Annotated in this window: 48 protein-coding genes, 6 tRNA genes and 1 rRNA gene (1 of these 55 running past the window's edge); 18 read left to right on the top strand and 37 right to left on the bottom strand. The window is 49.1% G+C overall.

The features are described from left to right. Positions 1 to 86: the final stretch of a 5'-nucleotidase C-terminal domain-containing protein gene (locus J2Z65_RS32155; protein WP_167064522.1), read on the top strand. It extends 2,065 nt beyond the left edge of the window; only the last 86 of its 2,151 coding nucleotides appear in the window; its start codon lies beyond the left edge, outside the window; the stop codon is at positions 84 to 86. 79 nt (positions 87 to 165) lie between these two features. On the opposite strand, the gene J2Z65_RS32150 is transcribed toward J2Z65_RS32155, so the two are convergent. Continuing rightward, entirely contained in the window at positions 166 to 2,889 is a 2,724-nt protein-coding gene (locus J2Z65_RS32150; protein ID WP_167064519.1) for a response regulator, read from the bottom strand. 153 nt (positions 2,890 to 3,042) lie between these two features. Here J2Z65_RS32150 and hisC point away from each other — a divergent pair, with 153 nt between their 5' ends. Then, the gene (hisC, locus tag J2Z65_RS32145) at positions 3,043 to 4,191 is read left to right on the top strand and encodes a histidinol-phosphate transaminase (protein WP_167064516.1); all 1,149 of its coding nucleotides are present in this window, start codon (positions 3,043 to 3,045) and stop codon (positions 4,189 to 4,191) included. An 83-nt stretch (positions 4,192 to 4,274) separates the two neighbouring features. Next, positions 4,275 to 4,742: a large-conductance mechanosensitive channel protein MscL gene (mscL, locus tag J2Z65_RS32140; RefSeq protein ID WP_167064513.1), complete on the top strand. Its 468-nt coding sequence runs from the start codon at positions 4,275 to 4,277 to the stop codon at positions 4,740 to 4,742. 75 nt (positions 4,743 to 4,817) lie between these two features. Here the strand turns inward: mscL and J2Z65_RS32135 are convergent, their stop codons facing one another. The 5 genes from J2Z65_RS32135 to add all read right to left on the bottom strand — a co-directional run bounded on the left by J2Z65_RS32135 (position 4,818) and on the right by add (position 9,989). Then, complete coding sequence (locus J2Z65_RS32135; RefSeq protein WP_167064510.1) at positions 4,818 to 5,579, bottom strand: (S)-benzoin forming benzil reductase; 762 nt, start codon at positions 5,577 to 5,579, stop codon at positions 4,818 to 4,820. Positions 5,580 to 5,601: 22 nt separating this feature from the next. Then, positions 5,602 to 5,805, bottom strand: coding sequence for a copper ion binding protein (locus J2Z65_RS32130; RefSeq protein WP_167064507.1), 204 nt, complete (start codon positions 5,803 to 5,805; stop codon positions 5,602 to 5,604). Between the two features lie 26 nt (positions 5,806 to 5,831). Further along, a complete protein-coding gene (locus J2Z65_RS32125; RefSeq protein WP_167064504.1) occupies positions 5,832 to 6,161 on the bottom strand; it encodes a metal-sensitive transcriptional regulator in 330 nt (109 codons plus the stop codon). An 82-nt stretch (positions 6,162 to 6,243) separates the two neighbouring features. After that, positions 6,244 to 8,484 carry a heavy metal translocating P-type ATPase gene (locus J2Z65_RS32120; protein ID WP_167064501.1) on the bottom strand — a complete coding sequence of 747 codons (2,241 nt, stop codon included), beginning with the start codon at positions 8,482 to 8,484 and terminating at the stop codon, positions 6,244 to 6,246. Between the two features lie 437 nt (positions 8,485 to 8,921). Then, positions 8,922 to 9,989 carry an adenosine deaminase gene (add, locus tag J2Z65_RS32115; RefSeq protein ID WP_167064498.1) on the bottom strand — a complete coding sequence of 356 codons (1,068 nt, stop codon included), beginning with the start codon at positions 9,987 to 9,989 and terminating at the stop codon, positions 8,922 to 8,924. Between the two features lie 373 nt (positions 9,990 to 10,362). Here add and J2Z65_RS32110 point away from each other — a divergent pair, with 373 nt between their 5' ends. Then, positions 10,363 to 12,255, top strand: coding sequence for a rhamnogalacturonan lyase (locus tag J2Z65_RS32110; RefSeq protein WP_167064495.1), 1,893 nt, complete (start codon positions 10,363 to 10,365; stop codon positions 12,253 to 12,255). Between the two features lie 41 nt (positions 12,256 to 12,296). Here J2Z65_RS32110 and J2Z65_RS32105 read toward each other — a convergent pair whose 3' ends face one another. Then, positions 12,297 to 13,139, bottom strand: coding sequence for a helix-turn-helix domain-containing protein (locus J2Z65_RS32105; protein WP_167064492.1), 843 nt, complete (start codon positions 13,137 to 13,139; stop codon positions 12,297 to 12,299). 77 nt (positions 13,140 to 13,216) lie between these two features. After that, a complete protein-coding gene (locus tag J2Z65_RS32100) occupies positions 13,217 to 13,927 on the bottom strand; it encodes a DNA alkylation repair protein (protein ID WP_167064490.1) in 711 nt (236 codons plus the stop codon). Positions 13,928 to 14,048: 121 nt separating this feature from the next. Here J2Z65_RS32100 and J2Z65_RS32095 point away from each other — a divergent pair, with 121 nt between their 5' ends. The 4 genes from J2Z65_RS32095 (at position 14,049) to J2Z65_RS32080 (ending at position 17,937) form a co-directional block, all read left to right on the top strand. After that, positions 14,049 to 14,846 (top strand): Cof-type HAD-IIB family hydrolase, encoded by a 798-nt coding sequence (locus J2Z65_RS32095; RefSeq protein ID WP_167064486.1) that lies wholly within the window; start codon positions 14,049 to 14,051, stop codon positions 14,844 to 14,846. A 138-nt stretch (positions 14,847 to 14,984) separates the two neighbouring features. Beyond that, positions 14,985 to 16,601, top strand: coding sequence for a long-chain fatty acid--CoA ligase (locus J2Z65_RS32090; protein ID WP_167064483.1), 1,617 nt, complete (start codon positions 14,985 to 14,987; stop codon positions 16,599 to 16,601). Positions 16,602 to 16,608: 7 nt separating this feature from the next. Then, positions 16,609 to 17,058, top strand: a complete 450-nt coding sequence (locus tag J2Z65_RS32085) for an acyl-CoA thioesterase (protein ID WP_167064480.1) — start codon at positions 16,609 to 16,611, stop codon at positions 17,056 to 17,058. Between the two features lie 36 nt (positions 17,059 to 17,094). Beyond that, on the top strand, positions 17,095 to 17,937 hold the full coding sequence (locus J2Z65_RS32080) for an SDR family oxidoreductase (RefSeq protein WP_167064544.1): 843 nt from the start codon (positions 17,095 to 17,097) through the stop codon (positions 17,935 to 17,937). 747 nt (positions 17,938 to 18,684) lie between these two features. On the opposite strand, the gene J2Z65_RS32075 is transcribed toward J2Z65_RS32080, so the two are convergent. The 7 genes from J2Z65_RS32075 to J2Z65_RS32045 form a co-directional block, all read right to left on the bottom strand. Beyond that, positions 18,685 to 19,569 (bottom strand): sugar phosphate isomerase/epimerase family protein, encoded by an 885-nt coding sequence (locus J2Z65_RS32075; RefSeq protein ID WP_167064477.1) that lies wholly within the window; start codon positions 19,567 to 19,569, stop codon positions 18,685 to 18,687. A gap of 71 nt (positions 19,570 to 19,640) precedes the next feature. Next, positions 19,641 to 20,705 carry a Gfo/Idh/MocA family protein gene (locus J2Z65_RS32070; protein ID WP_167064474.1) on the bottom strand — a complete coding sequence of 355 codons (1,065 nt, stop codon included), beginning with the start codon at positions 20,703 to 20,705 and terminating at the stop codon, positions 19,641 to 19,643. Positions 20,706 to 20,731: 26 nt separating this feature from the next. Beyond that, entirely contained in the window at positions 20,732 to 21,604 is an 873-nt protein-coding gene (locus J2Z65_RS32065; RefSeq protein WP_167064471.1) for a carbohydrate ABC transporter permease, read from the bottom strand. Between the two features lie 36 nt (positions 21,605 to 21,640). Next, positions 21,641 to 22,516 (bottom strand): carbohydrate ABC transporter permease, encoded by an 876-nt coding sequence (locus J2Z65_RS32060; protein WP_167064468.1) that lies wholly within the window; start codon positions 22,514 to 22,516, stop codon positions 21,641 to 21,643. A 75-nt stretch (positions 22,517 to 22,591) separates the two neighbouring features. Next, positions 22,592 to 23,938, bottom strand: a complete 1,347-nt coding sequence (locus J2Z65_RS32055) for an extracellular solute-binding protein (RefSeq protein WP_167064465.1) — start codon at positions 23,936 to 23,938, stop codon at positions 22,592 to 22,594. 132 nt (positions 23,939 to 24,070) lie between these two features. Continuing rightward, positions 24,071 to 25,630, bottom strand: coding sequence for a response regulator (locus tag J2Z65_RS32050; protein ID WP_167064462.1), 1,560 nt, complete (start codon positions 25,628 to 25,630; stop codon positions 24,071 to 24,073). Next, positions 25,627 to 27,423: a cache domain-containing sensor histidine kinase gene (locus J2Z65_RS32045; protein WP_167064459.1), complete on the bottom strand. Its 1,797-nt coding sequence runs from the start codon at positions 27,421 to 27,423 to the stop codon at positions 25,627 to 25,629. Before J2Z65_RS32045 ends, J2Z65_RS32050 begins: the two co-directional genes overlap by 4 nt. Positions 27,424 to 27,575: 152 nt before the next feature. Between J2Z65_RS32045 and J2Z65_RS32040 the strand changes: the two genes are divergently transcribed. From J2Z65_RS32040 to J2Z65_RS32030, 3 genes are all read left to right on the top strand, one after another. Next, positions 27,576 to 28,232 (top strand): helix-turn-helix transcriptional regulator, encoded by a 657-nt coding sequence (locus tag J2Z65_RS32040; RefSeq protein ID WP_167064456.1) that lies wholly within the window; start codon positions 27,576 to 27,578, stop codon positions 28,230 to 28,232. Beyond that, a complete protein-coding gene (locus J2Z65_RS32035; RefSeq protein WP_338111768.1) occupies positions 28,232 to 29,350 on the top strand; it encodes an alanine racemase in 1,119 nt (372 codons plus the stop codon). The genes J2Z65_RS32040 and J2Z65_RS32035 overlap by 1 nt, the downstream gene beginning before the upstream one ends. Before the next feature lie 133 nt (positions 29,351 to 29,483). Further along, complete coding sequence (locus tag J2Z65_RS32030; RefSeq protein ID WP_127458208.1) at positions 29,484 to 29,948, top strand: RidA family protein; 465 nt, start codon at positions 29,484 to 29,486, stop codon at positions 29,946 to 29,948. Positions 29,949 to 30,068: 120 nt separating this feature from the next. On the opposite strand, the gene J2Z65_RS32025 is transcribed toward J2Z65_RS32030, so the two are convergent. From J2Z65_RS32025 to J2Z65_RS31995, 7 genes are all read right to left on the bottom strand, one after another. Then, a complete protein-coding gene (locus J2Z65_RS32025) occupies positions 30,069 to 31,799 on the bottom strand; it encodes a methyl-accepting chemotaxis protein (protein WP_167064453.1) in 1,731 nt (576 codons plus the stop codon). A gap of 90 nt (positions 31,800 to 31,889) precedes the next feature. Continuing rightward, positions 31,890 to 32,921: a galactose/methyl galactoside ABC transporter permease MglC gene (gene mglC, locus J2Z65_RS32020; RefSeq protein ID WP_167064450.1), complete on the bottom strand. Its 1,032-nt coding sequence runs from the start codon at positions 32,919 to 32,921 to the stop codon at positions 31,890 to 31,892. Between the two features lie 17 nt (positions 32,922 to 32,938). Continuing rightward, positions 32,939 to 34,456, bottom strand: coding sequence for a sugar ABC transporter ATP-binding protein (locus J2Z65_RS32015; protein WP_167064447.1), 1,518 nt, complete (start codon positions 34,454 to 34,456; stop codon positions 32,939 to 32,941). Positions 34,457 to 34,594: 138 nt separating this feature from the next. Further along, entirely contained in the window at positions 34,595 to 35,677 is a 1,083-nt protein-coding gene (locus J2Z65_RS32010) for a galactose ABC transporter substrate-binding protein (protein WP_167064444.1), read from the bottom strand. A gap of 108 nt (positions 35,678 to 35,785) precedes the next feature. Further along, positions 35,786 to 36,766, bottom strand: a complete 981-nt coding sequence (locus J2Z65_RS32005; RefSeq protein WP_167064441.1) for a substrate-binding domain-containing protein — start codon at positions 36,764 to 36,766, stop codon at positions 35,786 to 35,788. Between the two features lie 12 nt (positions 36,767 to 36,778). Beyond that, positions 36,779 to 38,506 (bottom strand): sensor histidine kinase, encoded by a 1,728-nt coding sequence (locus J2Z65_RS32000; RefSeq protein WP_167064535.1) that lies wholly within the window; start codon positions 38,504 to 38,506, stop codon positions 36,779 to 36,781. Between the two features lie 80 nt (positions 38,507 to 38,586). Continuing rightward, the gene (locus J2Z65_RS31995; RefSeq protein ID WP_167064438.1) at positions 38,587 to 40,245 is read right to left on the bottom strand and encodes a response regulator; all 1,659 of its coding nucleotides are present in this window, start codon (positions 40,243 to 40,245) and stop codon (positions 38,587 to 38,589) included. A 232-nt stretch (positions 40,246 to 40,477) separates the two neighbouring features. On the opposite strand from J2Z65_RS31995, the gene J2Z65_RS31990 reads away from it, so the two are divergent. The 4 genes from J2Z65_RS31990 (at position 40,478) to J2Z65_RS31975 (ending at position 44,256) form a co-directional block, all read left to right on the top strand. After that, positions 40,478 to 41,434 (top strand): AAA family ATPase, encoded by a 957-nt coding sequence (locus J2Z65_RS31990; RefSeq protein ID WP_167064435.1) that lies wholly within the window; start codon positions 40,478 to 40,480, stop codon positions 41,432 to 41,434. Between the two features lie 3 nt (positions 41,435 to 41,437). Next, complete coding sequence (locus J2Z65_RS31985; RefSeq protein WP_167064432.1) at positions 41,438 to 42,592, top strand: DUF58 domain-containing protein; 1,155 nt, start codon at positions 41,438 to 41,440, stop codon at positions 42,590 to 42,592. Then, the gene (locus J2Z65_RS31980; RefSeq protein WP_167064429.1) at positions 42,552 to 43,937 is read left to right on the top strand and encodes a DUF4129 domain-containing protein; all 1,386 of its coding nucleotides are present in this window, start codon (positions 42,552 to 42,554) and stop codon (positions 43,935 to 43,937) included. Before J2Z65_RS31985 ends, J2Z65_RS31980 begins: the two co-directional genes overlap by 41 nt. 148 nt (positions 43,938 to 44,085) lie before the next feature. Then, on the top strand, positions 44,086 to 44,256 hold the full coding sequence (locus tag J2Z65_RS31975) for a hypothetical protein (protein WP_167064426.1): 171 nt from the start codon (positions 44,086 to 44,088) through the stop codon (positions 44,254 to 44,256). 119 nt (positions 44,257 to 44,375) lie between these two features. On the opposite strand, the gene J2Z65_RS31970 is transcribed toward J2Z65_RS31975, so the two are convergent. Beyond that, complete coding sequence (locus J2Z65_RS31970; RefSeq protein ID WP_167064423.1) at positions 44,376 to 44,651, bottom strand: zinc ribbon domain-containing protein; 276 nt, start codon at positions 44,649 to 44,651, stop codon at positions 44,376 to 44,378. 190 nt (positions 44,652 to 44,841) lie between these two features. Between J2Z65_RS31970 and hprK the strand changes: the two genes are divergently transcribed. Continuing rightward, the gene (hprK, locus tag J2Z65_RS31965; protein WP_167064420.1) at positions 44,842 to 45,750 is read left to right on the top strand and encodes an HPr(Ser) kinase/phosphatase; all 909 of its coding nucleotides are present in this window, start codon (positions 44,842 to 44,844) and stop codon (positions 45,748 to 45,750) included. A gap of 48 nt (positions 45,751 to 45,798) precedes the next feature. On the opposite strand, the gene J2Z65_RS35820 is transcribed toward hprK, so the two are convergent. Beyond that, complete coding sequence (locus J2Z65_RS35820) at positions 45,799 to 45,927, bottom strand: hypothetical protein (RefSeq protein WP_275691068.1); 129 nt, start codon at positions 45,925 to 45,927, stop codon at positions 45,799 to 45,801. A gap of 151 nt (positions 45,928 to 46,078) precedes the next feature. Here J2Z65_RS35820 and J2Z65_RS31960 point away from each other — a divergent pair, with 151 nt between their 5' ends. Continuing rightward, positions 46,079 to 47,074, top strand: coding sequence for a hypothetical protein (locus J2Z65_RS31960; RefSeq protein WP_167064417.1), 996 nt, complete (start codon positions 46,079 to 46,081; stop codon positions 47,072 to 47,074). A 40-nt stretch (positions 47,075 to 47,114) separates the two neighbouring features. On the opposite strand, the gene J2Z65_RS31955 is transcribed toward J2Z65_RS31960, so the two are convergent. The 6 genes from J2Z65_RS31955 to J2Z65_RS31930 form a co-directional block, all read right to left on the bottom strand. Next, the gene (locus J2Z65_RS31955) at positions 47,115 to 49,109 is read right to left on the bottom strand and encodes a transglycosylase domain-containing protein (RefSeq protein ID WP_240159922.1); all 1,995 of its coding nucleotides are present in this window, start codon (positions 49,107 to 49,109) and stop codon (positions 47,115 to 47,117) included. Between the two features lie 395 nt (positions 49,110 to 49,504). Continuing rightward, positions 49,505 to 50,383: an aldo/keto reductase gene (locus tag J2Z65_RS31950; RefSeq protein WP_167064411.1), complete on the bottom strand. Its 879-nt coding sequence runs from the start codon at positions 50,381 to 50,383 to the stop codon at positions 49,505 to 49,507. Positions 50,384 to 50,533: 150 nt separating this feature from the next. Then, on the bottom strand, positions 50,534 to 52,195 hold the full coding sequence (locus tag J2Z65_RS31945; RefSeq protein WP_167064408.1) for a thiamine pyrophosphate-binding protein: 1,662 nt from the start codon (positions 52,193 to 52,195) through the stop codon (positions 50,534 to 50,536). 6 nt (positions 52,196 to 52,201) lie between these two features. Next, on the bottom strand, positions 52,202 to 53,995 hold the full coding sequence (locus J2Z65_RS31940) for a GAF domain-containing sensor histidine kinase (protein WP_167064405.1): 1,794 nt from the start codon (positions 53,993 to 53,995) through the stop codon (positions 52,202 to 52,204). 27 nt (positions 53,996 to 54,022) lie between these two features. Then, complete coding sequence (locus J2Z65_RS31935; protein ID WP_167064402.1) at positions 54,023 to 54,913, bottom strand: diguanylate cyclase; 891 nt, start codon at positions 54,911 to 54,913, stop codon at positions 54,023 to 54,025. Positions 54,914 to 54,951: 38 nt separating this feature from the next. Next, entirely contained in the window at positions 54,952 to 55,989 is a 1,038-nt protein-coding gene (locus tag J2Z65_RS31930) for an HD-GYP domain-containing protein (RefSeq protein ID WP_167064398.1), read from the bottom strand. Positions 55,990 to 56,343: 354 nt separating this feature from the next. Here J2Z65_RS31930 and J2Z65_RS31925 point away from each other — a divergent pair, with 354 nt between their 5' ends. Next, positions 56,344 to 56,916, top strand: coding sequence for a DUF1697 domain-containing protein (locus tag J2Z65_RS31925; RefSeq protein WP_167064395.1), 573 nt, complete (start codon positions 56,344 to 56,346; stop codon positions 56,914 to 56,916). Between the two features lie 67 nt (positions 56,917 to 56,983). Here J2Z65_RS31925 and J2Z65_RS31920 read toward each other — a convergent pair. The 7 genes from J2Z65_RS31920 to rrf form a co-directional block, all read right to left on the bottom strand. Further along, positions 56,984 to 57,057: transfer RNA gene (locus tag J2Z65_RS31920), tRNA-Pro, on the bottom strand. Between the two features lie 27 nt (positions 57,058 to 57,084). Further along, positions 57,085 to 57,161, bottom strand: a tRNA-Arg gene (locus tag J2Z65_RS31915). Between the two features lie 8 nt (positions 57,162 to 57,169). Continuing rightward, positions 57,170 to 57,244 (bottom strand) — tRNA-Gly (locus tag J2Z65_RS31910). A 43-nt stretch (positions 57,245 to 57,287) separates the two neighbouring features. Further along, positions 57,288 to 57,367 (bottom strand) — tRNA-Leu (locus J2Z65_RS31905). 19 nt (positions 57,368 to 57,386) lie between these two features. After that, positions 57,387 to 57,462: transfer RNA gene (locus J2Z65_RS31900), tRNA-Lys, on the bottom strand. A gap of 8 nt (positions 57,463 to 57,470) precedes the next feature. Then, positions 57,471 to 57,547: transfer RNA gene (locus tag J2Z65_RS31895), tRNA-Met, on the bottom strand. 45 nt (positions 57,548 to 57,592) lie between these two features. After that, positions 57,593 to 57,671, bottom strand: a 5S ribosomal RNA gene (gene rrf, locus J2Z65_RS36220); the annotation flags it as partial.

The raw sequence follows: 57,671 nt of genomic DNA, 5'->3' as shown, positions 1-57,671 counted from the left end.
ATTACGCAAATTCCTTGAAAGCGGCCGGTAAAGAGCTATCCGTTAAGGACGATGGACGCGATGTGCGTTTAGATCTAAAGAAATAAGCACTTATTCATTATTAATCCCATTAAATAAAAGGCCTTTGATCCTCCCCATTCAGGGGGAAATCAAAGGCCTTTCTATTTAAGCTAACCAAACCCGCATAATGGACATCAATTGGTTCAATTTCAGCGGTTTGCTAATATAGTCGGAAGCGCCAGCCTGCAAACAAATGTCGCGGTCTTGTTTCATAGCCTTGGCCGTAATTGCAATGATCGGCAAATGCTCATACCGGGCATTTTTTCTGATCATGCGCATGGCCTCATAGCCATCCATCACCGGCATCATCATGTCCATAAGGACGAGATCAATCTGGGGTTCCTTCTGCAGAATGTCCAGACATTCCTGTCCATCGTGCGCAACGCTGACGTTCATCCCTTCATTTTCAAAAGCGTTGCTTAGCACAAAAACATTTCGAACATCATCATCGACGACGAGCACATTCCTCCCTCGCAGAATGCTTGTCTCTGCCAGTAGGACGGAATGCTCATCCTGCATCCCTTGAGGGGCATCATACGCTACCGCAGCCTCATCCCATGCCGTTTGAAATTCACTTACCGAAGGCTCCATGGAGGGGATATAAACCGTAAAAGTGCTCCCCACCCCCTCTTCGCTGCTCATCCCAATGCTGCCGCCAAGTAGCCCCGCCAACTCGCGGGAGATGGACAGCCCTAAGCCTGTCCCCCCGTACTTACGATTCGTTGTGCCGTCAGCTTGACGGAAGGGCTCGAAAATAAACGCCTGTTTGTCAGGCGGAATGCCAATCCCCGTATCGCTAACCGAAATCGCGAGAACTTGATCGTACTTAGCCGAAGGCAGAAACCGGGCGATTTGATCATCATCACAAAGTCCAATCCTCACATGCACGCTGCCCTCGTGGGTAAACTTGAAGGCATTGGATAGCAGGTTTTTTAAAATTTGACTTAACCGCTGTTCATCCGTATAGAAATGCTCCGGCACCCTTAAATCCTGCTCAATGTGCAAAAACAGATTACGCTGCTCGGCAACCTTGGCAAATTGGCTTCTAATGAGACTTGGAAGCCCTTTCACGTTTAATTCTCCAATATGAATATCCAGCTTGCCGGCTTCGACTTTCGACAAATCGAGGATATCATCAATAAGCAGCAGCAGATCAGTTCCTGAGGAGTGGATTACCCGGGCATATTCCTGCTCATCCAGGCTTAAGTTCCCCAATTTATTTTCCTGCAGCATTTGGGATAAAATTAGCACGCTGTTAAGCGGTGTACGAAATTCATGGGACATATTCGCCAGGAATTCCGACTTATATCGAGAGCTCAGCTGCAGCTGAACGGCATGTTCTTCAAGGGCTACCTTGATGCGTTCAAGCTCTTTTGATCTCTCCTCTGCACATCGGTTATGCTCCTCTAACTGTTCATTCGTCATGTGCAGCTCTTCCTGCTGGCTTTGGAGCTCTTCCGTTTGAATTTGCAGTTCTTCGGTCATATGTTGGTATTCCCTTAGCAGTCGTTCCACTTCTACACGCGTTTGCACGCTATGAACAATCGTTCCAAGTACATTAAGAATATCTTCAAGCAGCTCCAGCTGCTGATGGGTAAACTTATTTAAACTGGCTAGCTCCATCACGGCGATGACTTCATTGTTATGCAGGATCGGTACGATGAGCACGCTTTGCGCTCTCACGGCGCCGAGCCCGGATGTTATTTTGACATAATGATCGGGCACATTGGTAAAATGGAACATTCGCTTCTCAAGCGCGCATTGGCCAACAAGCCCTTCTCCCAAATGAAATCGATGAATCCCAATGTCGTCCTCATGATCCATCATCATGGCATATGCGGCTATTCTCTCCAGCGCATCCTTCCCCTTATAAGAGGAACGCAAGTAAAAAAGTCCGAAAGAGGCGCCGAAAAGCTCGGCAGCTTTACTAATAAAGGTGGAACCTAACGTTTCCATATCCGATATGCCTTGAAGCACATGAACCACTTCCGCCAGCTTTCGCTGCTGCCACTCCATCTCCTCATGATTCTCTAACAGCATGTTAGTCGCGTCTGCGAGATCCTTCACCTCATCGTTCATGGTGACATGGATGCGCTGCGAATGATCTCTTTTGAAGGAGCTTAATTTTAAAATACTTTTGGTAACCTGCTTAATCGTCCCGACAATCGACTGCGATATCACTAATGCTGCCGCTAACGATATGATAAGTAGGGACGTCAGCATGACAAACATAGATCTAGTAAACATGCTATTCTGATCATCTAAAAGTTTGGCTCTATCCTTGGTAAGCCCGATTTCGATATTACGGAAGCGATCGAGCTGAGAGCGGATATCCTCGACATTTTGCTTGCCCGAATAAAAATCATAAGGATTTACGGAATCTGCGCCTGACCCGATTGGCCCGCCTGACCCCGCACTTTTTTTCATCTTCGGGTCCGTTGATCCGCTAAGCTGCATGACCCAGCGCTCTATCGACTTTTTAATTCCTTGTAAGCTTTGTTCCTGCACGGTGTTTTCTTTGGTGAGCTGACTCAGCTTCATGTAGGATTGCCGCCATTTGGACTCTCCATTAAGGTAGGGCTCAAGATAGGTGGGATCCCCGGTCAGCAGATAGCCTCGTTGTCCGCTTTCCATATCCATGACGAATTTCTCGATGTTGTTGATTTCTGTGTGAACGGCAAAATCATGTTCAATGATATAGTTTCTATCCTTCTGCATCGAGGTTACTTGATTGATCACTAAAGTAAATACAATACTTATACAGACAAAAATGAAAATGTAGCCAAGCATAATTTTGGATCGGATACCAAATCTCCTCTTTTTCCCCATCCGTGCAGAGTCCTCTCCTTATGTCGAATTACGCATCTCTATGTATTATACTACTCACCCAAAAGTTGGGATATGGGATTTTTCATACTTTACTACTTTACCAAGTTAATGTATTATTTAACTAAAGTATCTATTTATTCGAGGAGTGATATCATGAGCAATCGCACAACTGACAACATACGTCCGCGCGGCGTTCTGACTCGTATGAAACCTTACTCTCCAGGCAAGCCCATTTGGGAAGTGCAGCGGGAATTAGGCATCGACAAGGTCACCAAACTCGCTTCCAATGAAAATCCGATTGGCCCGTCTCCGCTAGCTGTCCAAGCGATTCAAAACTATCTGACAGATATTCATCGCTATCCTGACGCAGACACAATAGATCTCTGTGCCGCCATTGCCCGTAAGCTGGAAGTTACGCCGGATCAAGTCCTGGTCACGAACGGTGCCGACGAGCTCATTACACTCTTGTCCGAGACGTTCTTAGAGGAAGGCGATGAGGTCATTGTCCCGTCCCCAACCTTCAGCGAGTATGAATTTGGCGCAAATCTGATGGGGGCTCAAGTCGTACAAGTACCGCTCCGTGAAGATTACCGTTATGAAATCGCCGACCTATTGGCTGCGGTAACGGAAAAAACGAAGCTCCTGTATATCTGTTCACCCAATAATCCTACAGGCACCTATATGAAAAAGCAGGATTTACAAGCGCTAATGGATAAGCTCCCCCCGCATGTTCTGGTGATTTTTGACGGAGCTTACAGTCACTTTGTAACCGCAGACGATTACTGCGATGGGCTCCAATTCGTGCGTGAGGGTTATCCCCTAATCGTCACACAAACCTTCTCGAAGATTTACGGATTAGCAGGTATTCGTGTTGGTTATGGCATCGCTTCAGCGAACATTTTGCACAGTATCCGCCAGGTCAAAGAGCCATTCAACGTAAACGCATTAGCGCAAGTCGGCGCTGCTGCTGCCATTCAGGACGATGCTCATCTTGAAGCGACACGGGAAATCAATACTCTCGGCAGAGAGCAATTATATGAAAGTCTGCAGGAGATGGGATTTAAATTCACACGCAGTATGAGTAATTTCGTCCTTGTGGAACTTGGACCGGATGCGAAATCCATCTATGATCAAATGATGCGCAAAGGCGTTATCCTGCGGTATGCCGGCGCTTGGAACCTGCCCCATCACGTGCGAATTTCGATAGGGACGCCTGATGATCATCAAGCCCTAATCAACGCGCTCCGAGAGGTACTTCAGGAATCTAAGGAACAATTGACTCTATCAGCTCAAAAAGATTAAAAAACGAAGCGAGCATCCAGCATTGTTTGACAGCGACAAAATATGCTACAATGCTAAAAATTGCTGTTTCTTGGAGGTTCGCTATGCTGAAGGAATTTAAAGATTTTGCTTTTAAAGGGAACATGGTCGATCTAGCCGTGGGGGTTATTATCGGGGGCGCTTTCGGAAAAGTCATTACATCCATTGTCAATGATGTGATCATGCCGCCTATCGGGTTATTGCTGGGCAGAGTGAACTTTAATGAGCTTTTTATCTCTTTGAATGGTAAACACTACAACAACCTCGCTGAGGCTGCTACTGAAAAAGCACCTGTTCTGAAGTATGGGGCCTTTATTTCTACGTTTTTAGACTTTTTAATCGTTGCTCTTGTCATTTTTATCGTTGTTAAACAATTGTCCAAGTTCCGCAAAAAAGAAGAGCCAAAAGAAAAGGCACCTGCGACCAAAGCTTGCCCGCACTGTTTGTCTGATATTCCAGCGCAAGCAACCCGCTGCAAATACTGTACGTCGGAACTTGCGTCGGGGCCTTCGGTATCAGGGAGCATCCAGTAGACCTGCTACAATGAATGACACCCGCGAATATATTAAAAGGAGTTAAGCGCTTCTAGCCGCTTAACTCCTTTTTGTTTACTTCGGTGCCATATTCTTGGTGCGCAGATCAGCGATCTCGCCCTGGTCAAAGGCACCTCCCTGCAGCAGCTCCAGCAGCTGCGCCGCTGTAGCTTCGGGCGACTGCAGCTCGCCCTGCGTATGCAGCTCCACGAACCGGCTTTGCTGCGGGAAGTCCTCTTCCGATGCAGCGCGAATTTCCCGCTGCATCTCGGTATCCACCACCCCCGGTGCAACGGAGATAACCTCCACCGGGTAGGGCTGGTTCGCCTGCTCGACGCCAATGCAGCGCGTCAGCATATCGATCCCGGCTTTGGCGGTGCAGTACGCCCCCCAGCCGGGGTAGGGCTTCTTCCCCGCGCCTGAGGAAATTTGGACGACCCGCTTCACGACCGGCAGCGCCTGCGTCTGCCGGATGAAGCTGTTCGTCAGCAGCGCGGGCGCGATGAGATTGACCTGCAGGCTGCGCTGCAGGTCCTCCTGGTCAGCTCGGCCGATGAACGTCATCGGGGCGAGCTGGCCTGCATTATTGATCAGCGTGATCCTATCCGCGTGATCAATTTGGCTAAGGATTCGCTCCATCAGCGAATCCAGTCCGTCCGTTTGCGCCAAATCGAAAGCATGAAAGGTGTAAGCACCTTTCATGCGCAGCGCCTCTTGGCGGAGGCTTTCGCTTTCGCCGCGCGACACGCAGTGTACCGCGGCGCCCTGCTTCAGGAGCTGCCGCGCAAGCTCGGCTCCGAGGCCTTTGGAGCCCCCCGTGATGATATAGGCAGGCATGTTATCGGCTCCTTTTTTGTTCTTATTGCACTACGTCATATCCCTGTTCTTCGATTGCTGCTTTGATTGCTTCAACACTCAGCTTGCTTTCATCGTACTCCACTTCCACCATTTTGCCGGCTAAGTTGACTTTCCCCTCGGCACCAAGCTCTTTCATTGCTTTCTCGACAGTATTCACACAGTGATTACAGGACATTCCTTCTACTTTTAAAATAACGCTGGACATCGCATTCACTCCTTTAGTGGATTTAATTATTTCATTAATGTGTTCATCGTTTTGAGCAGTTCATCAACAACATCCATGTCGCCTTCCTGGATGCGTTCGACAACACAGCTTTTGAGATGGCCGGCGAGCAGCAATTTCCCAACGCCATTGAGCGCCGATTGAATCGCGGCAATCTGATGCAGAACGTCGTCACAATACGTATCTTTCTCGATCAAACCTTTGACCCCACGAACTTGACCTTCAATGCGGTTCAGCCGCTTGGTTAAATCCGCTTTGAGCTTATCGGAATGATGACTCTTCCGCTCCTGTCCATCCAAGCTGCAGTGGTTAACTTCCGTGTCCAATTCCTTGTTCATTGGGCTGTCTCCTTTGAGGGCTGTTTACTCTTTATCATACCCCCAACCCGTATATTGTCAATCGTTTTGGCATGCCTCTCTCTTAAAGTTTTACCTTCTGCAGCCTTAGTGCATTCAGGACAACAGAAACCGAGCTTAGCGCCATCGCGGCTCCCGCTACCCAAGGCTCAAGAAAGCCTAAAGCGGCAATCGGAATACCGATGGTGTTGTAACCGAGCGCCCAAAACAAATTTTGCTTTATATTCCGCATCGTCCGTCTGCTCATTTCAATGCTATCTGCGATGGAGGTCAAGTCGCCGCGCATCAGTGTCACATCCGCCGCTTCCATGGCTACGTCGCTTCCCGTACCCATTGCCATGCCGATATCGGCCATTGCTAAGGCAGGCGCATCATTGATGCCATCGCCGACCATTGCGACGCGGTATCCCTGCTCCTGAAGCTTCTTCACCTCGAACGCTTTCCCTTCCGGCAAAATCTCCGCCAGCACCTGTTTAATGCCAGCTTGCTGGGCAATTGCTTCTGCCGTACGCGCATTGTCTCCCGTAATCATTATCACTTGAATGTCCATCGCCTCCAAGCGGGATACCGCTGCCTGCGACGTTTCTTTGATCGTATCGGCCACCGCCACGAATCCAGCGTAAGCGCCGTCGATTGCAGCTAGCATGACTGTTTTGCCTTCGTGCTCCAAGCGTTCCATATCCGGCAGCATCTCGGCGATATCGATCCCATGCTCCGTCAGCAGTCTACGTGTCCCGATGACGACCCGGCTGCCTTCCACCTGGGCCTCCAGTCCAAAACCGGGAATCGCCTTAAAGCTGTCGGCATCCGGCAATGATGGAACAGATGGCAGAATACCTTGAACAATTGCCTCGGCAAGCGGATGTTCCGAGTTGTGTTCCGCTGCTCCCACAAAGCGGAGAAAAGTCATTTTATCCAAATGCGTTTGGATATCTGTCAGCTGTGGTTTCCCTTTCGTTACCGTCCCCGTCTTATCCAAGACCACAACATCGATATGATGCGCCGCTTCCAGGTGCTCTCCGCCTTTGAACAAAATGCCTAGTTCCGCAGCACGCCCGGATCCAGCCATAATAGAAGTCGGTGTTGCCAAACCGAGCGCGCAAGGGCAGGCGATAACGAGAATCGCAATCGTTTTCTGGAGTGCGCCAGAGAAGTTAGCAGGGTCCAGCCAAAAGTACCAAAGAACGAAGGCGATAAGAGCAATCCCTACAACAATGGGGACAAAAATCCCTGAAATCACGTCGGCCACGCGCTGAATCGGCGCCTTCGACCCCTGCGCTTCCTCAACCACTTTGATGATTTGGGACAGCACCGTTTCCCGGCCAACCTTCGTCGCCTGCATCCGGAGTACGCCGTTCTTGTTCAGCGTTGCTCCGATCACGTTGTCCCCTTCCCTTTTCTCAACCGGCAGACTTTCACCCGTCAGCATAGATTCGTCAACGGAGGAATGTCCCTGTAAAACAATACCGTCCACCGGAATCTTTTCACCCGGCTTCACAATCACGACATCCCCTGCAACGACTTCTTCGAGCGGGATACTAAGCTCTTGCTCCCCACGGATGACCCATGCTCTTTTGGCCTGCAGGCCCATCAAAGATTTAATGGCTTCCGAAGTGCGCCCTTTGGCGAGCGCTTCGAACCATTTTCCAAGAAGGACGAGTGTAATAAGGATCGCGCTAGTTTCAAAATACAGCTCAGGCATATGGTGATGCTCGCTTTGTCCCGCCCACTGTACCGTTAAATACAAGCTGTAAAAGTACGCCGCCGATGTTCCCAATGAGATAAGCACATCCATATTGGCGCTTTTATTGCTCAGCGCTTTATAAGCCCCGATGTAGAATTGCCTACCAATGATAAATTGGACCGGTGTCGCGAGCGCCAACTGCACCCACGGGTTCATAAAAAGCTCCGGAAGCCAAATCCATGAGGTAAAGGAAAAGTGGCTGACCATCGCCCATAATAATGGGAATGAAAGAATTGCTGAGATCCAAAGCTTATACTTTTGCTTCTGAATCTCCTTGGCGCGATGCCTACTAGTGGCGGACTGTTCTTGTTTGCGTGCTGCTTCGTATCCCAACTTGACTACTCGCGCTTGCATATCCTCTGGCGTTACTTCCGAAGGTTGATAGACAATGCGTGCCGTTTCCATGGCCAAATTGACCGACGCTTGCGAAACACCGGGCATTTTGCTCAACCCTTTTTCAATTCTCGTTGCGCACGCCGCGCAGGTCATACCCGTGATATCGAAATCAACTGTTGCGGTTGGTCCGATCGCTACCTGCTGTCCTGCAGATTCCGCACTCATATAATGTTCACCTCACCGTGTTGGTAGTTATTGCTGTTTATATTTATATAGTATACCCCCCTACCCTATATTGTCAAGTGGAATTGGATTGATCATGTGTGTATGGTGCTCAGCTTGTATGGCGTCAATGCAGGTTCGGGTTCGGGTTGGGTGCACCAGACGACAAAAAAACTTGCTGCCAAAGCAGCAAGTTCCCAGCCTTTTATCCAACTGTATCAGACTATTCTCTCGCACCAGCAAGTAAATCCCCTTGCGTTATATCCCCACAGCTAAGCTGGAAAAATACGAGATGATAATCCTACAATTTAAAGGGAGGAATTCATGTTAATTCAACCAATTCGGTGAAAAGCGGAAATTAACAGGAACTTTTACTTTTCCTGCTAAATCTCTCACCTCGTTTAGCGCCTTATCCTGGAATCCTAAAACGCATTGTTTCACTACATGGTGCTGTTTTCAGTCCACAGACTCATTCCTAAACTGTGTATCTCAGCTTCCATTTCCCGGCGCAGCAAAAGCTTATCGTTTTCTTCCATAAATGCTGCATCTACCCCATTCATTACAAGCTTGACAAGCTCATGTTCCGTAAAGCCGAATCGGTCGGACAGCACGCGATATTCCTTCGTAATGTTCGTTCCCGATACGCTCGGATTATCCGTGTTTATAGTGACAAGGAGCCCATGCTCCAAATATTCGCGGATCGGATAAGCTTCCCAGCCGGAGACGGCCTTCGTTTGGATGTTGCTGATCGGGCACATTTCTAGCGGAATACGGCGGTCTTTGACCATTTCCAAAATGTCGCTGTTCTCCTTCAATCGAACACCATGCCCGATGCGCACCGCGCCGAGATTCGTAACGGCTTCATACACATTCATCGCACCCGCGGCTTCTCCGGCATGGATGGTGACAGGGATGCCCAGCTTGCCTGACTCCGCAAAAACTTCCCGGAACCATTCCGGCGGGTAGGACGCCTCATCACCGGCTAGATCGACGGCGACAACTCCCTTACCAACATACTCTGCTGCTGCCCGTATCACTTCCAAGTTACTTTCACAGGAATGATTTCTCATGCAGATAGCGATGACACCGGCTTTTACACCAAAATCCCGCTGCCCGCGCCTCATCCCCGCCACCACATGAAGAATGGTTTCTTCTACGGTCAATCCGTTATTCCGATGCAGCTGCGGAGCAAAGCGAACCTCTACGTACTTGCAGTTATGCTCTGCCGATTGTTGAGCTACCTCGTAGGCAACCCGCTCCAACGCCTCACCCGATTGCAAAAAGCGAGTCGTAAAATCAAATTTGCTTAAGTATTCGATGAGACTGCCGCATTCCTCGCCTACACGCATATGTGGAATTAATCCTTCTTTATCGTAAACGGGAAGATCAATGCCTTGATCCAGGGCAAGCTCCAGAATCGTTTCCGGTTTCACGCTCCCGTCCAAGTGCAAGTGAAGATCAACTTTAGGCAGTCGCGTAAGCCAATCATGCGTCCGATTGTATGCCATCTTCCATCATTCCCTTCACTATTATTGGTTAAAACAGGCACCAAACGTCGTATGCCGCTATAAAGAATTTTACTAACTTTAAACCAATGTTAACTATATGTCAATATATATAACAAAATATTTTCACAATCAATATATGTGTTATATTTCATCACGTGATTGAGACTTGTATTTATTTTTCCAAAGAGCAGTATTGTGTAGAAAGTTAGCCATTGTCTGCATTAAACCCTTATCCTCCACAAGGTATAATAAGAGCCACGATGCAGATGTAAGCGCATCCAAAACAACTTAAGGAGGCTATCTTTCGGTGTATCCATGCACCCACGATCAAGGTATTTTTATTCACATTTGACGATCTAAGGAGGTTGTAGAAATGTTTAATAATGTGAAACGCTTCGTTCAAACAGCTTGCTACATCACGCTAGGCTCTCTCCTCATCTCTTCTTACGGCATCCAAACCCCTACAGCGCATGCCGCGGTTCCCAGACAAATGGAAAAGCTCGACCGGGGACTGGTGGCAGTTAAGGTTTCAACCGGCGTGCTTGTTAGTTGGAGACTTTTAGGCACTGAAGCATCCAGCACATCTTTCAACGTATACCGCAATGGCGTAAAACTTAACGCTTCTCCTATTACAACTAGCACTAACTATCAAGATAACTCAGGAACAACAAGCTCCAGTTATACGGTTCGTGCTGTCGTAGGCGGCGTCGAGCAAGCGGCATCCGCTGCTGCAACCCCGTGGGCCACTAATTATTTGGATGTCCCTCTTCAAAGACCGGCAGGCGGCACCACACCAGACGGCGTAAACTATACCTATAATGCCAATGACGCGAGTGTCGGTGATTTGGATGGCGATGGGCAGTATGAAATTATTTTGAAATGGGACCCTTCGAACTCCAAGGACAATTCGCAGGACGGCTATACCGGTGAAGTGTTTGTCGATGCTTATAAGCTTAACGGGACTCGGCTATGGCGAATCTCAATGGGGAAAAATATTCGCGCCGGCGCTCACTATACACAATTTATGGTCTATGATTTGGACGGCGACGGGAAAGCCGAAATTGCGATGAAAACCGCAGACGGCACGAAGGACGGCACAGGAACCGTCATCGGCAGCTCGACCGCCGATTATCGAAATTCGGTGGGCAGAGTTCTATCCGGTCCTGAGTTTCTGACGATCTTCGAAGGCCAGACAGGTAAAATATTGACCACAACGAGCTACGATCCGCCACGCGGCACTGTAGGAGATTGGGGCGATACGTACGGCAACCGCGTAGACCGCTTCCTGGCGACAATTGCTTATCTGGATGGGGAAAAGCCAAGTCTTGTGGTGGCGCGCGGTTATTACACGCGCACTGTATTGGTGGCGTACAATTGGCGGGGCGGCGCGCTCTCCAAGCTGTGGACGTTTGACAGCAACAGCTCAGGAAACTCGGCTTATGCAGGGCAAGGGAACCACAACCTGACCGCTGCCGATGTCGATGGAGACGGCAAAGATGAAATCGTGTACGGCGCCATGACGGTGGACGATAACGGGGCCAAGAAGTACAACACAGCCTTAGGCCACGGGGACGCTCTTCATGTAGGCGATCTAGATCCTAACAACGCGGGGCTCGAAGTATTCAAAGTCATGGAAAATACAAGTGCCACATACGGTGCAGCCGTTTGGAATGCAGGAACAGGCGCAATACGGTGGGGTGTAAATACCGGAGCTGACACCGGAAGAGGCATGTCGGCCGATATTGATCCGAGATATGCGGGTGAAGAGGTTTGGGCAAGCAATGGGGTCGGATTATACCAAATAAACGGTACCAAAATCAGCTCAACCGTTCCTTCCTCCATCAACTATGGCATCTGGTGGGACGGCGATGTATCCCGTGAGCTGCTTGATCATAACTGGGATGGAACCAATGGAGTAGGCAGAATCGATAAGTGGAATTATACCAGTCTCAATACGACGACTCTATTAACCGCAACGGGCACTCTTTCCAACAATGGGACGAAAGGGAATCCGAGTCTGCAAGCCGATATTCTAGGAGACTGGCGAGAAGAGGCGATTTGGCGGAAGTCGGATAACTCTGCGTTACGCATCTACACAACCCCTTACGAGACTAGCACGCGCCTTTGGACTTTGATGCATGATCCGCTTTACCGCCTGGATATTGCATGGCAAAATGTAGCCTACAATCAGCCGCCGCATACCAGCTACTTCCTCGGAACAGGCATGGCTGCGCCAACTCAGCCGAATATTTACGTAACTCCATAATAAAAAAGGGAACAGCCGAAATAAGCGGCTGTTCCCTTTTTTTATTTCAAAGCAAGAATCATATGTTTTCGAAAAACAGCCGGCGGCGTGCCATAGAAAGCAGCGAACTGACGGGAGAAGTAAAAAGGATGGTTAAACCCAACTTCCTCGGCGATCTCCGCAATGGTCAACGACGTCGTTTCCAGCAGCTTCCTGGACTGCCTAAGCCGAATTTTATTTAACATCTCCATAACCGATTCGCCAGTCTGTATTTTGAATAGGTGGGCGAACCTGGAGGCCGATAGATTAACCATAGCCGCCAACTCCGGCACGTTAAACGGTTCTTTAAAATGCTTCGATATCAGCTTCACCGTCTTTTCCACGCGAGGATCTAGGGGATACTGTGTTTCCCGGACGTTTTTGGATATCAAGAGCAGGATTTCCTCCAAAGCATTAACCGTCAATCTTTCCGAAAACAAATGGGATTCTTCGTTATAATGGATCAGGCTATTGAAAGCCCCAGCAAGATGGAGCCATTCTTTCTCGTTATCAAAACGGGCAAATCGGATTCCCTTAATCGCTTCCGGAAGCTTCAGCAAAGGCAGCCAATCTTCCTTGGGAACAAAATGGCACCAATAAAACTCCCATACGGTGTTTTCTGGCGTTCCATAATAATGAGGAGTACCCGGTGTAATTAACGAAATTTCACCTTCCGGACATTCACAAGTCTCATTGCCATTATGGAATAAGCCTTTACCGTGCAGCGTCATGGTGAGATAATAATCTTTCGTACCTTTGGACCGCTTGACCCGATAGCCATATGGCTGCCGATAACGGCCAGATACTAGTTTTCCAGGGATCGTCGTTCGGTTCTCTTGGGCAGAATAACACATAAATTCCGACATGAGTTGGATTCCTCCAATTCCTAGATATAGACTAGTATAGCGTACTTTCGGTAGAAAAGAATCGCAGCTTGCGTTGATCAGGCCTCTTGTTCTTCGCGCTCCTCGCGTCCTTCCTTCCGCTGAATAACCTTCAGCGCTTCCCGTACACTTAACGGCGAGAGCTCAGTTTCAGCGACAAACGCCTGCACCGCAGCAGCATCCGTTTTCGAATATTCACGCAGCGCCCAACCGATCGCCTTGCGGATGAAAAACTCCTTTGAGTCCGCCATGCGCCGAATGCAGCTAAACAGAAGCGGCACGTCTGTGCGCTGCTTATATTTGAGCTGGAACAGAATCGCCGTTCGCTGCAGCCACATATTGCCTGACGCGAGCCATCTCTCGACACAGGCCGGAATGAGCTCCGGATATTTCTGCAAGTGAAAACCGATCAAATGGTCGGCAATCGTATCCACCGAATCCCACCAGGAATTCGTCACGACCATGCGCTCCAGTACCTCAATGCGCTCCTTCTCCGCATCTTTACGAAGTTGAGTAAGCAGCAGCAGCCCCGTGTAATGAAACTCCCGCTCAGGCAAAGCCCACAGCTCCTCAGAAACTTTCACGCCCTCAGTCCCCTTCGGGTAGCCATGCTCCTTCCAAAATTGCTTCGTTAATGCTACGCGCTGCGGATTGCGAATGCCGAGGAAAGGAAATTGGTCCCGCATATAGGCCGCCATCGCTGCCGCATCAATCTCGCTGCTATGCGCTCTAAGCAAAGCCTCCAGCTTCTCCGTATAGGGTGATGCCATCGTTTACGCGCCTCCTTTTAATCTGAAAAGCTATTGCTTTATTCTAGCAATTCCGCTTTGATTCGGGTATGCTTATAGCAGAATTTTTATATAGACTACCTATCGGAACGGAGAGGAACACATGACTTACAAATTAGTAGCATCGGATTTAGACGATACGCTTCTGCGTGATGATCTGACCATTTCCCAGGAAACGATTGACGCGATGCATCAGGCGGTTGCCCGGGGCGTGACGGTAACGATTGCGACAGGGAGAAGCTTCCCTTCCGCAGCCAAAATCGCCAACCAAATCGGACTCAACGTGCCGATTATTACGTATCAAGGAGCTTCGATCAAAAACCTCCTCGACGAAGAAGTGCTTTATGAGCGCATGGTGCCGGTGGAAAGCGCCCGCTTCCTGCTCGACTTTTGCGAAAAGAGAAATCTCCATCTTCAGCTTTACCATGGCGACAAGCTTTATGCAGGCGAAGATAACGATAAAATTAAAAATTACGTGCGTCTTTCCAAAACGCCTTATATCATCGGTGACCTGCGCCAATGGATCGACATTCCGCAACCTAAAATGCTAATCGTAGATAAACCGGAAGTTTGCGACCAACTCCGCGAGGAGCTGCTTCCGCTGCTCGGCGAGCAAATGCATATTACGAAGTCCAAACCCCACTATTTGGAATTCATGCACAAAGAAGGAACAAAAGGCCATGCGATCGCTTTTCTGGCTGGTCACATCGGCTGCACGCTGGATGAGGTCATTGCCCTTGGCGATGCGTGGAACGACCGTGAAATGCTGGAAGTTGCGGGACTTGGTGTCGCAATGGATAATGCTTTGCCGGAGCTCAAAGAGCTGGCTAATTACGTGACCAAAAGCAATAATGAAGACGGCGTCAGACACGTCATTGAGAAGTTTATTTTAAACGTGTAAATAAGAGACCGATTCCCTGCATGATCAGCATGCGGCGGAGTCGGTTTTTAATTATGCGGGGTTACTTTTTGGACATATCTCGTCCCCCCTCCTTATATATTTACAATAGAAATAGACAATCTCCGGAGGTGTTTCCATTTGGACAATTACCCACTAACGCTGCGCTCTCTCTTCGAACGATCCCAAACTTTATTCCCCAAAAAAGAGGTTGTTTCACGGACAATTACCGGCATTCACCGGTATACGTACGCTGATTTCGGAAGACGCGCGAAGTTGTTGTCCAGCTCTCTGCAAGCACTCGGCGTAAAGCCAGGGGACCGGATTGCCACTTTTGCTTGGAACCATCACTGGCATTTGGAAGCATATTTTGCTATCCCCTGCATGGAAGCTGTCCTGCACACAGTCAATATCCGCCTCCCCGCCGACCATATCGCCTATATTCTCAACCATGCAGAAGACCGTTTCCTATTCGTGGACGAGACTTTGCTGCCTATTATCGAAAAGATTAAAGATCAACTGACGACCATCGAAGGCTATATCATCATGACGGATAAAAAGGCGCTGCCGCCTACTTCTTTACAGCCTGTCTACTTATATGAGAACATGATAGAGAGCGGAGATCCTCATTTTACATATCCAGAATATATAAATGAAAGCGCTCCCGCCGGTATGTGCTATACGTCCGCTACAACTGGAAATCCGAAGGGTGTCGTGTACTCCCATCGCGGAATTTATCTGCATTCGCTGTCCATCGGCTTGTCGGATACGCTAGGCCTTTCGGAACGTGATACCGTGCTTCCTATCGTCCCGATGTTCCATGTTAACGCCTGGGGGCTCCCTTTTGCCTCCGTCTGGTTCGGCAGCAAGCAAGTGCTTCCGGGACCGGCCCCAACGCCGGACATTCTGCTCCGACTGGTTGCGGACGAGAAAGTCACCATTGCGGCAGGCGTGCCGACCGTTTGGACGGCCGCCCTCAAAGCGCAAGAAGCGCTGCAGTTGGATCTCTCTTCTTTACGCGCCGTAGTCTGCGGCGGATCTGCCGCCCCTCGCAGTCTGATTGAAAGCTATGAGCAGCGGCTGAAAGTGCCGTTCTATCATGCTTATGGCATGACGGAAACATGTCCGCTCGTTACGGTAGCCCGGCTAAAAAGCTATCAAGAAAAGGCATCGCTGGATGAACAATACGATACGAGGGCGATGCAAGGGCTGCTGGTGCCCGGTCTTGATATGAAGATCGTCGGACCTCGAGGCGAGGTGGCTTGGGACGGTAAAGAAATGGGTGAAATTATGCTGCGAGGGCCCTGGGTAGCGACCGAATACTACAAAGATGTCCGAACTGCAGAAGCTTTCCAGGACGGCTGGTTCCATAGCGGGGATATCGCAGTGATTGATAGCGAAGGATTTGTGAAGCTGGTCGACAGAGCCAAGGATTTGGTCAAAAGCGGCGGGGAATGGATTTCATCCCTCGACTTGGAGAACGCGTTAATGGCGCATCCGAATGTTTTTGAGGCTTGCGTCATCGGCGTGCCGCATCCCAAATGGGAGGAGCGCCCTCTCGCCTGCGTCGTCCTGAAGGATGCTGCGCTGCAAGCGGGGGACAAAAAGGGGTTGCTTGCTTTTATAGAAGACAAGTTTGCCAAGTGGTGGATCCCAGATGATGTGGTGTTTCTTCACGAAATCCCTCGTACCTCGGTGGGCAAATTCATGAAACGCGAGCTGCGCGAGCAGTATCAAACCTATTTTACAGGAGACTAGAGACGTCATGAACTTTTCTGAATTGGAAGGCTTCCGATTTTATACAAGTGCAAAAGTCCGCTTCTGCGAAACCGATGCGAACGGACATATGAGCCACCTTACTTCCGTTATTTATATGGAGCAGGCGCGGTGTGAGTATATGAATGGGTTGGGGTTGTTTTTTGCAGGCCCTGGGGGCGCTCCGTTAGATAAGACGTTTTTCATTGTGAACCAGAGTGTTGAATATAAATCTCAGGGCCATTTTAACGACAACCTTGATATTTATATGAAAATAAATCGCATTGGCAAATCCTCCCTTGACCTGCATTATGCGATTGTTAAGCGGGACACGCAGCAAGTCGTGAGCTTGGGTACGAGCACCGGTGTCTATGTCGATGTTCATACGCAAAAAGGCACACCGCTGCCTGGGGATCTAGCGAGCCGGATCGAGCAGTTCGAAGCTGGGTTCCTCCAATAGGGAAATATGAATTTATTGATGAAGGGCAGGGTGGATATGTTCGATGCATCTTTGTTGAAGGATAAAGTCATTCTCGTTACGGGTGGCGGCACCGGTCTGGGCCGTGCTATGGGGGAACGCTTCCTCGAGCTGGGAGCGCGGCTCGCCATTACGAGCCGCCGTGAGGAAGTGTTGGCAAAAGCCGCTTCCGAAATGGGCGGTGAAGTGTTCTACAAAAGCTGTGATGTGCGGGATCCGCAGCAAATTGCGGAGATGGTGTCAGCCGTGGAGCAGCATTATGGCCGGATTGATGTTCTAATTAACAATGCGGCTGGCAATTTTGCCAGCCCTACGGAGAATTTGTCTCCGCGTGCGGTTGATGCGGTGCTGAATATTGTCCTTCACGGCACGTTTTATACCACGCTGGAAGTGGGCAAAAGATGGATCGAGCAAGGCGTCGGCGGAACGATGCTGAACATCGTCACCTCTTATGCCTCCACCGGCTCGGCCTTCGTAGTGCCGTCGGCGGCCGCCAAGGCCGGCGTGCTCGCCTTGACGCGCTCGCTTGCCGTTGAATGGGCGCGCCACGGCATCCGGCAAGTCGCCATCGCGCCGGGGCTGTTCCCGACCGACGGCGCGTGGAGCCGATTGGCTCCGACGCCTGAGCTGTCGGAGAAGCTGCTGAACCGCGTGCCGCTGCGGCGGGTCGGGGAAAAGGATGAGCTCGCGAACCTCGCGGCTTATCTGATTTCGGACTACGCCGGGTACGTCAACGGCGAAGTCGTCACGATCGACGGCGGCGAATGGCTGCAGGGCGCCGGGCAGTTCAACGATCTGCTCGAGGTGACCGAGGAGCAGTGGGTGTCGCTTGCGGAGCTGACGCGCAAGGGGAAGTCTTAGCGGCGCGGGCGTGACTGGCGCGGGACGGTGGGGACGAGCAACGGGGGGCGCGTGTTCGATGAGGTGTGTGAGTGCGGAGCAAAGTTGCATCATCACGGTGGACGTTCTTTTATACGTACTTCTAACGGACAGCATATAGCTCCTCCATCTATAGGAACTAGCGTATTCGTTGTCTGCTCAAAATAAGAAAACGAGTGTTTTCGCCGTTCGTATAAATTAAGGGAACGTCGGGCCGCTATTAAGGTGAAAGACGGAGAATCATGTGCTGGAGTGGAACTACAGGGCCTTATTCTCCATCTATAGGCTAATTTTGTCCCAAAATGGTGAAATAGCGTCCCCTAGTTCCCCTTTCCCCAGCTCAAAGGCTATTTCCGATAAAATAGCGTCCTGTAGTTCCCATACCTGTTCACGGTGCATCAACTTGAGGCAGAGGTGAAGGGAAGGTGAAAGTGATAGTGAACGTAAAAGTGAAGCTTATTCTGAAGCCTCTACCTCTACATCTTTCTTTCGTCTTTCATCATTCATCTTTCACCTTTCATCTTTCATCTTTCATCTTTCATCTTCATCTTCATCTTCATCTTTCATCGTTCACCTTTCATCTTTTTCCACCTCTCCCTCCTCATCCTCCCTTCCTCCCCCATTATCCACTCCCATCCCCCTACGCTTTCCCAGACCATCCCCTCACCCCAACCAAACATAAAAACGCCACCCCTCTGAGCCTCACGGCCCCGAAGAATGGCGATTCTTTTACCTCTTAAACTGCTCAATGTATTGCACGGCTTGCCGGATATCCGCTTCAGGATTTTCTCCGACCTCTCGCTCAATGGTCAAATAACCGGTGTACCCAATTTCCTTCAGCGCCCGGAAGTAAGCGCCAAAGGGCACTTCACCTTCGCCCAGCGGAACCTCCGCGAAAGCAGCCCCTGAGCCGCCCGATGCCATCTCGGCAATTTTGGCGTGATCCATTGCTTCGAGGCCAAGAGCTCCGTATACCAGAATCGGATCGATTTCACGATAACGGACGCCATCTTTGACATGTGTGTGTACAATGTAGTCTTTTAAACTCAGCACGCCTTGCACAGGATCGTCGCCGGTCACCATCACCATATTCGCTGGATCAAAATTGACAGAGACGCCTTTCGTGCTCATCGTGTCGAGAAAACGTTTGAGATGCTCCGCCCGCTCCGGCCCTGTTTCGATGGCGAAGAACGCGCCTTTGCTGTGCGCGTATTGGCCCAGTTCCTCGCAAGCCCGCTGCATGCTGAGATACACATCGCTTTGCGTATCCTCCGGGACGATGCCGATATGTGTCGTGACGATGTTCGTTCCAAGATCAAGCGCCAGATCAAGGATCTGCTTGGATTTTGCAATTTTGGCCGGGTTTGCCGTTTCGTCTTGAAAACCATGCCCAGCCAAATCCCCGCATAGGGCCGAAACCTCCAAACCTAACGAGGCGATATAAGCCCGAAGCTCCTGCCTGTCAGCGGCCGTTAGGCGATCAGGGTCCATTTCACCGCTAACCGCATAAATTTGAACGCCATCGGCGCCCGCTTCCTTCGCTTTCCGCAAACCTTCTCTAATTCCCACTCCAAAGCTATCTACGATGATCCCGATCGGATTATTGAGAGCCATCCGCTGTTACCTCCACATCCATGCTGTTAGTTCCGGAGTTCGTTGTATGTTTCTATGTCTTTTACTATCGTTTAGTCAAAATGAATCTCTATACCTTTTTCGCTCGACTCATAGATCGCGCACAAGATTTTGGTCAATTCCACGCCGTCTCGAACAGGAGAAATCAACGCCTGACGCCCTAAACAAACCTGCACAAAATGGTCGATTTCATTACGGAAGCCGTCCATGAATTCGAACGAAGGATGATCGATCTGCGGCGTCACATTAATGATCGTGTCGTGTTTCTCGCTCACGATGCAGAAATCCGGCTCGATCTCGGCGCCGCCCTTATCGCCAAATATCTTCACAGCGAATTCATTCTTCATCTTCGCATGCAAGGTGAAGGAAACGTCGACCATGAGCGACGCGCCGTTCTCAAACCGGATGAGGGCATTCGCCATGTCTTCCACGGTATTTTGGGAAGCATCGTAATCCGCTGCCTTATAGAAGCTCAAGTTCTTGATATGCGAACGGTTGCCCAGCTTCGTATACGTGTTCCCGCTGACCGACTTCACCTTCGGCCGGTCCATCAAGTACCAGCATAAGTCGATGACATGAATGCCGATGTCAAAAAGCGGACCGCCGCCGGCGCGCTCCTTGTCGGCGAACCAGCCGCCGGGATTGCCTAACCGGCGCAAGTACGAAGCCTTGGCGTAGTAAATCTCGCCAAGCTCGCCTGCATCAATGAAGCGGCGCAGCACCTGCGCGTTCGTGCCAAAGCGGCGGACGAAGCCGACCATCAGCAGCTTGCCGCTGCGGCGAACCGCCTCCTCGACGCGCAAGGCTTCTTCGACCGTCGTGCAAAGCGGCTTCTCGCACAGCACGTGCTTGCCTGCTTCCAGCACGGCAATACTCAAAGCGCCGTGCGTGTTGTTCCATGTGCAGATGCTCACCGCTTCCACCTGCGGATCAGCCAGCATCTCACGGTAGTCGGTAAAGGCAACCTTCGCTCCGTACTTCTCTACAGCCGCGCGCGCCCGTTCCTCGTTCATATCGACGATGCCGTACAGCTCAACTTCAGGATGTTCCATATATGAAGTCAAATGTGCATCGGAAATGGAGCCAGCTCCGATCACCGCAACTTTTAATTTCGTCATGATGTCCTCCCAAGGATGATAATTGATTAGCCTTTTACAGCACCCGCCGTCATGCCCTTCATAATCTGCTCCTGGAACAGCAGGAACACGACAATCGTCGGCAGTACAGCAATGGCAAGCGCGGCCATCGTCAACTCGTAATCGGTCATATAACCTGTAGCAAAAGCGGACAAGCTCAGCGGAACAGTCTTCAGCGCAGGCTTGCTAATAAACACCAGAGCAAACGCAAAATCATTCCAAAACCGCAAAAAACCTAAGATCGCAACCGTCGAAAGCGCCGGTAAGCTAAGCGGCAGCATCATCCGGAAGAAAATACCCCAGTAGCCTGTGCCGTCGATCAAAGCCGCTTCCTCAATCTCTTTAGGAATGGTGACCAAATAGGCGGCAACAACGAAGATCGCAAGCGGCAGCTCAAAAGCCGCATAAGGCAGGATAAGTGCACCGTACGTATTCAAAAGGCCTACTTTTTTCATAATAATAAAAAGAGGAACTAACGTACTGTGAATCGGAATGAGCATCCCGAGCAGGAATAATCCCATGAAGAAAGGCTTTAATTTGAACTCAAACCGTGATAATACAAAGGCTGCCAGAGCCCCCAACACTAATGTCAGCACGAGAGAAGCAATCGTAACGACCGTGGAATTCCAAAGCGAGAGCCCCATGCCGGATACTTTCCAGGCTCTGACGATATTGTCCCATTTCCAAGTTAGCGGCAGCAAAAAGGGCCGCGAATAAAACTCTTCATTGGACTTCAACGCACTCATAAACAACCATATGAGCGGGTACAACGTGACTAGCGCGTACAAGCTAAGCAAAATATTAACGACGCCTCGCGTCCAAACTTTCCGTTTCTTACCTCCAGCGGGAAAACCCGTCTGCATCGATACAACCTGCTCCATAGATGTCCCTCCTGAGAGAACTCTTTTCCTTAATTTTTAACGGTAATCGCGCTTCATAAGACGTTGGCTGCCTACAATCAAGATCAAGCTAAGAATAATAATGGCTGTGGAAATCGCACTTCCGAAGCCGAAACGATACACATTGAAGGTACTGTTATACATGTAAGAAGCAAGCAGTTCGGTAGAGTGCGCCGGACCTCCGCCCGTCATCACGTAGATGAGATCGAAAGCCTTCAAGCTTCCGGAGATACATAGCACGACAGCGACTTTGACGGTATCCCAGATCATTGGCAGCGTGACAGCAAACAATTTGCGGACAGGACCCACCCCGTCAAGCTGCGCGGCATCCTCGATCTCTGGTGAAATATTTTGTAGAGCGGCAATAAACATAATCATGTAAGGTCCAATATAATTCCAGATGATCGGCACCATGAGGGCGTACATCGATACTTTCGGATCGGAAAGCCAAGCTTTCTTCCAGCTGTCAAGACCGACGCCATCGAGCAAGAAGTTCAAAATACCGATTTGCGGGTGATAAATGTAACCCCAGATGATCCCGACAACAACAGAGGAAAGCACCATGGGCATAAAGACGGAAGCACGAATGACACGCTGGAAAAAGGTACTTTTCATAAGCAAAAGCGCTAAAATCAAGGCAATCGGTACTTGACCGAACACGGACGCTGCAACGATAAGCATATTGTTTTTGAACGACTTCCAGAAGATTGGATCTTTGAACACTTCCACATAGTTGTCTAATCCGATAAATTTGGCGGCTCCGATCCCTTTCCAGTCGAAAAAGCCGTAGTACGCTGACCAGAAAATCGGCACGATGACAAAAAACAGATAGAGCACTAAAGCTGGAAGAAGCCCAATAGTAATGAATCCTCTGATTCTTGCGGATACGGTCATGACTTAACTTCCCCCCTTGCTAACTTTTTGAAAAAAGGGCTCCAGCCGGGCTGGCTGGAGTCCTATGGCCATACATTATTTGCCGACAGCTTTCGCTTGCGCGTCTTGAATTTTTTTGGCGATATCCTCTGGCTTGCCGCCCATGAGGAGCTCTTGCAGACCATTGTTCACGACATCGGCGCTAGCGGAGCTAAGCTTGCCGTCGTAAACCGGGGTTTTCTTAACGGTGTTCATCATTTTGTATACTTCTGCAAACAAGGAGGATACTTTCGATGTATCCAAGTCTACTTTGTAGGAAACAAGCTGATTGCTTTCCAAAATGGCTTTCTGTGCTTCCGGACCAGACAGTGCGTAGATCAACTCATAAGCTGCCGCTTTCTGTGCGCCGGTTACTTTCTTGCTCATTCCAAGACCTGTACCTACTACGCCGGAAAGAGAGTTTGGATCGCCTTTGCCGTTAGGGACGGATGGCAGAACGGTTACAGCCATGTTAGCCAAAGCTTCTTTGGATGTATTCGCCGCCAGGTTCGGAAGCGCCCAACCGCCATCAATCATCATGGCAGCTTTGCCTTGCGCAAACATTTGTTCCATTTGGGTATTGTCGATGCTGTTGAAGCCTTCTTGGAACGCGCCTGCTTTACCAAGCTGTTGAAGGTAAGTTAGGGACTGGACGAATTCCGGATCCGTGAACTTCGCTCCATTTTGATCAACAGCCTTCAAGAACCAATCCGTACCTGTCACGCGGTCAGCCAGCGAGCTGAGGATACTGGATTGCGCAACCCATGCCGCTTTGTTGCCGAGCGCGATTGGCGTTACATTGTTCTTTTTGAATGTGTCTACCAGCTTCATGAGATCATCCCATGTTTTCGGTGGCTGCACGTTATATTTGTTAAAGATTTCTTTGTTGTAGTAAAGGATCGACGTTGGCGACAAGGCCATCGGAGCACTATACGTTTTGCCGCTGATTGTGAAATCATCGAATGACCCTGGCATGAAGCCGTTCTTCCACTCAGTTTTGCTGTCGAGCAGCTCATTGATCGGTTGAATCAAGTCGCCACCGACGAACTCCTTCGTCATAACGCCCGGCCACATCACGAACAGATCCGGCATTTCATTTGCTGCAGCAACCGTTTTAAGACGCGGACGGTAGCCATCGGGCGGGATCCCCTGAATATCCAGCTCCACATTCGGGTGGTCTTTCTTGAACTTCTCCATATATTCACGCATTAACTTAGCGCGAAGATCTTCACCTGTATAGTTGTGCCAGATAGATAGTTTAACTTTCTCAGCAGGCTTAGCTGCATCTGTTGATTTAGGCGCTGCGCTACCTTTAACTGTATCTGTTGTGCCACTAGCACCGCAACCGGCTAACAAAGCTAATGACAATGTGGCCGCCAGTGTAACGATAAATGACTTCTTCATTCGTTTGGACCCCCTAAAAGTTTTCGTAAAAAACTCAATCTGTTGCTCTCTTGTTACAACTTTAGTATAGGGGACATCTTTTGGAGGCGGTACGGGAGAGACTTCGGCGCAAGGGGGGACATTTTTCAGTCTTTAGATTTTGTCGCCACCTGTCGAACCCTGTCGATACTCCGTAGGTGTTTGACCGGTATACTTTTTGAACTGCTGTGTAAAGTATTTAATGTCTTCATACCCCACTCGTCTGGCAATATCGCTGACTTTGGTTTGTGTGCTTTGCAAGAGGTCCACAGCGCGCTTCATCCGCTCCTGCGTCACAAATTCGATATACGTGCAGCCGGTTTCCCGCTTGAATACTTCGCTAAAATGATTCGGATTAATATGTACAAAGCCCGCCACCTGCTGCAGCGAAATCGGCTGATGCAAATTATCGCGGATATATGCAATAGACTTGTACACATACGCGTACTTGTTCTGATCCAAGCCTTGGTGAAAATGGTTCATGATCGCCGTGAGGATCTTAAAGACCTCCTCCTCCGGGCGTCCCTCTCCTTCATAGGCAGGCAGCGTGCTGTGAGATCGCTCTGATGAATTGGCTCGTTCCAGCCAGCGGTGCCCTGCGATGATCATCGATTGCAGATAGCCCTGCACTGTCATTGGTGTCGCTAAAGCATCCTCCATCAGCGCGCGCACCTTCTGGTTCACCCAGTGCCGCAGATCCGTGGCATTGCCGCTCATCAAAATCGCCGTGAGCTCGGCCTCCTCCTTCTCGGTAAGCACCGTGCGGCCCCCGCTTCGCTCCCTTATATCCTCCAGTGTGTAAAGACCCTGCGGACCGAGGAGCCCTTGATAAGCAAAAACTTCTTTAGCCGCTGCGTAGGAATCCCTTAGGCTTTCGTAATCCTGCGCAATAGTTCCCAGCGCAGCAAAAGCCGTGCATTTCAGTGTTTCGGTTACCCTCTTAAGCGCCTTGATAAGCCCCGCTTGATCGGTTCTGTCTTCTTCATAGCGGACAACGAGCAGCAAATACTCCTTGTTCATGAGCGTTACGCACGGGAGCAGCTCGAAGAGAATATTTTCCGCCGCGCCTTGCAGCAGCTCCGTAATCCCCGCTTCCCACCCGGAAACGGAAACAAGCAGCACTTGCATGGGCGCAGCCGCACCGGATTCCGGTTGCACGTCTACACCATTTCTCTGGAACCAAACCCGCAGCTGCTCCCTTGCTTCCGCGTCATCGTGCAAGCCGCGATTTAAAGCCCGATCTAATAACTGGTTGCGCAGCGCAGCCTGTTGAAGATTTTCTTGCTTGATTGTTTCCCATTTATCCATGACGTTCTGCTTCGCTTTTAGCGCAGCTTTAATAATCTCTTCCGGACGGCTTGTCTTCAGCAAATAATCGGTTACCCCTTCACGAAGCGCCTGTTGGGCATAGGAGAAATCATCATACCCCGTCAGGATGACGATCTCCGTGTCCGGCAGCAGCGCTTTCACTTCACGGGCAAGCTCGATCCCGTCAATCCCCGGCATACGGATATCCGTCAGAACAATATGCGGTTTTTCCTCCGGTATTCTCTCTAAAGCCTCTTCCCCTGAAGAGGCTGCAGGCAGCAGTTCAAGCCCGAGCTCCTTCCAATCGATGACGGTACAAAGTCCTTTCCTAATAATCACTTCATCATCTACAATCAAAATTCTCATGTCGCCAGCTCCCCCGTCCCAAGCGGAATTGAAAATGTAATACGCGTCCCACTACCTGCCGTACTTTCAACAACAAGGCCCGATCCAAGGCCATAATGCAGCAGCAATCGTCTGTGCACATTAATAAGTCCATAGGAGGTGACCGGCAGCTTCGCTTCCTTCGCAACTTCGGTTAGCATCCCCAATTGATGGTTAGCCGTAGCCAGTTGTCCATGAATGTCTCGAAGCTTCGCTTCATCCATCCCGATTCCCGTGTCCTCCACAACGAATCTCATTTGGTTATCGCGCAATTCTCCATGTACGTAGACATTTCCCTTTGCTTTCTTCTTCTGAATACCGTGAATGAGGCTGTTCTCAATCAATGGTTGAAGCAGCAGCTTCAGCATCATCGTTTGCAGCATCTCGGGATCGATAAAAAATTCAATCTCGAACTGATCCGGAAAGCGGATCGCTTGAATATAGGCATAGTTCTGAGCATGCGAAATTTCCTGCTGAACCGCGCAGAATTCCTCGCCTTTATTCAGACTAAAACGCAAGAAATCGCTGAGCGCGCCTATCATTTCGGCAATTTGACGATCCTTGTTCATCAAGGCAATCCAATGGATAGAGGAGAGTGTATTGTACAAAAAATGCGGATTGATCTGCGCCTGAAGCGCCAAAATGTCCGCTTCTTTTTTCTTCGCTTCATTCTGCTGCACTTGATCCTTCAATCTGCCGATCCGTTCGCTCAGCTTATTGTAGCTATGGACGAGAAGCCCAACTTCGTCGGCGCTTTTCACCTCATAGGTCGGAATGGCTTCATCCGGGTTCAAATCTTTCAACGATTTGGTCAACTTCGTGAGCGGTTTCGTCACCCATTGCAGGAAGTAAAGCACCAAGCCCATCGCGAGCAGCAGCGCAACCGCAATTGTTACAGCGGTTACCGTAAGCACATAACCATTTTGCTTCTGATAGATCTGCGTAGGGATGAAGCCGACTAATTTCCAGCCTAATCGGGGCATCGAATTATATAAAACCGTATGCGGCAATTCCCCTCTAGGTACATTAAGCACGCCGCTCGTATCGCCCAGCTTGCCTAAATTCGGAAAAACGTCTCCGACCTGCCGTGCCAACCAGCCTGGTTCGCCCCCTGCAATAATCTGGTTATATTGGTCTGTGAGCATGACAAAACCGCTGCTTTCCCACCCGGCATCCGTCAAATAATGCTCAATCTCCGCTTGATCGAGTGAGAAAGTGAGCGTTCCGATCGTCTTGAACGTACTCACATCACGAATCGGTCTGACGAGTGTAATCACTTTCTTGGAACCGTCTGTTGTTTGATTCACATAAAGCGGCGACCACCATTTGACAGCCGATTTGTAAACGGATTCATACTGTTGTAAAAGCGGAGCTAATCCGGACTTCGTAATTGTCGTTGTAAAAAGGACCGGATTGCCGTTTTTCGGAGTGATCGTAATGTTAGATATGTATTTTTTGGAATAGGATAAGTTCCACAATGTACCGACAATTAGCGAGTAGCTGTTGACGTCCCCTTCTGTATTGCTTAAATAGGTTTGAATATCCTTTTGTCCGATAAGAAAAATCGACATATTCTCCACGTCTTGAATAACGAAGTCCAGCTTGTCCGTGATTTGTTTCAAGGTATTCATCCCGGCCTGCTTCGCCTTTTCTTCCGTCACCGATGTCGCAATGCGATAGGAAACGGTCCCCATGGAAAGCAGCGGCAGTACGACAGCGAGTAAAATAATGAAAGACAACTTACGTTTTAGGGATTTGGCAAACCAGCGTCTCATGGGTGATCCCCCTCCTTTTTATCTTTTACATAGTAGCATGTGCAACACACCAGCATCATACTTTTGTTTAGGCGACCAAACTTTTTGTTTGAAATCCCAACTATTTATGATACCATTTTGCTCAGATCAACCTTGAAGAGGGAGTTTAAGGCATGGAATCCATTCAGGATGAAATTGAGTTTTTGACCGATCTCGTAACGGGGCTTTCCGCACAATTCGGGGACAACTGCGAAGTCGTCCTGCATGACTTGACTGGCTCCTATGAAAGCACCATCGTTGCGATTGCCAACGGCCACATTACGGGTCGCAAAGTCGGAGACCCTGGCACGAATTTGGGGCTGGAGCTGCTGCGGGGCAATCATGTAAACGGCAACAAATACAACTATTTGACACAAACCAAAGACGGACGCGTTCTGCGCTCCAGCTCAACGTATATGAAAAATAAAGCTGGCCGTATCATCGGCTCGCTTTGTATCAACTATGACATTACAGAGCTGATGATCGCGGGCAAAACACTGCAAACCCTGATCAATCCGGGGGAGCAATCGGAAGTGAAGGAATCGTTCGTAACAAGTGTCAGCGAGCTGCTCGACGCCCTCATTCAAGAAGCGCAGGAGCACGTTGGCAAACCTGTTGCCGTTATGGCCAAGGATGACAAGATGCGCATGATCCAGCTTTTGGATGCCAAAGGTGCGTTTCTCATCAAAAAAGGCGGCGAGAAAATTTGCACCTATCTGAATATTTCAAAGTATACCCTCTACAGCTACTTAGAAGAAAGTAAAAGTGCCGTGAAAGAGAGTGATGCGTAGTGACAGAGCGATTAATGAATACATTAGAAACACCATGCCTCATTATTGATGCACAGCGGATGGATCGCAACATTCAGGTTATGGCTGACATGGCCCGCAACCATCAGGTGAACCTGCGCCCGCACGCGAAGACGCATAAGATCCCTGCAATCGCGCTTCAGCAGATCGAGGCCGGAGCAGTCGGCATTACGGTGGCAAAAATAGCTGAAGCAGAAGTCATGGCGGCGCATGGCATTCGCGATATTTTCATCGCGTACCCCCTAGTGACCGCCAGCAAAATCGAGCGAGCGATTCGTCTGAGCCAGCGAATCGAATTGATCGTCGGCGTCGATAGCTTAGCCGGCGCCCAGCTGCTGGAGCAGATCGCCGGCCGCCATGGGCATTCGCTGCAAGTCCGGCTCGAGATCGACACGGGCCTGCGCCGCACCGGTGTCCTTTACGATCAGGCCGCCGCTCTGGCGGCTGAAATCGCAGGCATGCCGCACTTGCGGCTGACCGGCATCTACACCTTCCGCGGCTCCCTGCTTGCCGGCAAGCCTACGCTTGACATCGCTGCAGCCGGCAAGGAAGAGGGCACGCTGATGGTACAGCTCGCCGAGCGCCTAAGAGCGCAGGGCATCGCGATCAGCGATGTCAGCGTGGGCTCCACGCCAACGGCTGCTTACGCCGCTGCGGTTGAAGGCGTGACCGAGGTGCGCCCGGGCACGTACGTGTTCCACGACCGCATGCAGGCACGGCTAGGCGCCTGCGATCTTGAGGACTGCGCAGGCAGCGTGCTCGTCACCGTCGTCAGCCGCCCGTCTGCTGAGCTCGCGATTGTCGACGGCGGCAGCAAAACCTTCGCCACCGACATTCAGCCGGGCACTGAGCCTTTGCAGCTGCGAGGCTTTGGACACATCCTGGAGTTAGAGGATGCGACGCTTGCCCGCTTAACTGAGGAACATGGCATGATTGAGCTTGGACCGCAGGCTCAAGCCGCCAATTTGCGAATTGGCGATAAACTGCGCATTATCCCTAATCATATATGCAGTACCGTCAATCTGCACAATCATGTGGTGATGCAGCGCGACCAAGCCTATAAGCGCTTGCCTGTGCTTGCACGAGGCATGCTGGAGTAAGCCTTTTTGCTGAAGTGAAAATGATTTTGAGCTTAAGCCGCCGAGCGCCATAATCCCTGAACTTCGAAGTAAGGTCGGCCAAGGGATGGGAAGGATGGTGGCTGCAGGCTACACATAGAAATGAGGTCAACATATGTCGAACATTGAACAACGCTTGCAAGAACTGGGCATAACGCTTCCTCCATCCCCGGAGCCGCGCTTCACGTATATCCCTTGCAATCAAACAGGGAATCTCATTTATTTGTCCGGTCAGGATTGCCGGATTAACGGAGAACTGATGTACGAGGGCAAGCTGGGCCGTGAAGTCACGATCGAGCAGGGACAAGCGGCTGCTCGCCAAACCATCATCAACTGCTTGGCTGTGATGAAAGGATATCTTGGCGATTTGGACCGCGTAGTCAAAATCGTGAAAATGCTCGCCTTCGTCAACAGTGCGCCAGGTTTTGGCGATCAACCTTATGTGATCAACGGGGCGTCCGATTTGTTAGTGGCTGTGTTTGGCGAAAAGGGCAAGCATGCCCGTTCGGCCATCGGTACAAGCGATCTACCTTTTCATACGCCGGTGGAGATCGAGCTCATCGTTGAAGTTCGCGATTAAACGCTAGAGGCGTGATCACTTTGCGACGACAACGCCATTCATTCAACCCAGCACAAAACAGGCCCGAGGATACATCTCCTCAGGCCTGTTTCCACATCACTGCCTCAGAACTTCCAGGCATCACACACGGAATCGTGCGATCAAACTTTGCAAGTCGCCTGCCATGCTGCTCAGCACCGAGGCCGAAGAGACAATCTCCTCCATGCTCGCAAACTGCCCCTCGATGTTGGAGGAGACATTGCGCGCTCCCGAAGCCGTCTGTCCCGCGACTTCATCGATACCGCGAATCACATCAACGGCTGCGCGCGTTTTTTCGGAGATGGCGGCCGAGCTGACCGCCACTTCCGCAATCTGGCGAGCAACGTCGTCCATCGCATCGCGAATGCGCAGGAATGTTGACTGTGCGACGCCGACAACCTCAAGGCCCGTCTCCACCTCCCGGCTCCCAGCCTCGGTGGAGCTCACGACCGTTCTTGTTTCCGCCTGAATGCTCGAAACAAGCTGCATAACTTCTTCAGCGGCTGCACCCGTCTGCAAAGCCAGCTTGCGGACTTCGTCCGCGACGACCGCAAAACCTTTGCCGGCCGCTCCTGCCCGTGCGGCTTCGATAGAGGCATTGAGCGCGAGCATATTCGTTTGCCTCGCAATACCTGCAATGATTGCATTCGCCTGAACGATTTGCTCAGAACGCTCACCTAAGCGCTGGACGGATTCTACCAGTTCCTTCATCTTCTGGTAGATCGCTTGCATTTGCGCTATCGCCGTCTCAACAGCCTTATTGCCTGCACCGGCTGCTTGCTGGGCGAGTAATGACTGCCGGTTGGCCGACTGCGTTACGCCCTCGATTTGAATAACCGCTTCTGACATTTCATCGATAATGGAAACGCCTTGATGCACACTTCGTACCTGCGCATTCGTTCCTATCGAAATTTCTTGAATGGTATAAGTAATACGTTCTGAAGATTCGCTAACCTGCTCGGCATTGCTGCTAAGCGCATCGGAGGCGGCTGCAACGTGCTGTGCACTCCTGCCCACCTGGCTGATTAAACTGTGCAGATTAGCTTTCATACCATTAAACGCCATGGCCAAATCCCTCAACTCGTCTCTATTGCTCACCGTAATGTTGCCGGTTGTTAAATCGCAGTCCGCAATTCGTTCAGCGGTCCTTACCATGGAACGAATTGGATTAACGATTGTCCGAGAGAGCAAGAGCCCAATAGCCAGCGCAAATACGAAAGCTGCCAAACTAACCCAAACTAACGATTGAACGGTTGTTTGTACAACGACATGATTGCGTGCCGTAGCTTCCTCTTGAGCCGTTCTTTCCAGCACTTCTATCTTAGCCGCAGACTGCGTCAACGTTTCGGTCGTTGGGATCGCCCACTGCATGGCTTCAGCTTTGGCTAGCGCCTCATTTCCCTTGTCTGCGTATTCCGTTACCTTTTTGACAAGACGCATAAATGTTTGGTTAGAGTCCGCCATGGACTGTATCGCACTCTGCTCGTCCTCATTCTTAGAAAGCTTACCCATTTGTGAAATGATAGAAGTAAGCTCCTCATTCTTTTCTGTCAAAAGCTTCTCTTTATCTTTCCCTGGATTAAGTACATAGCCTAGCAGCATGCTGTTCTGCATTTGCGTTTTCTCTTTTATCTCCGCAACCTGCCGAAGGATCGTAACATTATCCTCCAAAAGCTTTGAGTATGAGCTATCCACTTTCTTTAAGTAGGTATAAGACATGCCGCTAGTCAATGCAACGAGTAAAGAAACAATGACAAAAGTCCCTACAATTTTGCCCCGCAATGAAACCGCAAACTTTAACTTCTCCCAACCGGAAGACCTTTTCTCTTGCATAACTGCACCCCCTTTGAATCGTAACCGCTTTCAGGTAATTTCGTAAAATAACAGGCTGCCCTATTAAGCGACAGCCTGCTATATTTCACCTTATTTAGAGTTCATATATTTACGCATATCAAACGCTACTGCCGCAACGATAATGACACCTTTGATGATCAACTGCCAGTAAGGGCTGATACCGATAAACGTCAAGCCGTAGTTGATAACGCTAAAAATCAATACCCCTGCAAGAACACCCGGAACCGTTCCGATACCACCGGATGTAGACACGCCCCCGACCACGCAAGCCGCGATCGCATCAAGCTCGTACATGTTTCCGTAGTTATTCGTTGCACCGCCGGTTCTCGCTGCTTCCAGCACCCCAGCCAATCCGTACAAAGCACCAGCGATGGAGTAAATGTAAATCAGGTAACGGTTAACGTTAATACCTGAAACGACTGCAGCGTGAATATTGCCGCCGATTGCATACATGTACTTCCCAAGCTTCGTTTTATTGAAAACAATCCAGACGATAATGGCAACTACAATTGCAATAATAACGATATATGGGATGGAATACGTGGCATCGGAGCCAATTGACCCCGTTCCTAGTTTACTGAAGTCAGGTCTCAAACCACCGATAGGCTGGGATTGATTCGGCTTCATGTCGAAGTATAGAGAGTTAGCTCCGTATACAGCTACCATCGTTCCCAATGTTGCAATGAATGGCGGAACCTTCAATTTAGCAACGATAATCCCATTAATAAGTCCTACCAAAAGACCGGCTATAATCGCAATGATAATTGGAACAAGCAGCGGTAAATGCGGCAGATCCGGGAAAAATCTACGGCCGTATTCCTGCGTTTGCAGCATGGATGCCGAGATAACGGCTGTCAAACCGACGATCCGTCCTGTTGAAAGGTCGGTACCGCCTGTAATCAAGATAAACGCAGCACCCAAAGCAATAATGACACGCGTAGACGACTGCAGCAAAATATCACGAAGGATACTTACCGATAAAAAGCGCGGATCATAAATTGCAATCCCAATAACGAGCACGACCAATACGATGTAGATTGCGTATTTGGTCACGAACCCACTTATGTCTCTAGATTTTAATGTTTCTGTTTTTGTACTCATGGTTTCTTGGCCCCCCATTATGCCATATGCTGTGCAGCAAGGCGCATGATCTCTTCTTCTGTTGCTTTATTTCCTTCTACGATCCCTGTAAGGCGTCCTTCACACATGACCATGATTCGGTCTGACATCCCAAGAAGCTCGGGCATTTCAGAAGAGATCATGATAATACTTTTCCCCTGCTTCGCAAGGTCAGCAATGATGGAATAAATCTCAAACTTCGCCCCTACGTCAATCCCACGAGTAGGCTCATCCAGCAAGAGCACGTCCGGCTCTGTAAGCAGCCATCTGGCCAAGAGCACCTTCTGTTGGTTACCGCCCGAAAGGTTTTTGATCAAAGCGTGCATGTTCGGCGTCTTCACGCGAAGCATCTCAATGCTTTTCTCAACTTCGACTTTTCGCTTCGCCTCATTAATGAATCCAAGCGGGTTCATGTATCGTCCTAAGTTCGCGATGACCGTGTTTTCCAGCACCGATAGCACCGGGAAAATCCCTGTGACGCGGCGCTCTTCCGTGAGCAGCGCGATTTTATGCTTAATGGCATCAATTGGCGTTTTGAGCTTTACTTCTTTGCCATGTATCGAAATCTGGCCTGATGCAACACCACGCAGTCCGAACAAAGCTTCAATCAATTCCGTCCGCTGTGCTCCGACCAAACCGCCTACTCCTAGAATTTCTCCTTTACGAAGGTCGAAAGAGACGTTCTTAAAGGATCTTGGAATGACCGAGGTAAGTCCCTCAACACGCATTAATACACCATTCGGTACATTGCTTCGTTCAGGGAATCGCTCTTTGAGATCACGTCCAACCATCTTCGAGATGATCATATCAGTCGTCAGCTCCGAAGATGCCCATGTCCCAATTTTCGTTCCGTCGCGCATAATCGTTACTTCATCCGAGATTTCGAGAATCTCTTCCATTTTATGTGAAATATAGATGATCGAGACGCCACGACTCTTCAAGTCGCGAATAATGCGAAACAGCTGCTCAACTTCATTGCCTGTCAGCGACGAAGTCGGCTCATCCATAACAATGACTTTCGAATTGAAGGAAACGGCTTTGGCAATTTCAATGGATTGTACTTTGGAAACCGATAAAGTGCCTACAAGTGTATCCGGATTAATATCCATCTGCAGCTGTTCAAACAAACTCTCTGTATCTTTACGCATTTTCTTGTGATCCACTAGTTTCAAAGGTCCGATGCCTCTTTGCGGGAAGCGGCCCAACCAAATGTTCTCCATCACGTTACGGTGTGGAACCGGGTGCAGCTCCTGATGAATCATGGAAATGCCATTTGCCAATGCATCCTTGGAATTAAGAATGGACACGGTTTCGCCATTCAGCTTAATTTCTCCGCCATCGGGTTTATAAATGCCGAACAAGCATTTCATCAACGTCGATTTACCTGCCCCGTTTTCTCCCATCAACGCATGCACGCTTCCTGGGCGAACCTTCAGGGTAACGTTATCCAGCGCTTTAACGCCGGGGAACTCTTTGGAGATTTGATTCATTTCCAGTAAATACTCATGTAATGTCATGGTAACTCCCCCTACCAGCTCACGATAATCCCCATAAAGTGAAGCCATTTTTCTAAGCCTGTTTCTCTTTATCTTTGCACGGGTTTCCAAATAAGGAAGGCAAGAGCGGATTGCTGCTCTTGCCCGCTTCTATCGGGATTACTTCGCTTCGTTCATGTTAGCTTTTGTAATCTTTTTGTAGGAAATCCAAACATATTTGCCATCTGTCACATCATAGCCTGTCGTTTCTTTGCTTGGTACTAGACCGTTAGCAAGAGCAGTCGCTACGTTCGTTGTAGCAGCACCTTGGTTTTTCGCATCGTTCAGAACAGTTCCGAGCAATGTGCCATCGCTAAGTGCTTGAAGCGCAGGAGCCGTAGCATCAACGCCTACAACCGGCAAGAATTTATTGTCTTTGAAATAACCTTTTGCTTTCAAAGCTTCGATAGCTCCGAGAGCCATATCGTCGTTGTTCGCAAGAACAGCTTCGATTTTGCTTTCACTGGATGCAAGGAATGCAGCCATTTTTTCTTGACCTTTTACACGATCCCACATAGCCGTATCTTCAGCTACTTTTTCTACGCCAAGACCAGCATCCGTAATCGCTTGGATGGAGAACTTCGTACGAAGCTCAGCATCTTGGTGACCCGGCTCGCCTTTAAGCATAACGTATTGAATTTTACCGTCTTTGTTTTTATCCGCTTCTGGGTGAGCTTTGAAGTAGTCAACAAGCAATTGACCTTCCATTGTTCCGGATTGCTCAGCTTTTGCGCCTACGTAGTAAACTTTATCCCATTTCTTCATATCGTCAGCAAGCGGCTCACGGTTCAAGAAGACAACCGGTACGTTAGCTGTTTTCGCTTTATCGATGATAACGCCTGCCGCTGTACGGTCAACAGCGTTGATCGCTAGCGCGTTTACTTTTTTCGTGATGAAAAGGTCGACTTTATCATTTTGTGTTGGTTGTGAGTTTTGGCTGTCTACGATATCCACAGTTGCTTTGTCTTTAGCAGCGTCAGCAATCGCGGCGCGAACACCGGACATGAATGTATCGTCAAATTTATAAATAGCCACACCGATTGTAGGTTTTTTGCCGTCTGTTTTAGCTGGAGCTGGAGCTGTCGTTGCAGCTGCGCCAGTGCTTGCTGCCGGAGATGGTGAAGGTGTTGCTGCTTTATTGCCACAGCCTGCTACGGTTGCAACCAAAGCGCTCGCTACTGCAAGGGTAATCAATTTTTTCAAGGTAAGACCCTCCCTAAAAGGTTGTTTTGTTTATTTACATTTCTAAATATAAGGCATGCGACCAAGGAAACAAATGCAATATCCTCATATCTTCTATCGAAATTCTAATCACTTTATAAACGGAAACAATAGCTTTTGATTGTCCGACCAGAACATATTACCTAGATCAATCGCTTTAATCCCGGTATCCACGCGGTTCGGAACCTTCTTTCCGTACGAGGCCTCAACCGCATTCTTTACGCCTAAATAGCCGATACTGAAGGGATTTTGAATAATTGTCGCTTGGATGACGCCTTCCTGCAGCAGCTCCAATTCCTCTGAGGTACTGTCAAACGTTATTATTTTCACTTTATCCTGCAGATTCATTCTCTGAATCGCGTCCGCCACGCCAATCGAGGAAGTTTCATTTAGAGCCACAATCCCATCCAAATAGGGGTATTTCTCGATGATATTCTGAGTAAGCTGATCCGCAGTTCCCTGGTCCGTCAAGCTGTACACTTTGGCAATCACCTGAATGCTTGGAAATTTCAATATTTCATCCAAAAGCCCTTGCTCCCTCAGCTCCGTGTTGCGCTCCCCTTGCTTGAAGCTGACGATTGCGATATTTGCTTTTGTCCCCGCAAGCTTGATCAATTGCTGACCTGCCATTTGTCCCGCCTCGTAATTGTTGGCGCCTATGAAACTCTTCGCTTTGCGCGATTCCACTTCGGAGTCGATCGTGACGACCGGAATCCCTTGTTCCGCCGCACTATCGACAGCATTCGACAAGTCCCTATAATCATTAGCGGCTAGCACGATCGCGTCAGGCCCGCTTTGAATAGACTGTTCCAATAAGGCGATCTGCCCCTTTACGTCCGCCTCATCGTCAGGCGCTCGGAAATCTAACGTCACATCAAACTCCTTCGCGGCTACCTCAGCGCCCATTTTCACTGTTTTCCAATAGTCCCCGTTCTGGCTTCTAAGCACCACTTCCAAATGCTTTTTCTGCGCCGTAGGTGTTGTTTCCGATTCTCTCATACAAGAAGACATAGAGAAGACAGCTACCAAAATTGCAAGTGCGAGAGGGACTAGTTTCAATGTTTTTTCCATCTCTGCTCCTTTCTATTCCTCTTCCAATATGGCCGGAATCCAGATCTTCACCACAGTTCCTTCCTCAAGCTCGCTTTCAACCTTAACCCCGTACTCCGAACCGAAATACAGCTGAATCCGCTCATGTACATTACGAAGACCTACCCCTGAGCCCTTATCGCTGTTCACAGAGCCAATCATAATGTTCTTGAGCGTTTCTTCCGACATACCCACACCGTTATCGCGGACCTGGAGTAAAATTTTATCATTCATTTTCTCGGCTGAAATGTGAATATGGCCTTCATCCACCATATACTCGATGCCATGATAGAGCGAGTTTTCCACGAACGGCTGCAAGATTAACTTCAGCGTTTTATACGGCAGCACTTCTTCATCTACTTCAATCACGTAATCAAACTTGTCCTTATACCTCATCTTCTGGATGATCAAATAGTTCCGGATATGCTCGATCTCATCCGCGATCGTAATGATGTTCTTTCCTTTGCTGAGCGAAATCCGAAAAAACTTGGACAAAGAGGTAATCGTCGTGACGACCTCTTCGTTCTTCCCGTTTCCAACCATCCGAACAACCGAATTGAGCGTATTGTACAAAAAGTGAGGATTGATCTGTGACTGCAGCACCTCAAGCTCGTTCTTTCTTTTCGTCTCCTGCTCATGAATATTTTGATCCATCAGCTCGCGCACCCTGGAAACCATCAGGTTGAACCGGCGTGAAAGCTGCTCCACTTCATGTGCGCCGCGAACATGAATGTACGTATCAAAATGCCCCTTCTCTACCATTTCCATCGACTTTTTCAGCCGCTTGATCGGCTGGGAAATTCGGGCTGACATGAAGGAGGAGATAAGCAAAATAAAAATAAGGACAATGACAAGCAGCCAAATCATAAATGTACTGATTTCCTTGCGGGTCGTTATCATCTCATCCAGATAAGAGACCCCGATGATTTTCCACCCGATATTATTAACGGTCCTGACCACATTGAGCCTGGATTCGCCTTCACTGACATCCATATACTTGCCGTAGGAGAATTTAAGGGCCTGCTCGACATTTTCATATTTCAAACCAATATAGATAAGCTGCTGCTGAGGATGATACACAATGTTGCCGGCAGAGTCGTCAATAATATAGACGTAGCCCTTTTTGCCTAATGAAACCGTACGAAACACGTCATCCAGTGTCTTAAAATTGACGTCCACAAGAAGTACGGCGTCCTCCCACTGCCCATTTCGTTCAATGGAAACCCCTTTGCTCATCGACACCACCCAGCGATACGGATCTTTAAAAAGATTTTGAATATGAGGCAAGGAGAAAGAAAGATGATTCGGGTTATCCAGTGCGGACTTGAACCAGGATTGCTCGATAATCCGTGTATTTTTGCGCATTCCAGCGTTAGGAAGCCCGGTAATCAGCCCTCCGTCTGCAGCAAATAAATTAATAGACACGATATCCTCACGAGTGCTTGCAATCGTCTCCATTTGCTCGGACAGCTTGTCGGAAGGCACGCCGCGGCTTTTGGCGATTTTGGCATCGACCACCTCGAAGGTGTCCGACATGCCTTTAATGTAATTTTCCAAGTTAAACTGTACCTGCTCGATCACCTGCTGTGTATTCAAAAAAGCGTTTTCCTCCGCAGTCCTGGAAAATTTATTATAAAGAACCAACGAAATGATCAGCATCACGGTTACCGTTATGAAAATAAAGGATATCGTAATTGCAAATTGAATGCTCTTTACTCTCATCGTGTCCAGCAGCACATTATACAAAGATTTAAACAGCTCTCTCACTTTTCGTATCAAAACTAACCCCCCGCTCCTTGACCCTACTGCCCTTTCACACTGTTATTGCGATATTCTTTCGGGGAAACACCGACATTTTTGCGGAATGAAAAGCTGAAATAATTGGCATCGGCATAGCCCACTTTTTCAGCAATCTCCAGTGCCTTCATATCTGTGGTGCGCAGCAGCTCCTTCGCCGCTTCCATGCGGATATGGTTTAAGTAGTTCACGAAGGTCATTTTCGTCTCTTTTTTGAAAATACTGCTGAAATATCCCGCGCTAATATGCAAATGACTGCATACTTTATTAATTGTGATATCGCCTTCGTGATAATGGTTCTTCGTATAGTCTTTGGCCATCTCGACCAAGTTCTTATAGGTATATTGGCGATCCGTAGCGATATGGTTCATCATCGAGGCGCACAGTTCAGCAAGCCAGTGCTTCGCTTCTTCTAAGGACGTGAACTTATTGATCTCTGTAAAAGGAACGAAATTATCGCCGAATACCTCGTCCACATTCAAATTCGAGTCCTTAGCCGCCTTCAAAATACAAGTTAATATCTCAAGCAAATAAATCTGGTAATCCTTGACGGAAACAGCCCCTTCAATCCCCTGAAACAGCTCGTCCATCGTCTCCCGGATCTCCTGATTCGTCCCGACCTTAATGCAGCGCGTCAAGGCGTGCTCTTTCACGTCATCAAAACGGACTTTCTCTACGCTGCGCGTCTCCACATCATCGATGGAAATGATCCGGTTATTGCCAAGGATAAGTCTGTAATCCAGCGCCAGCACAGCGTCTTCATACGAATAGCTGATTTTGGTCACATCCTTCATGACCGTTCCAATGCCAACCGTTAAAGTAAATTTCAAATATTTTTCCACATTCTGCCGCACTTCTTCGAGCACCTTCATGGTCTCTTGCAGTGCGGTTTCCCTGTCTTCGCTCTCCCTTGCAGCCAAGACGACCACTTGATCGTGATGCATGAAAACAAGGCCAAGACGGCGTTTATCCACGATTTCTTCGGTAATATTTAAGAGGGCAAAATATTTCAGCGCCTGATCTGCCGAATATTTCAGCGAAACGGACTTGGACAGCTCCTCCCGATTCTCCAGTTCCTCTTCAGGGATTAGCGCCCCGTCTATGCTCATTACAGCAGCGACGAAGCTTCGGCCATTTAGTTCAATTCCATAGTTTGCCGCCTTCTGGTACACTTCTTCGCGCGGGAGCTTGCGGTTCATGAGCGTCGCCAAAAAATTCTCCTTGAGCACAGGCATGCTCTTGCGGTAATGCTCCATTAGCAGTTGAACATTTTCCCGGTGCGCCACTTCCTCCTGAATCTGCCCCTTCACCTTCAGCAAAGCATTAATGAGCTCCTGCGCGGAGAAAGGCTTAAGCACATACTCATCAATGTGCAGCTTTATCGCCCTCTGGGCATACTCAAACTCATCATGTCCCGTGAGAATGATGAGCTTAATCGTTGGAAAGCGCTCTCGAATCGCTTCAGCCAACTGAAGCCCATTCATGAACGGCATCTGAATGTCCGTTACGACGACGTCCGGCTGTAATCTCTCAACCATTTCCAGCGCTTCCCTGCCGTTCTCTGCTTTCTCAATGACCTCGAACCCGATGGCGTCCCAATTTACTTCGCGGACAACCCCTTCTCGCACGTCTTCTTCATCATCGACTAAAATTAACTTGTACATCTTCGCCCCCCTAAACATTTACATATAAAGCGATTAATTGTCAGTAATTAGTAATTGAGCTTTTTATCCATATTGTACTAACTGCCTATGGAATACACAACAGGCTTAGTAAACGCAGAGGAAGTAATAGGAGGAAGTCATAGTAAAATTCACCTGCCCTCTGTTAAAATGGTTAGGACAGCACTTATGTACCCATTTACATATCATTTTATGATTTGAGGAGGAACAGCCGTTGGATTTCGCACAAATAGGACGAATTGCTACGCTCATCAAAGAAAATGTAGGTAAAGTCATTGTAGGAAAAGACGATACGGTCGAGTTGATGGTTATCGCCCTCATTGCTTCCGGGCATGTGCTGCTCGAGGATGTGCCGGGCACAGGAAAAACACAGCTGGCTAAAGCGCTGGCCCGCTCCCTTGACGGTACGATGAAGCGCATCCAGTTCACGCCCGACCTGCTGCCTTCAGATGTTAGCGGCATTAACTTTTACAATCAGAAGCTAGGCGAATTCGAATTCCGCCCAGGACCGCTATTTGCTCACATCGTGCTCGCCGATGAAATAAACCGCGCCACGCCGCGCACACAATCCGCATTGCTGGAAAGTATGGAGGAGCGCCAAGTTAGTATCGACGGAGAAACGCGCACTCTCGAAGCGCCGTTCCTCGTCATCGCCACACAGAACCCGGTCGAGAATCAGGGGACGTTCCCGCTGCCGGAAGCCCAGCTCGACCGCTTCCTGATGAAGCTCTCGCTCGGCTACCCGTCTGCGGCGGAGCAGGTCCAGATCTTAAAGCGCTACCAGCAGCAGGATCCGCTTGATCAGCTGCTGCCGGTTGTTGGGCGCGCTGAGCTGCTCGAAGCGCAGCGCTTGTTCACACAGGTGCGCATCGGGGACGAGCTGCTGCAGTATCTCGTGCAGCTCGCGGAAGCTACGCGCGCGCATGCGGATGCCGCACTCGGCGTCTCGCCGCGCGGCGTGCGCGCCTTGATGAAGGCGGCGCAGGTGTACGCGGCGCTGCGCGGCCGCGACTATGTGCTGCCGGACGACATCAAGGCGCTGGCAGGGCCCGTCTGGGCGCACCGCATCCTGCTGCGCACGCGGTCTCGCCAGCAGGACCAGCAGGTGCAGTCGCTGCTGGCGGGCATCCTTGCGGCAACCCCCGTGCCGACGGAAGTGAAGCTGAGGTAGCGGATGGGTATCTCTTGGATTCTGCTCATCGCCGCCCTTCTGTTCCTTCTTCAACATGTCGTTTTCAACCGTTGGGGGTTTCGCGGCCTCACGATTAAACGTACGTTCAATCAGGCGTACTGTCATGCCGGAGATCGCATCGAAATGATCGAAACCATTCAGAACCGCAAGCTGACTCCCATTCCATGGCTTCGCCTGGAGTCCACAATCCATGCCGGACTTCGTTTCGCGAAGATGAGCAATCTCGCGGTGAGCAGCGGAGCGATTTTCCAAAATCATCGCAGTTTGTTCAGTCTGATGCCGTATACCCGAATCGTTCGGCGTCATCAGGTAATCTGCGCGAAACGAGGCTGGTATAAGCTTGAAACCGTATCCGCTTCCATCGGGGATCTGGTCGGGACGCAGGCCGCTACGAGGAGTCAGCGATTAGACGTAGAGCTCCTCGTGTATCCTCGCTTGGTGAGCCGGGATGACATCCCGCTTCTCTCCAGCCGGTGGCAAGGGGACATTACGGTGAAGCGATGGATCATGCCCGACCCGTTTCTCGTTTCCGGCGTTCGGGAGTATCGCTATGGCGATACGATGAACAGCATTCACTGGAAGGCAACGGCCCGCAGCCAGAGACTCCAGGTCTATAATCGGGAGTTCACAGCAGACCCGAGACTTTTCATCATCGTCAATACCCAAATAACCGCCACGATGTGGGATGCCGTGAGTGACCCCGAGCTCGTTGAGATCGGGTTGTCCTACGCTGCCACACTGGCCGAATATGCCATTAGCCAAGGGGTTCCTGTCGGCTTCGGCTATAACGGCTCTCTTACTGGCCAACCCGGTACTCCTGTCCATATCTCTCCCGCAGGCGGTCACCCGCATTTGGCCTATCTGTTCGAAACGATGGCAAAGCTAGCCATCTCCTACACCCGTTCCTGCAGCGACTTTCTGGATGAGTGCATCCTGCAGGAAGGGAGCGCCTTGGACATCATTTTGCTGACCGCCTTCGTTTCTGATGCGGTTGAAGAAAGCATTCAACAGCTTGAAGCATCGGGGCATACCGTCTTTATCGTTCCCTTGCAGCACGGACTTCTAAACCTGCATGAAAAGGAGGAGAGTCCATTCGATGTCAACGCCGCCGCTTCAGGTGCAAGATCTGCAAACTAACAAAGAGAAGGATGCTTATCTTAGAGTCTTTAGGTACTCTCTCCTGTTCGGTGCTGCCGAACTCATCCTATTCTCGCCTCTTGTCGTAACTGTGCATATCTATTTGTCAGGAATACAGCTTTGGCAGTTGATTCTGCAGTTCTTCCTCGTTTTTGTAGCAGGCAGCTTCTTGGGGTACATGAAGTGGCTATCTCGCACGCTTTACGAGCTTATGGGCTGCGCATTGGCTGGTTGTATAGCAGCCTATCTTTTTCAAGGGAACAATTGGCACAGTTGGGTCTGTGCAGGTATCGGCATGCTGCTTGCTTATCGCGGCATTCGCGGCACGAAAGCCGGCTGGGCCTCCATCTTCCCCGGAGCTTCATTTGCTGTTGCAGGCTCGGTGTATTTCATCGGTGTACCTATCATGGGACATCAAGCTGCCTTTCAGCCTTACATGGGCTGGATGAATGGACTCGGATTCGTTTCGCTCATCATCTTTTTCTTTGCTTTGCATCGTACCCGGCTGCTGATGGCAACATTGGCCGTTGATGAGCGGGCGGCATCTTCCTCCTTATCGGAGACCGTGAAGCGCTCCAGCCGCATTTGGTTAATCGCATTAATTATTCTCATATTCGCCGTTGCCTATTTCCAACAGTTAAAGCAGGGGATCGTTGCCGGTTTACGCGCTGCGATCATTTGGCTGCTGCATCTTATGCAGTCCGATCCGCCGGCGGAAGCTCCACCGGAGCCCAGCCCTTCCGCTGCACCGCCGCTCCTGCCACCCGCCGCTGCCGCTGAACCGAGCTGGTGGGACAACCTATTACACGCGGTTCAGATCGTCTTCGGATATCTGATCGTTATTGCCTTAATCGTCCTCGCCATTTATGTGATTGTATCCAAACTCGTGCCTGCTGTGACTGCTCTCCTGAGACGATTATTAAATCGTTCTCTCAGCAGTAAGCAAGACATCGAATCAGAGGGTTTCATTGATGAAAAAGAAGCGCTTGTGGATTGGAAAGGACTGCCGCGCCTGTGGTGGCAGCAAGTGCGAAAAGGAAGGAACAAGGAGCGGAGCTACGCGAAGAAATGGTCGCTTTTGCCGAATAATCGGGAACGCATTCGCTTTCTTTACCGGCTCTTGATCGAGCGTGCCGCGCAAGGCGGGTATACATTTAAAGAAGCCTTAACCCCGAACGAAACGGAACAAGATCTTAGCCAAGGAAAGCAGCTGACTTCTGAGACCGTTCATGCCATTACAACGGCTTACAACCAAGTGAGGTACGGAGAAACGGAAGTCTCCGATGCCCAGCTGGATCAGGTGCTGCAAGCGGTCGAGCCTAGTCTTCGCAATCACTTGAAATAGCCAAATTCACCTAATTCGTAAACCAAAAAAAGGCTGTGCAGCATCGAACTGCATGGCCTCCTTTCCTTTTTTATGAAAAATCGTCACATTCCTTCTCTCAGCCGCATATGCATAATTGTTTGAATACAATTGATGAGGTGGTTTTGAGATGTTAGCATTAAAAACTAGCTGTGAAAGAGAAGAAGTCGTTCAAACTTTATGTGAGATGGGCTTGGATCAAATCGCAAGATGGATCATGGTTTTGCCTGAAGACCGGTGGGAAAGCATGTTTCTCTCGACATGGCCAACACTTGCGAAAAAATGCGGCTACAACAGGTAAGCTGCTTTTACATAATCATACGAAACGACCAACATGTCTTACGCACTGTGCGCTTCTTGCATGGGGCGTTTTTTTTTTGAGCTTTTACTTGAGTTTTTGTTGCGTATAGTTGTTTCCCGTTATTTGTTCGCTTTCGCTAACCATCTTTGCAGCTTATGAATATTTCGTGTAAAAAGCCCTGTCAGGAAACGGGGAAAGCCGAATTCCACAAGCTTTTGCTTCACGAGCTCCTTCATTTGCTGAGCGGTCATATCAGGCTGTGTGAATTCGCCGTTTTGATAACAATGACTGCAATAAACCTTACTCTTCGCTCCTGACTTCTCCGTTCCTCCACCTTGTTCATCACGAGCTAACGGCATCCCGCAGCTTTGGCAGTTTTTATAGGCAGCATCCATGTTGTCGTACCTCCTCATTGGTTTCTTGTTACTATCATACCAAGGCTGTTTTCAAAAGCAATGCATATTTTGACAGGATCTGCCGCCAACTGACAGATAGACATGTATTCAAGCGCTTTCACAGGAGGATTCTGGCTGGTAGCAGGCGAATGATATACAATGTCATATTTAAATAAAGGAGGGACAGGTTGTGAAGCCCGTCACAGTCAAAGATTTGGTCGAGCGCTTCTCGCTCGAAGTACTTGCCGGACACTCGGAACTGCACCGTCCGATTACCAAAACAAAGGCGCATCGCCCCGGACTTGAGTTTGTCGGCTATTTCGAATATTTCCCGCAAGCGCACGTTCAGCTATTAGGCCGCAAAGAGATTACTTATTTGCACAAGCTCAGCGAACATGAAAGAAATCTTCACATCGGTAATATTGTCAAATATCACCCGCCTTGTTTCGTCGTCACGAGAAACCAAGAAGGCTTAAAATATTTAACGAAATATTGCGAGGAAGAGCGCATCCCGCTTCTCCGAACGGCCGCCGCTACAAGTAAGTTTCAGGATCTTGTAGATTTATTTCTCAGTAAAACCTTAGCGGAAGAGATTGCGGTTCACGGTGTTTGCGTCAACGTATCGGGGATTGGCATTTTGCTGCGCGGCAAGTCCGGGGTAGGCAAAAGCGAAACCGCCCACACGTTGATCCGCCGGGGACACCGTCTTGTTGCCGATGATATTGTTGTGCTGAAGAAGATCAGCCAAGAGACGCTGCTGGGCACGCACAACGGGAAGACCAAGGAATTCCTGGCGCTTCGCAGCATAGGCCTTATTAACGTTTCGCGACTCTACGGACGCAAAGCGTTTCAAGATGAGACGCGGATCGTGCTCGATATTGAGCTGACCAAGTGGCAGGAGCATGCGCTCAACAACGATTTGGAGCTTGAGCCTGCTTTCACGGATTATATGGATATCAAAATTCCGCATATCGAAATCCAGCTTCAGCCGGGACGGGACGTTGCCGGACTTGTTGAGGCCGCGGCTAACAGCTGGTATTTGCGCCAGCAAGGATACAGTGCCGCTGAAGAGTTCATGCAGCGACTGCAAAGCGACTAAAAAAGAGCTGTCCGAAAGGTCTTATTAGATCTTCCGGGCAGCTCTTTTTTATTTCACTTTCTCCCTTTTCGTTAGCCAGGTTGGTGTACCAATCCTGATCGTAAGCTCCTTGTGTTCGTGCTTCTCCCACTTTCTCCAGCCCCATTCTTGCCACAGCTGGTACGGATTACTTAGCATGTGGACAACCTCCCCACTTTGGATAACGCTACCTTACCTTCTTCTTATCCAGAATATGGGTGGATTCAACTCCAGCCCATATTAGTTACACACATTCGCACCGTCCCAAAACAACCTTCTACACCGAAAGCTGTTAGTGGAGGTGTATTACATGTTTATACGCAAAAAATTACCATTCATCATCGTTTCCATTACGCTGGTAGCTTTAGCCCTTTGCGGGTGGACTGCTTATGCGGCAACTGCGCCCAACAACTCAGCTATTTCCACGTCGGTAAACGGTACATTCAAATCGGTTAGTACGGATGCTGTCACCATTACCACGAATACCGGAGATCAAACGGTGCCTCTGGCTAAATCAGTTTGGGTTTATCGGAATGACCAGAAGGCCCAGTTAACAGACTTAAAAACAGGAGATCAGATTGAATTAATCCTAAATAGCAAGCAGCAGGCCGCTTATGTCAAAGCGTCTACCACTGTGGTACAGGAGGCGGTACCATCACCATCGCCAACGGCATCGGCATCGGCAGCACCTGTGACTGCGACCCCGGAGCCAACGCAGACCCCTGCACCAGTGGCGCAAGTGACTGCATCCGCCCCGCCGGCACCGGCTTCACAGCAGGATAAAGCGATTATCCCTGGATTGGAAGACATCGATTTGAACGTCGACGGGAAGCATTTCAAACTGCATATTAATCAGTCCAAGGGTGCTGCGGGAACAACGTATGACCTCAACATTAAGCCCGACGGTGCTGGTATGATTCATCTCAAGGGCGAAGAAGCCGCTGAGTGGATTCAGAAGCTGCTGGCTTCCGTTGATCTCAAATCGGGAGACGCTGAACAGAAAATCGCGGGGCTGCTTGCCACCCACTACAACTTGGATGCGAGCAAGTTGAATGTTCATATGAAAACGAAATGGGCACAGCAGCAAGTTCAGATGCAACAGCAAGTTCAGAAGCAGCAGAAAGAAGATAATGATGGCGATGACGACCATCAAGCCGATCAAAATGAGCGTAAAGACGTGAATAAAAACGACAATAAAGATGCTCATAAAGATGATCACAAAGACGATAACCAAAATAAACAGCGCGGTAAAGAAGATCATAAATCGAATCAGAAAGCGCGCAGCAACGGTCAACACGATGATTAAGAAAAAGCCGTCCGGATCCCTAAGGAGCCGGCGGCTTTTTTTACTTGTCTTTTTCTTTCTTCCCCTTGCCGTGACCGTGTTCGGGAGGTTTCTTATTTTCCTTCTCGGGTTTCCCTGAGGGCTGATTGGAGATAGAAGAGGCTGCTTCCTGGCCCACGATCGGCATATCGAACGGTACGATCGGAACTTGCGCTAACGCTTTGTTCATGATCTCCCGAAATAAGACAGCAGGCACTGCACCGCCGGAAGTCGTCAAATAATGATCCTTGTCGGTGCGGTCATAGCCGACCCACACCGCCGCCGTCAGCTCCGGCGTATACCCAACGAACCAGGCATCTTTGGCGCTGCCACTGCTGATGCCTTCAAACTCCTTTGTCTCCGGCAGCTGCGTCGTTCCCGATTTACCCGCCACCGGGCGGTTCATGGCGGCATTCTTTCCTGTTCCCTGCTGAACCGCGACTTGAAGCATCGAAGTCATAGCATAGGCCGTTTCGGGCTTCATGACCGGCACGCTCTTCTGTGCAGCCTGTACAAGCAGGTGGCCGTCACTCGTCTCTATTTTCACAATCGTATGGGCTTCATGGAGATTGCCCTTGGCGGCAAATGCGCTGAACGCCTGAGCCATTTGAAGCGGCGACACGCCCTCGGACAGGCCGCCTAGAGCAATACCGAGCTGCCGGTCTTGAGCGGGCAACGTGATGCCCAAGGATTTGGCAAATTGGAGTCCTTTATCAATGCCGATCTCATGAAGGAGCCAAACCGCCGGCACGTTCCATGAGGACACGACTGCCTCTTGCATCGTCACCTGCCCTCGTGTTTGATGATCCCAATCTTGAGGCTGGTACCCATCGATATTCAGCGGGCCGTCATATAAGCTTGTGAATGGCTGATACCCTTGTTCAAGCGCAGGACCGTAGACGACAATGGGCTTAAAGGATGAGCCCGGCTGGCGCTTCAACTGAGTCGCATGACTGAACCCCCGGAATACGCTGTCCCCTCTGCCGCCGGCCAGAGCCCGGATCCCGCCGGTCCGCTGATCGATGGCTGCGGCGCCGCTCTGAATAAGCTGGTCAGGCTTGCTAGCAGGAAAAAGGCTGTCATCTTTGTAGACCTCCGCTACCGCGTTCTGGATGGTAGGATCGAGCTCTGTTGTGATGCGCAAGCCACCCGTAAGCAGCTGCTCTTCCGTGAAGCCGTATACGCGAACAGCCTCACTAATGACCGCGTCCACGTAGGCGGGGTATCTGCCTTTCAGATCGTTGCCCTTCTCGGATTTCACCACACCGAGAGGTGCAGCCTTTGCGCTTTCGAACGCCTGCGGTGTAATTTTCCCTTCGTCCCGCATCAGCGCGAGCACCGTATTCCTGCGCTCCAGTGCCTGCACTTCGTCCTGAAACGGCGAGTACCGGCTAGGCGCCTTGGGCAGTGCGGCAAGCACTGCTGCTTCGGGCAAGGTAAGGTCCTGTACATTTTTATTAAAATACGTCTTCGCCGCCCCCTGCACCCCCCAGCTGCCTTCTCCGAAGTAGATGCTGTTTAGATACATCTCCAGTATTTCATCCTTGCTGTACGACGTATCGATTTTGATCGCGTACGCCGCTTCACGCAATTTACGGCCCAGCGTTTTGTCCGCATTGAGAAAAAGGTTCCGCGCCAGCTGTTGAGTAATCGTACTCGCGCCCTCCGAGTAGCTGCCCCGAAGCACATCGCGTCCCACTGCACGCATAATCGATTTCATATCGATGCCCGTATGGGAATAAAATCTCCGATCCTCTACAGACACTATGGCATCCGTCAGTACCTTCGGCATTTGGGATACCGGGACTGGATCTATTTTCGACGACGAGAGCTGCGCAGCAGCTTTGCCGTTTTTGTCCAACACCAGCGTCGCTTCCGGAAGAGGCTGGTTTAATTTCGACACATCGAGCCCGCTAATGTAGGAATAACCCGCCACACATATGGCAATTCCCCCCACAATTACCATGCCGCAGCTGATAAGCCAAAACCTTTTGCTTCTCCATAATCGTTTAACCATCTTAACTTCCCCCTTATATTCACCCATAGGTATTCGTTCCCTGTCTTATGTAAGCGACGCAGGAGGGGGACCAATTCGTGTCAATTTTGTGGTGTTGAGGGGGTGTGGCCCTTTAGATTTAAGCTTGTTTTATATATCGCTAACTCAGTCAGGTTGCAGGGTTTGCGAAAGTTAACGATGTAAATCATCATTTCAGCATAAATTCTAGGCAGCCGTAGCACCTTAGACGGCCTTTTCGGACGTCTCAAATCCCCACCGGCCATCTCATCCGACACAGCCTTTCACTACCTCTCCCGACCTCTTTCTCGCCCATCACTCCCCCTAATCCTCAATCACCAACCCCCAAAAAACAAAAAAAGCACCTTCCCCATTCAGGAAAAGGTGCCTAACCTAACTCATGCAATCGAAGTCGGTGCTCCGAACACGGACGTATAACCGCTGATCCCGCTTAAGATACGCTCGGCTTCTTCATTCTTCATAGACCCGTATCGCTCGACGGCATCAACAATTTTAGGGAACAAATGAATATCCCCTGCACTTGCAAAACCGCATATCCCAGGGAACGACAGGACAAAATGCACACAAGCATCAATAACCTGCTGCTGGTCAAACGGCTCATACCACGTCGCATAAGGACGCTCCTGTCCTTCAGCCCATGGTGCTTTCGCGATGGCTTTAATGACTCGAACAGCCACTTGCTGCTTGCCCGCCTCTGCCATCAAAGCATCAAAAGCCTCGCGGTACTCCGGCAAGTTGTACATATAGTAGTTCAGAGGCAGCAGCACCGTCGCAAAGGGAAATCTATGTAACGCTTCCAAATGAACAATTGGCGCTTCATGCCCGTGTCCGGTAATGCCTATTTCCTTTACGATGCCTTCCGCTTTCGCTTCCAAAGCAGCCTCCAGCGCGCCGCCCTTCTCCGTGCAGCGATCCAGCTCTTCCATCGTGCCCACGGCATGCAGTTGAAGTAAGTCAACCGAATCTACCTTCATACGCTCCAAAGAGCGATAAATCTCTTCCTTCGCTTCCTTCTTCGATCTTTGTCCTGTTTTCGTGGCCAGAAAAATCTCTCCGCGCACCTGGCTAATCGTAGGTCCCATGCGCAACTCAGCATCGCCATAGCTGGCAGCTGTATCAAAATGGTTCACCCCATGCTGCAGGGCATAAGCAATCGATGCGTCCGCTTCCTCCTGCTTCACATTACCAAGACTTGCGGCACCAAACATAACGACTGAGCTTTCGTAATTCAAACGACCTATTGTTCGTTTCAACATGGATGAAGCGCCCCTTCCTTATTGTTCTTACTCCCTCTAACCATATCATTTCTAGAACCAAGAATACAATCGCCGCCCATTTTACACGACAAAAAACTCTCGGAAACTAGCTGAACGCCAGCATCCAAGAGCTTAAACGAGCAACTCTAATTAATACGTTGCCCCTTGCAAAAACTTCACTCTTTCCCCCATAGGAGGAATTTCGTTCCCATCCACAATCACTTCTACAACAACTGGACCACCGGAAGATAACCACTCTTTCACCTGTTCACTCTGCAATTGATCAAGCGATGTAATCTCAGCATGACGTAATCCAAGGGACCGGGCAATTCCAGCAATACTTACCCGCTCTTGCGAGAAATCATCGAGGCAGCGTTTGTATTGCAGCATATGACCATGATAGACCATCCCCAAGCGGGCATTATTGATGACGACAAAAAGGATCGGGAGCTGATACTCTTTCGCAGTCAGCACCTCTAAACCATGCATGAAGAAGCAGCCATCGCCTGTGATACAAATCGTTGGCCTGCTCGGCTCGGCTAGTTGAGCGCCGATAACTCCGCCTAGTCCGGAGCCCATACCTCCGAAATTGATGTCGATGTCAAACGCCTGGCCGCTTTCGATCAACAAATTTTGAATCGAGTAGGTCATGAATTCACCAATATCCAGGAAAAATCGGGTATCCTTCGGAGCAGCAGCACTAAGACTGCGGATGGCAGACCGTGTATTCCATTTCTCCTCACCCTGTTCGGATCCGGCAGCAGCCTCTGCCAAACCTGTGAGAATATCGCTGACAGCCGATTCATCCTCTTGTCCATCTTCAGACAGCTGATCAAGCAGCTCCGCGATCACCAGCTTAATTTCACCATGAACGGGATAATGGGTCTCGTAACATTTTCCAAGCTCACTGTGATCATAATCGATGTGAATAAGCTCTCGGCCTGCAACCAAACGCGGCTCCCAATTGCTGGTTGCCAACTCGCCCAAGCTCGAACCGATGATAAGCAGCACTTCGTGGTTGCCGCCATTCAAATAATCGCTTGCCTTGGGATTAGCAGAAAGGCCGTATCCCCCTAAGGACAGCGGGTGATTCTCAGGGAAGGCCCCCTTACCGCGAGGTGTTGTCGCAACGCCCCAACCAAGCGTTTCAGCAAATTGCACGATGCTGTCCGAAGCTGCTTTTGCCCCATTCCCGAGCAAAATGGCTCCACGTGAGCCAGCATCCTTAATACGCTGCGCAGCCGCCTCTACAGCCGCCAAATCCATAACTGGCTGCTGCACAGCCGGCAGCACCGGAAGCTCTCTGTCTCCGATGTCCGTCATTTGAATATCGATCGGAATCGCCAAATGAACAGGACCCGGCACACCGCTAATCGCGGTATGATAAGCCTCCGCCAGAATCTCCGGCAGCTTGTGAGGATCTAGCACGGTTCGGCTCATCTTCGTGATCGAGGCAAAGATCGGCTCCGCATACAACTCTTGCGCGCCGCCCTTGCCTAGCTTTGTGGAAGGAACCGATCCCGTGATAAAAATAACTGGCAGCTTCTGCTTCCAAGCATTTGCAGCCGGTGTTACCAAATTCGTCGCTCCTGGTCCGCTAGATGCTACACAAAGCGAAGGAATACCGGTAATTCTCGTATAAGAGCCTGCCATATAACCGGAGCTGTTCTCGTGCTTGGCTACAATCGGCTTAAGCTCCGGAATATCCATAAGGGCGTCATAGATCGCATTGATTGAGCCCGCCGGAATACCGAATACATATTTCACTCCTTGCTGTAAAAGAAATCTCAATCCTACTTCAATCGCCCGCATCGTCTTCTACTCCTTTCCTGTAGGTAGCGTAAATTTAAATACCGAACCTTGGCCTTCACTGCTCTCGAACCAAATGCGGCCGCCGTGAAGCTCAATCAGCTGCTTTGAAATCGCAAGTCCGAGACCCGTTCCATTGATTTGATTATTGGCTTGATAAAATTTCGTGAAAATATTTTTCTGCTTTTCAAAAGGGATCCCAATCCCGTTATCATGTACTTCCACGGTAAGTAAGCTATCCTCGAATTTCGTTCTTATCGTAATTACACCCAGAGGAGGCGTAAATTTAATCGCGTTCGAAAGCAAATTAAGCAGAATCTGCAGAATGCGTTGCTTATCAACACGAACAACGGTATCCTTATCCACTTCTGTCTCAACAACCAGGACTAATTTCTTTTTATTAATAAGCGACTGTACAATATGGACGGATTCCTTAACAATTTCATTAAAGTCCGCTTCCGTGTACATTAATTCGAATTTGCCGTTCTCCATTTTGGCGAAATCAAGCAGCTCGTTCACTTGATCAAGCAAACGATCAATAGATTTGGCAGCAATATCCAATAAATCCTTCTGAGAATCGTTGAGGTCGCCAAGAATGCCTTTTCCAAGAATATCAACAGATCCTTTGACCGCTGTAATCGGCGTACGCAGCTCATGCGACAGGGTCGCGATGAAGTCACTTTTAAGCTCGTTCAGATGCTCCAGCTCCCGCACTAGTCCCTCTAACTTGAAGTTAGCCTGTTGTAACTCAATGGAACGTTCATGCACGGAATGGTCTAACGTCTCCGTATGCTGCGCATTGGATAATGCAGTTGCCGTCGCATCCGAAATAGACTGGCAGAACTCCAAAAGGCTGGCTTCATACTTCCTTTGCTTACCGATCGACGGAATCGCAACAACACCATACACAGAACCTTTGGCAACAAGCGGGAACACCATGATACTTTTGATATCAAAGGATACGAAGGCTTTATGATTAGGACGCGGGTCCGCATAAACATCCTCGATCGCTGCTGATTTTTTCTCCGTGATGACTTCATACAACAGCCGGTCGTTTTCAATCGTTAACTTGACCTCGCGATGCTTTACCTTCCATTCGTCCATCGTCACATTTTCTGAGGACAACTGGTAGGGCTCAATCGTATGCTCTTTTTCATTGTACAAATGAATACCGATATCTTTCGATCCGCTTGCTTTGCGCATATAGTGGAAAAACGTGTTGAGCACATCTTTGACAGATAGTGACTCTGATAATGCTTTTGTCGCATCGAGAAGAAGCTGCTGCTTCTCCATTAGCAGTTGACGCTGCTCAAACATCCGAATATTGCGAATAGCCACGCTGGCCATATTAACGAAAGCTTCTGTCACTTCCATCTGCTCCGGCGTAATATTCATCGGTTTACCGAAATCATGGACGAAAACAAGACCAAACACCTCATTATCGACGATGACGGGAATACCTAAGATGGATTTAATTTTCAGCAGCTGTCTTTTGGACTGATCCAAACGGAGATCTACACTCGTATCTGAGATATAATCGCTGGATTGATTGCGCAAAATATCTCTTACAAACTCATCTTCCTTAGGATCAATCAATAATTCCGTAATATCGACAGGTAATTTATTTCCTTTATATCCCTTAAACGTACCATCTGGCTGCTTCAGGAAAAAACCAACCAGATCTGCCTGCGTAATCTCCCCTGCAATCGCATCTACGAAAACCTGCAAAATTTCTGACAGCTCAAACTGTGAATTTATGACTTTCGTCATCTGAAACAATTTCTGAAAACTCATAAGCTCCATGACCATACTTCCCTCATTCTCCTTTAATTAGCGAATCTTTATTTGATGTCTTCCACTGTTTTTAGCTCCGAGTAGGGCAGAATCAGCTTGTGAAATGATTTGCTCAAAACAGGTTGGATCGAAATTTTTGGTTAATCCGATACTCACTGAAAACTCTTGCGATTTATTAGGTGCAAGACTGACCTTTAAGCTATCTACTGCTTTAATGATACTGTCTGCTATCTCAACACAGTTCTCTTCACTTTGAAGCAAAACCAAATATTCATCGCCGCCATATCGAAACGCTAAATCGTGCTCGCTAGAAATCTTGGATAGTATGATCGTGGCAACTTCCCTTAGTACTTGATCTCCAACCAAATGGCCGAAATTATCATTAATGTCCTTAAAATAATCCATATCCACCATCATAGCGGCTTGGAATTGCTTCTTCCCCTCTTCGATCATTCGAATGGTTATATCGAGATATGCCCGATTATATAAACCGGTTAATGCATCCACATAGACAAGCTTGGCTAGCTGTTTATTGTCTTTTTTCAGGTTCTTTATTTTTGCTTTTTGATGGAGGGCAATTTCAACTTTCCGTTCCAGCACATCCAGATCAAAAGGCTTCGTCAAATAGTCAACAGCCCCTAATCGTAATCCTTGTAAAATGTCTTCTTTCTGCGCATTGGCCGATAAGAAAATAATGGGCGTGTCGAAATCAGCTTCTCCGGTTAATTGTTTGCATATTTCGAACCCGGTAATTTCAGGCATCATAACGTCCAACAAAATCAGATCAGGCATAATTTCCTTGATCATCGCTATGGCTTCTTTACCATCTTCTAAAGTAAAAATTTCATAGTGTAAGGAATTCAAAAAGATACGTAGTATATTTAAATTATGAGGTTCATCATCGATGATAAGAATACGACCGCTCATTCATCTATCCCATCTTTCATTACGATAATAGTGTTCTGTTAGCCATTCATTTGCATTTGCTCATCGATGATGCTCAAGAAAATCCTTACTAAGTTCTCGTCAAATTGTTTGCCTGCGTGGGTAAGCAGCTGCTCTCTCACCTCATGCACATGCAGCGAATTCCGATATACTCTCGTAGATGTCATGGCGTCGAATGCATCGGCGATACATACAATGCGCACCAGATAAGGGATATCCTTGCCGCTCAATTGATCCGGATACCCCCTCCCATCCATACGTTCATGATGCCACCTTACCATTGGCAAAAGATGCTCAACATCCGGCAGTTCCTTCAACAGTTCAAATCCGATCACTGGATGTTGGCGAATGACATTAAATTCTTCGTCCGTTAACCGGCCAGGCTTCATGAGAATATGATCGGGAATAGCTATTTTCCCAACATCGTGCAGCAGTGCCCCTAACTTTAGAGTTTCCAACTCAGCTTCACTTACTCCGGCCTTCGCTCCAAGCAGCGTAGAATAAAAAGCAACATTATAGCAATGATCGACTGTAAAGCTGTCTTTGACCCTAAGTGTATTAAAAAGACTTTCGTAGGCCTGCTGCTTCAGCACTTGCTTGCGGAATTGAATCTTTTTAATCAACTGCTCCATATGAAGCTTAATAAGATTGCATAGTTGCAATTGATCGTTATTCAGTTGGGTATCTGAAGGAAATGAGAATAGTAGGGCGCCGTACGAAGGGCCGTGCTTTATGTGAAATCCGTAGATACATTGATATCTGGATTTGATAAGATGTTCTCGAAGTATGTCGTCTGCCTCATACACCGACAAACGCGAACCTTCGGATATTCGGGAAAAAAACTGTGTTTGGAGAACTATGTACTTTAACTGCTCCATGACTGCTGTACTAATATTCACTGAATAAGACGCAGGGGTAATCTGGTGTTTCTCATCCATTAGAAAAAGAGAGATATGTTCACAACCAATTGATTTCTTGGCGATATCATTCAATTGGCCGATCGATTCGAAGATGGAATCAGAATTTATCACATTCTTGAAAAACAATGAATTCTGCATAGATGTTACCTCTTATTCTTCTCAAGTAGACTTCCCCGACAATTTAATTAGTACTAGTTCTTCTTTTTAAGGAGATTCTCCTCTATTATAAATAATTTTTTCCATAATTTTAATATTTTTTTACTTTACTAGTTATAATTTCACACATTATGAGCCGTTGCGTGATTGGTTTGGTCGATTAATGTCACATTACTCCCATCCACTCCAACCAACCATCTGGGACTTTCGATGTATTTTGACACACTCCATTCATTTTATCTTTAAACAGCTTCGTGCGACAGCTAATATACTGTGGTAAAGTATGGATATCCGGGGAATAATGCGAATGTATATGAAAAGAAAGAAGTGAAATTGATGGCAATCTATATCGCACTATTACGAGGCATTAATGTAGGCGGGAAAAACATCATCAAAATGGCTGAATTAAGAAGTACTTTTGAACAAATGGGGCTGCTTCGCGTTCAAACCTATATCCAAAGCGGCAATGTTCTGTTCGAGTCGGATGAGGATGAAGAATCGCTGCGCAAACGGATTGAGCTTGAGATAGACGCCGTTTTTCACATATCTTTAGCCGTCATTTTGAGAACAGCGGATGAACTGAACTTCATTGCTGCTAATTGCCCGTTCTCCGCAGATGAAATCGCTGAAGCGGAGACCTTGTCCGACGCTGAAAGCCTGTATGTTGCCTTCCTCCCTAAGGAACCTTCAATCGAAAGCTTGGCGCGACTTGAAATCTACCAAACAGAGAATGACCAGTTCCGAGCAAGAGGCAGAGAAGTCTACCTGCTATACTGGCATAGTATTCTAAAGTCTAAGCTCGCCAATAACCTTCCGAAGCTGGATGTTCCTGCAACCGTTCGAAATTGGAAAACGTTAAGTAAACTTGTTACTTTAGCAAACGCAATGGAAGACTCTGCTCGTCTTTAATCTAGACAGCATAAAAAGAAGCATAATCTCTCAGTAAATCTACTGATCAGATTATGCTTCTTTTGAATCGGGACGACACGATTTGAACATGCGACCCCCTGCTCCCAAAGCAGGTGCTCTACCAAGCTGAGCTACGTCCCGACACTTCTATGTATATCTTATAAAAAATGGCGCGCCCTGAGAGATTCGAACTCCCGACCTTTTGATTCGTAGTCAAATACTCTATCCAGCTGAGCTAAGGGCGCTTAAAATATGGAGCGGAAGACGGGGATCGAACCCGCGACCCTCGCCTTGGCAAGGCGATGCTCTACCGCTGAGCCACTTCCGCATAGGGATCCCCAAGGCATTGTGAACACCTTGGGGATAATTGATGCGCGTAGAGGGACTTGAACCCCCACGGTCGCCCGCTAGATCCTAAGTCTAGTGCGTCTGCCAATTCCGCCATACGCGCATACTGTAAAAAAGGCAAATGGTGAGTCATGTAGGATTCGAACCTACGACACCCTGATTAAAAGTCAGGTGCTCTACCAACTGAGCTAATGACTCATAATCATTGGTTGCGGGGGCAGGATTTGAACCTGCGGCCTTCGGGTTATGAGCCCGACGAGCTACCGGGCTGCTCCACCCCGCGTCATTGTAATAATACCTTTTGTTGTAAATACCCACAAGGGGTACTGCTTGGCAACGTTCTACTCTCCCAGAACCCTGCGGTTCAAGTACCATCGACGCTGGAGGGCTTAACGGTCGTGTTCGAG

This window comes from Paenibacillus aceris (assembly GCF_017874035.1).
GTDB classification, from domain to species: Bacteria; Bacillota; Bacilli; order Paenibacillales; family NBRC-103111; genus Paenibacillus_E; species Paenibacillus_E aceris.
Note: the sequence above shows the minus strand (reverse complement) of the source record. Positions and strands in the feature narration are given on the sequence as shown.

Excerpts from the sequence above, each read along its gene's own strand:
- J2Z65_RS32120 (WP_167064501.1), bottom strand. The coding sequence starts at position 8,484 with ATGAGTGCGGAATCTGCAGGACAGCAGGTAGCGATCGGACCAACCGCA.
- J2Z65_RS32150 (WP_167064519.1), bottom strand. The coding sequence starts at position 2,889 with ATGGGGAAAAAGAGGAGATTTGGTATCCGATCCAAAATTATGCTTGGC.
- J2Z65_RS32080 (WP_167064544.1), top strand. The coding sequence starts at position 17,095 with ATGTTCGATGCATCTTTGTTGAAGGATAAAGTCATTCTCGTTACGGGT.
- J2Z65_RS32025 (WP_167064453.1), bottom strand. The coding sequence starts at position 31,799 with ATGCAAGAGAAAAGGTCTTCCGGTTGGGAGAAGTTAAAGTTTGCGGTT.
- J2Z65_RS32105 (WP_167064492.1), bottom strand. The coding sequence starts at position 13,139 with ATGTCGGAATTTATGTGTTATTCTGCCCAAGAGAACCGAACGACGATC.
- J2Z65_RS32070 (WP_167064474.1), bottom strand. The coding sequence starts at position 20,705 with ATGACGAAATTAAAAGTTGCGGTGATCGGAGCTGGCTCCATTTCCGAT.
- J2Z65_RS32085 (WP_167064480.1), top strand. The coding sequence starts at position 16,609 with ATGAACTTTTCTGAATTGGAAGGCTTCCGATTTTATACAAGTGCAAAA.
- J2Z65_RS31955 (WP_240159922.1), bottom strand. The coding sequence starts at position 49,109 with ATGGTTAAACGATTATGGAGAAGCAAAAGGTTTTGGCTTATCAGCTGC.
- J2Z65_RS32030 (WP_127458208.1), top strand. The coding sequence starts at position 29,484 with ATGTCGAACATTGAACAACGCTTGCAAGAACTGGGCATAACGCTTCCT.
- J2Z65_RS32015 (WP_167064447.1), bottom strand. The coding sequence starts at position 34,456 with ATGACATTACATGAGTATTTACTGGAAATGAATCAAATCTCCAAAGAG.
- J2Z65_RS32135 (WP_167064510.1), bottom strand. The coding sequence starts at position 5,579 with ATGCCTGCCTATATCATCACGGGGGGCTCCAAAGGCCTCGGAGCCGAG.
- J2Z65_RS31980 (WP_167064429.1), top strand. The coding sequence starts at position 42,552 with ATGTCAACGCCGCCGCTTCAGGTGCAAGATCTGCAAACTAACAAAGAG.
- J2Z65_RS32040 (WP_167064456.1), top strand. The coding sequence starts at position 27,576 with ATGGAATCCATTCAGGATGAAATTGAGTTTTTGACCGATCTCGTAACG.
- J2Z65_RS32100 (WP_167064490.1), bottom strand. The coding sequence starts at position 13,927 with ATGGCATCACCCTATACGGAGAAGCTGGAGGCTTTGCTTAGAGCGCAT.
- J2Z65_RS31940 (WP_167064405.1), bottom strand. The coding sequence starts at position 53,995 with ATGGAGCTTATGAGTTTTCAGAAATTGTTTCAGATGACGAAAGTCATA.
- J2Z65_RS31935 (WP_167064402.1), bottom strand. The coding sequence starts at position 54,913 with ATGAGCGGTCGTATTCTTATCATCGATGATGAACCTCATAATTTAAAT.
- J2Z65_RS31960 (WP_167064417.1), top strand. The coding sequence starts at position 46,079 with ATGTTTATACGCAAAAAATTACCATTCATCATCGTTTCCATTACGCTG.
- J2Z65_RS31925 (WP_167064395.1), top strand. The coding sequence starts at position 56,344 with ATGGCAATCTATATCGCACTATTACGAGGCATTAATGTAGGCGGGAAA.
- J2Z65_RS32005 (WP_167064441.1), bottom strand. The coding sequence starts at position 36,766 with ATGGAAAAAACATTGAAACTAGTCCCTCTCGCACTTGCAATTTTGGTA.
- J2Z65_RS32050 (WP_167064462.1), bottom strand. The coding sequence starts at position 25,630 with ATGAGAATTTTGATTGTAGATGATGAAGTGATTATTAGGAAAGGACTT.
- J2Z65_RS35820 (WP_275691068.1), bottom strand. The coding sequence starts at position 45,927 with ATGCTAAGTAATCCGTACCAGCTGTGGCAAGAATGGGGCTGGAGAAAG.
- J2Z65_RS31970 (WP_167064423.1), bottom strand. The coding sequence starts at position 44,651 with ATGGATGCTGCCTATAAAAACTGCCAAAGCTGCGGGATGCCGTTAGCT.
- J2Z65_RS31995 (WP_167064438.1), bottom strand. The coding sequence starts at position 40,245 with ATGTACAAGTTAATTTTAGTCGATGATGAAGAAGACGTGCGAGAAGGG.
- J2Z65_RS31950 (WP_167064411.1), bottom strand. The coding sequence starts at position 50,383 with ATGTTGAAACGAACAATAGGTCGTTTGAATTACGAAAGCTCAGTCGTT.
- J2Z65_RS32130 (WP_167064507.1), bottom strand. The coding sequence starts at position 5,805 with ATGTCCAGCGTTATTTTAAAAGTAGAAGGAATGTCCTGTAATCACTGT.
- J2Z65_RS32060 (WP_167064468.1), bottom strand. The coding sequence starts at position 22,516 with ATGACCGTATCCGCAAGAATCAGAGGATTCATTACTATTGGGCTTCTT.
- hisC (WP_167064516.1), top strand. The coding sequence starts at position 3,043 with ATGAGCAATCGCACAACTGACAACATACGTCCGCGCGGCGTTCTGACT.
- J2Z65_RS32075 (WP_167064477.1), bottom strand. The coding sequence starts at position 19,569 with ATGGCTCTCAATAATCCGATCGGGATCATCGTAGATAGCTTTGGAGTG.
- J2Z65_RS31985 (WP_167064432.1), top strand. The coding sequence starts at position 41,438 with ATGGGTATCTCTTGGATTCTGCTCATCGCCGCCCTTCTGTTCCTTCTT.
- mglC (WP_167064450.1), bottom strand. The coding sequence starts at position 32,921 with ATGAGTACAAAAACAGAAACATTAAAATCTAGAGACATAAGTGGGTTC.
- J2Z65_RS31945 (WP_167064408.1), bottom strand. The coding sequence starts at position 52,195 with ATGCGGGCGATTGAAGTAGGATTGAGATTTCTTTTACAGCAAGGAGTG.
- J2Z65_RS32125 (WP_167064504.1), bottom strand. The coding sequence starts at position 6,161 with ATGAACAAGGAATTGGACACGGAAGTTAACCACTGCAGCTTGGATGGA.
- J2Z65_RS31930 (WP_167064398.1), bottom strand. The coding sequence starts at position 55,989 with ATGCAGAATTCATTGTTTTTCAAGAATGTGATAAATTCTGATTCCATC.
- J2Z65_RS32055 (WP_167064465.1), bottom strand. The coding sequence starts at position 23,938 with ATGAAGAAGTCATTTATCGTTACACTGGCGGCCACATTGTCATTAGCT.
- mscL (WP_167064513.1), top strand. The coding sequence starts at position 4,275 with ATGCTGAAGGAATTTAAAGATTTTGCTTTTAAAGGGAACATGGTCGAT.
- J2Z65_RS32045 (WP_167064459.1), bottom strand. The coding sequence starts at position 27,423 with ATGAGACGCTGGTTTGCCAAATCCCTAAAACGTAAGTTGTCTTTCATT.
- add (WP_167064498.1), bottom strand. The coding sequence starts at position 9,989 with ATGGCATACAATCGGACGCATGATTGGCTTACGCGACTGCCTAAAGTT.
- J2Z65_RS32095 (WP_167064486.1), top strand. The coding sequence starts at position 14,049 with ATGACTTACAAATTAGTAGCATCGGATTTAGACGATACGCTTCTGCGT.
- J2Z65_RS32000 (WP_167064535.1), bottom strand. The coding sequence starts at position 38,506 with ATGAGAGTAAAGAGCATTCAATTTGCAATTACGATATCCTTTATTTTC.
- J2Z65_RS32110 (WP_167064495.1), top strand. The coding sequence starts at position 10,363 with ATGTTTAATAATGTGAAACGCTTCGTTCAAACAGCTTGCTACATCACG.
- J2Z65_RS31975 (WP_167064426.1), top strand. The coding sequence starts at position 44,086 with ATGTTAGCATTAAAAACTAGCTGTGAAAGAGAAGAAGTCGTTCAAACT.
- J2Z65_RS32065 (WP_167064471.1), bottom strand. The coding sequence starts at position 21,604 with ATGGAGCAGGTTGTATCGATGCAGACGGGTTTTCCCGCTGGAGGTAAG.